This is a genomic window from Pseudomonas sp. BP6, from assembly GCF_017875935.1.
GTDB lineage: Bacteria > Pseudomonadota > Gammaproteobacteria > Pseudomonadales > Pseudomonadaceae > Aquipseudomonas > Aquipseudomonas putida_Y.
On record NZ_JAGINI010000001.1, the window covers coordinates 5,678,375 to 5,736,045 of the forward strand.

42 protein-coding genes and 1 pseudogene (2 of these 43 running past the window's edge) are annotated in these 57,671 nt (G+C 62.1%); 23 read left to right on the forward strand and 20 right to left on the reverse strand.

Annotated features, from left to right (window positions below):
• The 3 genes in view from J3A98_RS25800 to J3A98_RS25810 are tightly spaced (at most 38 nt apart) and all read right to left on the reverse strand, a layout consistent with a single transcriptional unit that may run on beyond the window.
• A protein-coding gene (locus J3A98_RS25800) for a YggT family protein (protein ID WP_012053960.1) crosses the window boundary here: on the reverse strand, positions 1-204 show its 5' portion. Its footprint begins 387 nt before the window's first position; only the first 204 of its 591 coding nucleotides appear in the window; the start codon lies at positions 202-204; the stop codon falls past the left edge of the window.
• A 10-nt stretch (positions 205-214) separates the two neighbouring features.
• Complete coding sequence (proC, locus tag J3A98_RS25805; RefSeq protein WP_004575483.1) at positions 215-1,033, reverse strand: pyrroline-5-carboxylate reductase; 819 nt, start codon at positions 1,031-1,033, stop codon at positions 215-217.
• Positions 1,034-1,071: 38 nt separating this feature from the next.
• Complete coding sequence (locus J3A98_RS25810; protein WP_209969404.1) at positions 1,072-1,758, reverse strand: YggS family pyridoxal phosphate-dependent enzyme; 687 nt, start codon at positions 1,756-1,758, stop codon at positions 1,072-1,074.
• A gap of 65 nt (positions 1,759-1,823) precedes the next feature.
• Here J3A98_RS25810 and J3A98_RS25815 point away from each other — a divergent pair, with 65 nt between their 5' ends.
• Positions 1,824-2,819, forward strand: coding sequence for a PilT/PilU family type 4a pilus ATPase (locus tag J3A98_RS25815; RefSeq protein ID WP_209969407.1), 996 nt, complete (start codon positions 1,824-1,826; stop codon positions 2,817-2,819).
• 129 nt (positions 2,820-2,948) lie between these two features.
• Here the strand turns inward: J3A98_RS25815 and J3A98_RS25820 are convergent, their stop codons facing one another.
• Positions 2,949-3,572, reverse strand: coding sequence for a C40 family peptidase (locus J3A98_RS25820; protein WP_209969410.1), 624 nt, complete (start codon positions 3,570-3,572; stop codon positions 2,949-2,951).
• Between the two features lie 165 nt (positions 3,573-3,737).
• On the opposite strand from J3A98_RS25820, the gene J3A98_RS25825 reads away from it, so the two are divergent.
• Positions 3,738-4,157 (forward strand): TM2 domain-containing protein, encoded by a 420-nt coding sequence (locus J3A98_RS25825; RefSeq protein WP_209969413.1) that lies wholly within the window; start codon positions 3,738-3,740, stop codon positions 4,155-4,157.
• A gap of 92 nt (positions 4,158-4,249) precedes the next feature.
• Here the strand turns inward: J3A98_RS25825 and J3A98_RS25830 are convergent, their stop codons facing one another.
• The 3 genes from J3A98_RS25830 to J3A98_RS25840 all read right to left on the reverse strand — a co-directional run bounded on the left by J3A98_RS25830 (position 4,250) and on the right by J3A98_RS25840 (position 9,093).
• Positions 4,250-4,948 carry an SPOR domain-containing protein gene (locus tag J3A98_RS25830; RefSeq protein WP_053870424.1) on the reverse strand — a complete coding sequence of 233 codons (699 nt, stop codon included), beginning with the start codon at positions 4,946-4,948 and terminating at the stop codon, positions 4,250-4,252.
• Position 4,949: 1 nt separating this feature from the next.
• Complete coding sequence (gene argS / locus J3A98_RS25835) at positions 4,950-6,686, reverse strand: arginine--tRNA ligase (protein WP_209969416.1); 1,737 nt, start codon at positions 6,684-6,686, stop codon at positions 4,950-4,952.
• A gap of 187 nt (positions 6,687-6,873) precedes the next feature.
• On the reverse strand, positions 6,874-9,093 hold the full coding sequence (locus tag J3A98_RS25840) for a primosomal protein N' (protein ID WP_209969419.1): 2,220 nt from the start codon (positions 9,091-9,093) through the stop codon (positions 6,874-6,876).
• 167 nt (positions 9,094-9,260) lie between these two features.
• Here J3A98_RS25840 and rpmE point away from each other — a divergent pair, with 167 nt between their 5' ends.
• From rpmE to J3A98_RS25855, 3 genes are all read left to right on the forward strand, one after another.
• On the forward strand, positions 9,261-9,476 hold the full coding sequence (gene rpmE, locus J3A98_RS25845; protein WP_003249127.1) for a 50S ribosomal protein L31: 216 nt from the start codon (positions 9,261-9,263) through the stop codon (positions 9,474-9,476).
• Positions 9,477-9,478: 2 nt separating this feature from the next.
• The gene (locus J3A98_RS25850; RefSeq protein WP_209969423.1) at positions 9,479-10,300 is read left to right on the forward strand and encodes a thermonuclease family protein; all 822 of its coding nucleotides are present in this window, start codon (positions 9,479-9,481) and stop codon (positions 10,298-10,300) included.
• A gap of 178 nt (positions 10,301-10,478) precedes the next feature.
• A complete protein-coding gene (locus tag J3A98_RS25855; protein WP_003249133.1) occupies positions 10,479-11,747 on the forward strand; it encodes a malic enzyme-like NAD(P)-binding protein in 1,269 nt (422 codons plus the stop codon).
• A gap of 180 nt (positions 11,748-11,927) precedes the next feature.
• Here the strand turns inward: J3A98_RS25855 and J3A98_RS25860 are convergent, their stop codons facing one another.
• Entirely contained in the window at positions 11,928-14,381 is a 2,454-nt protein-coding gene (locus J3A98_RS25860) for a penicillin-binding protein 1A (protein ID WP_209969426.1), read from the reverse strand.
• Between the two features lie 203 nt (positions 14,382-14,584).
• Between J3A98_RS25860 and pilM the strand changes: the two genes are divergently transcribed.
• The 11 genes from pilM to J3A98_RS25915 all read left to right on the forward strand — a co-directional run bounded on the left by pilM (position 14,585) and on the right by J3A98_RS25915 (position 29,590).
• Positions 14,585-15,466 (forward strand): pilus assembly protein PilM, encoded by an 882-nt coding sequence (gene pilM, locus J3A98_RS25865; protein ID WP_209969431.1) that lies wholly within the window; start codon positions 14,585-14,587, stop codon positions 15,464-15,466.
• A complete protein-coding gene (locus J3A98_RS25870) occupies positions 15,463-15,999 on the forward strand; it encodes a PilN domain-containing protein (protein ID WP_176684785.1) in 537 nt (178 codons plus the stop codon). Before pilM ends, J3A98_RS25870 begins: the two co-directional genes overlap by 4 nt.
• Before the next feature lie 11 nt (positions 16,000-16,010).
• A complete protein-coding gene (locus J3A98_RS25875; protein WP_176684828.1) occupies positions 16,011-17,012 on the forward strand; it encodes a pilus assembly protein PilP in 1,002 nt (333 codons plus the stop codon).
• On the forward strand, positions 16,936-18,198 hold the full coding sequence (locus J3A98_RS25880) for a type IV pilus secretin PilQ family protein (RefSeq protein ID WP_209969434.1): 1,263 nt from the start codon (positions 16,936-16,938) through the stop codon (positions 18,196-18,198). Before J3A98_RS25875 ends, J3A98_RS25880 begins: the two co-directional genes overlap by 77 nt.
• A gap of 4 nt (positions 18,199-18,202) precedes the next feature.
• Positions 18,203-18,721, forward strand: coding sequence for a shikimate kinase AroK (gene aroK / locus J3A98_RS25885; RefSeq protein WP_176684787.1), 519 nt, complete (start codon positions 18,203-18,205; stop codon positions 18,719-18,721).
• Between the two features lie 96 nt (positions 18,722-18,817).
• On the forward strand, positions 18,818-19,915 hold the full coding sequence (aroB, locus tag J3A98_RS25890; RefSeq protein ID WP_003249149.1) for a 3-dehydroquinate synthase: 1,098 nt from the start codon (positions 18,818-18,820) through the stop codon (positions 19,913-19,915).
• A 15-nt stretch (positions 19,916-19,930) separates the two neighbouring features.
• A complete protein-coding gene (locus tag J3A98_RS25895) occupies positions 19,931-21,505 on the forward strand; it encodes an AAA family ATPase (RefSeq protein WP_209969437.1) in 1,575 nt (524 codons plus the stop codon).
• 373 nt (positions 21,506-21,878) lie between these two features.
• On the forward strand, positions 21,879-26,324 hold the full coding sequence (gltB, locus tag J3A98_RS25900; protein WP_209969441.1) for a glutamate synthase large subunit: 4,446 nt from the start codon (positions 21,879-21,881) through the stop codon (positions 26,322-26,324).
• Between the two features lie 124 nt (positions 26,325-26,448).
• Entirely contained in the window at positions 26,449-27,867 is a 1,419-nt protein-coding gene (locus tag J3A98_RS25905) for an FAD-dependent oxidoreductase (protein ID WP_209969445.1), read from the forward strand.
• Between the two features lie 194 nt (positions 27,868-28,061).
• Positions 28,062-29,126, forward strand: coding sequence for a uroporphyrinogen decarboxylase (gene hemE / locus J3A98_RS25910; protein ID WP_209969449.1), 1,065 nt, complete (start codon positions 28,062-28,064; stop codon positions 29,124-29,126).
• Positions 29,127-29,242: 116 nt separating this feature from the next.
• Positions 29,243-29,590: a NirD/YgiW/YdeI family stress tolerance protein gene (locus tag J3A98_RS25915; RefSeq protein WP_176684791.1), complete on the forward strand. Its 348-nt coding sequence runs from the start codon at positions 29,243-29,245 to the stop codon at positions 29,588-29,590.
• A gap of 67 nt (positions 29,591-29,657) precedes the next feature.
• Here the strand turns inward: J3A98_RS25915 and J3A98_RS25920 are convergent, their stop codons facing one another.
• Positions 29,658-30,845, reverse strand: coding sequence for an MFS transporter (locus tag J3A98_RS25920; protein WP_245355316.1), 1,188 nt, complete (start codon positions 30,843-30,845; stop codon positions 29,658-29,660).
• 165 nt (positions 30,846-31,010) lie between these two features.
• On the opposite strand from J3A98_RS25920, the gene J3A98_RS25925 reads away from it, so the two are divergent.
• Positions 31,011-31,910: a LysR family transcriptional regulator gene (locus tag J3A98_RS25925; RefSeq protein WP_176684793.1), complete on the forward strand. Its 900-nt coding sequence runs from the start codon at positions 31,011-31,013 to the stop codon at positions 31,908-31,910.
• 76 nt (positions 31,911-31,986) lie between these two features.
• Positions 31,987-32,760 carry a ParA family protein gene (locus tag J3A98_RS25930; RefSeq protein WP_176684794.1) on the forward strand — a complete coding sequence of 258 codons (774 nt, stop codon included), beginning with the start codon at positions 31,987-31,989 and terminating at the stop codon, positions 32,758-32,760.
• Here J3A98_RS25930 and trxC read toward each other — a convergent pair.
• The 7 genes from trxC to betI form a co-directional block, all read right to left on the reverse strand.
• Positions 32,757-33,191, reverse strand: a complete 435-nt coding sequence (gene trxC, locus J3A98_RS25935) for a thioredoxin TrxC (RefSeq protein WP_209969452.1) — start codon at positions 33,189-33,191, stop codon at positions 32,757-32,759. The two genes, J3A98_RS25930 and trxC, sit on opposite strands and share 4 nt — an antisense overlap.
• Positions 33,192-33,239: 48 nt before the next feature.
• A complete protein-coding gene (selO, locus tag J3A98_RS25940) occupies positions 33,240-34,700 on the reverse strand; it encodes a protein adenylyltransferase SelO (RefSeq protein WP_209969456.1) in 1,461 nt (486 codons plus the stop codon).
• 180 nt (positions 34,701-34,880) lie between these two features.
• Positions 34,881-38,189 carry a mechanosensitive channel MscK gene (gene mscK / locus J3A98_RS25945; RefSeq protein ID WP_209969459.1) on the reverse strand — a complete coding sequence of 1,103 codons (3,309 nt, stop codon included), beginning with the start codon at positions 38,187-38,189 and terminating at the stop codon, positions 34,881-34,883.
• Positions 38,190-38,224: 35 nt separating this feature from the next.
• On the reverse strand, positions 38,225-39,967 hold the full coding sequence (locus J3A98_RS25950) for a potassium/proton antiporter (RefSeq protein WP_209969463.1): 1,743 nt from the start codon (positions 39,965-39,967) through the stop codon (positions 38,225-38,227).
• A gap of 415 nt (positions 39,968-40,382) precedes the next feature.
• A complete protein-coding gene (gene betA, locus J3A98_RS25955; protein WP_209969467.1) occupies positions 40,383-42,080 on the reverse strand; it encodes a choline dehydrogenase in 1,698 nt (565 codons plus the stop codon).
• Positions 42,081-42,157: 77 nt separating this feature from the next.
• Positions 42,158-43,630 (reverse strand): betaine-aldehyde dehydrogenase, encoded by a 1,473-nt coding sequence (betB, locus tag J3A98_RS25960; RefSeq protein WP_176684799.1) that lies wholly within the window; start codon positions 43,628-43,630, stop codon positions 42,158-42,160.
• A 39-nt stretch (positions 43,631-43,669) separates the two neighbouring features.
• Positions 43,670-44,326: a transcriptional regulator BetI gene (gene betI, locus J3A98_RS25965; protein ID WP_209969470.1), complete on the reverse strand. Its 657-nt coding sequence runs from the start codon at positions 44,324-44,326 to the stop codon at positions 43,670-43,672.
• A gap of 532 nt (positions 44,327-44,858) precedes the next feature.
• On the opposite strand from betI, the pseudogene J3A98_RS25970 reads away from it, so the two are divergent.
• The 3 genes and pseudogenes from J3A98_RS25970 to J3A98_RS25980 form a co-directional block, all read left to right on the forward strand.
• A pseudogene (locus J3A98_RS25970) lies at positions 44,859-46,384 on the forward strand (BCCT family transporter); the annotation flags it as partial.
• A 178-nt stretch (positions 46,385-46,562) separates the two neighbouring features.
• Positions 46,563-46,805, forward strand: coding sequence for a hypothetical protein (locus J3A98_RS25975; RefSeq protein WP_176684801.1), 243 nt, complete (start codon positions 46,563-46,565; stop codon positions 46,803-46,805).
• 117 nt (positions 46,806-46,922) lie between these two features.
• Positions 46,923-51,608, forward strand: a complete 4,686-nt coding sequence (locus tag J3A98_RS25980) for a DUF6543 domain-containing protein (RefSeq protein WP_209969473.1) — start codon at positions 46,923-46,925, stop codon at positions 51,606-51,608.
• A gap of 44 nt (positions 51,609-51,652) precedes the next feature.
• On the opposite strand, the gene J3A98_RS25985 is transcribed toward J3A98_RS25980, so the two are convergent.
• The 4 genes from J3A98_RS25985 to gpmI form a co-directional block, all read right to left on the reverse strand.
• Positions 51,653-52,420, reverse strand: a complete 768-nt coding sequence (locus J3A98_RS25985) for a divergent polysaccharide deacetylase family protein (protein WP_176684803.1) — start codon at positions 52,418-52,420, stop codon at positions 51,653-51,655.
• A gap of 8 nt (positions 52,421-52,428) precedes the next feature.
• Positions 52,429-53,745, reverse strand: a complete 1,317-nt coding sequence (locus J3A98_RS25990) for a S41 family peptidase (protein WP_176684804.1) — start codon at positions 53,743-53,745, stop codon at positions 52,429-52,431.
• Between the two features lie 234 nt (positions 53,746-53,979).
• Entirely contained in the window at positions 53,980-55,287 is a 1,308-nt protein-coding gene (locus J3A98_RS25995; RefSeq protein WP_209969479.1) for a murein hydrolase activator EnvC, read from the reverse strand.
• Between the two features lie 141 nt (positions 55,288-55,428).
• Positions 55,429-56,964 (reverse strand): 2,3-bisphosphoglycerate-independent phosphoglycerate mutase, encoded by a 1,536-nt coding sequence (gpmI, locus tag J3A98_RS26000; protein WP_176684806.1) that lies wholly within the window; start codon positions 56,962-56,964, stop codon positions 55,429-55,431.
• 207 nt (positions 56,965-57,171) lie between these two features.
• On the opposite strand from gpmI, the gene J3A98_RS26005 reads away from it, so the two are divergent.
• Both J3A98_RS26005 and grxC read left to right on the forward strand, forming a co-directional pair.
• Entirely contained in the window at positions 57,172-57,585 is a 414-nt protein-coding gene (locus tag J3A98_RS26005) for a rhodanese-like domain-containing protein (protein ID WP_176684807.1), read from the forward strand.
• Position 57,586: 1 nt separating this feature from the next.
• A protein-coding gene (gene grxC, locus J3A98_RS26010; RefSeq protein ID WP_003249204.1) for a glutaredoxin 3 crosses the window boundary here: on the forward strand, positions 57,587-57,671 show its beginning. Its footprint extends 170 nt past the window's final position; 85 of the gene's 255 nt are visible here — the first part of the coding sequence; it begins with the start codon at positions 57,587-57,589; its stop codon lies off the right edge, out of view.

Sequence of the window (57,671 nt, forward strand, 5' to 3'; positions counted from 1 at the left end):
CGAGGTGTCCAGCCCGCCAACGCTGGGGATGATCCGGCGGATCGGCTTGAGCAGTGGTTGGGTGGCACGAACTGCGAACTGGCACAGCGGGTTGTAGAAGTTGGCCTTGACCAACTGCAGTACGAAGCGCAGCAGGACGATTACCAGGTAAAGGCTTACCAGGGTTTGCACCACGAAAATCGCGGCGCCTGACAGTGCATTCATCTAAAGCTCCTTATTTGCCCAGTTGTTCGGCCAGCTCGGCGGAGCGCGTGGCTGCAGCCTGCAGCGCCTGCTCGACGATGGCTTCGAAGCCGCTGGCCTGGAACGACTTGATTGCCGCTTCCGTGGTGCCGGCGGGCGAGGTGACGCGGCGGCGCAGTTCGGCGGCATCGACATCGCTTGCAACCGCCATGCGCGCCGCGCCCAGGGCCGTCTGCAAGGTCAGTTGGGAGGCGGTTTCGCGTGGCAGGCCGAGTTTTTCGCCGGCCGCAGTCATGGCCTCGATCAGCAGGAAGAAGTACGCCGGGCCACTGCCGGACACAGCAGTCACGGCGTCCAGTTGCTGTTCCTGCTCCAGCCACAGGGCGGTGCCCACGGCCGACAGCAGTTGTTCGGCCTGCTGACGCTGTTCGCCGGACACTTCAGCGGTGGCGTACAGGCCGCTCACGCCTTGGCGCAGCAATGCCGGGGTGTTGGGCATGCAGCGCACTACCGGGCGAGCGCCCACCCAGCTTTGCAGGCTGGCGCACGTGATACCGGCGGCGATGGAAACGATCAGCTGGCCATCCTGCAGGTTGGGTTGCAACGCCTGACAGACGGTTTTCATGACTTGTGGCTTGACCGCCAGCACGATGACGTCGGCGCCATCGATGGCCTGGGCGTTGTCCTCGAACGCTTCAATGCCGTGCTCGGCCTGGATGCGACTGCGGGTCTCGGCGCCCGGGTCGCTGGCGCGGATCTGCGAGGCGTCCAGGCCCTGGGCACGCAGACCACCGATCAGGCTGGCGGCCATGTTGCCGGCGCCGATAAAGGCAATACGTGTCTTGCTCATGTCAGGTCCTTGTGGGAAAGAGTGAGTGAAACATGGAATCAAGTGTTGCCGTAGTCGCGGGCACCGAACAGGGCCGTGCCAATCCGTACCCACGTCGCGCCCTGGGCGATGGCCGCTTCCAGGTCGTGGCTCATGCCCATGGACAGGGTATCCAGGCCAAGACCGAGGCCTTCCTGCAACTTGCGCAGGCTGGCGAACGCGGCCTCTTGGGTGGTGCGGTCTTCGGTGGGTTCGGGGATTGCCATCAGTCCGCGCAGGCGCAGGTTGGGCAGTGCGGCTACGGCTACGGCCAACGCGGGCAGGTCAGCCGGGGCGCAGCCGGATTTACTGTCTTCGCCGCTGACGTTCACCTGCAGGCAGATGTTCAGCGGTGCCAGGCCGGCAGGGCGCTGTTCCGACAGGCGTTGGGCAATTTTCAGGCGGTCCACGGAATGTACCCAGTCGAAGTGCTCGGCGATGGCTTTGGTCTTGTTCGACTGAATGGGGCCGATGAAGTGCCAGATCAAGGGCAAGTCGCTGAGCGCCTGCTGCTTTGTCAGTGCTTCCTGTAGGTAATTTTCCCCGAAGTCGCGGACACCGGCGGCATGGATCTCACGGATAGCGCTGGCGGGCTTGGTCTTGCTCACGGCCAGCAACTGGACGCTGGCCGGATCACGCCCGACTGCCTGGGCAGCACTGGCGATACGGGCGGAAATCGCGGAAAGGTTGTCTGCTAGGGTGGACATGGATCAATGCCGGCAGCTGTAGGGTCTGCGGCATTCTACCTGCTTGAAGGCCTTTGGGGAGTCTCATGGATGTGACCGACCTGTTGGCCCGAGCTGTGGATGCGGGGGCTTCGGACCTGCACCTGGCGACGGGCCAGATTCCGATGCTGCGCCTGGATGGCGAGTTGCAGCGTATGGGCTTGCCGCCCTTGAGCGCGGGTGCCGTGATCGAGGGCATGGCGAGCGTGCTGGATGACCACCAGCGCCAGCAGTGGGCCCAAGGCGATGAATTGGACCTTGCGCTGGAGTTGCCGACGCTTGGGCGCTTTCGGCTGAACCTGTTTCGCCAGTTGAATGGCCCGGCGGCGACCTTTCGGCTGATTCCGGGGCGAATTGCCACGGTGAGCGAGCTGGACCTTGCGGATGTGTTTCAAGCTGTTGCGCAATGCAGTGATGGCTTGATCCTCGTGGGCGGGCCGACCGGCAGTGGCAAGTCCAGCACCCTGGCAACGCTGCTCGACCAACTGAACCGCGAGCGGGCACTGCACATCATTACTTTGGAAGACCCTGTCGAGGTCATCCATGGCAGCCAGCGCAGCCTGGTCAACCAGCGTGAGATGGGGCGCCATAGCCGCGGCTTTGCTCAGGGGCTACGCAGTGCGCTGCGCCAGGATCCGGACGTGATCATGATCGGCGAGTTGCGCGACCTGGAAACCATTCGCCTGGCCCTGCGCGCGGCCGAAACCGGGCACCTGGTGCTGGCAACCGTGCATGCGCGTTCGGCGACCAGCAGCCTCGACAGGTTGGTGGAGGTTTTTGCTGCCGAGGAAAAACCGTTGGTGCGGGCGATGCTGGCCGAGTCGCTGCGCCTGGTAGTCGCGCAGGTGCTGGTCAGGCGCGTGGGCGGTGGGCGGGTGGCTGTGCGGGAAGTGCTGGTGGCGACGCCGGCGGTGCGTAACCTGGTTCGGGAGGGGCGGTTGGCGCAGTTGTCTTCGGTGATGCAGGGTGGGGCAGCGGAGGGGATGCGGACGATGGAGGGGGCGATGCGGAGGCTGAGGGAGCGAGGGTTGATCAAAAGCTAGTAGTACCTGCAAAGGCCCTTTCGCGGGCGCGCCCGCTCCCACAGTATGGCGCTGCCCGCGAGAGCGACGCGGTACCTGTGGGAGCGGGCGTGCCCGCGAAGGGGCCGGTACCGGATAGCGCCGATCAGATTAACGCTTGGCCAGACTCAGCTGCTGCTCTTTCGGCAGCACCCGTTTGGCCACCACGTAGTGCTTCTGCCAGTAAGGCTTGCTCAAGGTATCGATACTCACGCGCTTGCCACGGCGTGGAGCGTGGATGAAACGGTCGTTACCCAGGTAGATGGCGACGTGATTGACCCGACGGCTCTTGATGTTGAAGAAAATCAGGTCGCCAGGCTTCAGATCTTTCTTGGCCACTTTCACCCCGTGGCCCTTGGCCATCGCATTGGAGGTGCGCGGCAGATCGACGTCGGCGATGTCGTTGAAGGCGTATTTGACCAGCCCGCTGCAGTCAAAGCCTTTTTTCGGGCTGCTGCCGCCCCAAACATAAGGGGTGCCGAGCACATTTACCGCACGGCTGAGCACATCGCTGCTTTGCTTCGGCGACATGGCGGTGACCTGCGCACCGTGGCTGCTGGCGGCATTGCTTGGGCGGGCGTGTAGCGCGGTCTGTTTGACGGGGGCGCGTTTCACCGAGGCGTTGGTCGTGTAGCCGGTGAAACCATTGGGAAGACGTTGCTCACGATTGGTGGCGTGGGCGGCCAAGGGCAATAATAGGCAGAGGGTCAGCCATGTCTTGATCAAAGGCGGCATAGATGAAGCTCTTATGAATAGTTGTGTGTTGGCGCGCAACTTTATAACAGCTTTTTGATCAGTTATTGATCCGTTGGTCGATTGTCCAGGTGCCGTATGTCGGCTTGCGACGAAAAAGTCACATTTTTTCTTAGAAAATTTTTGGATAACCCACAGGGGCTATGAATGAACAGTTATCAACAGGGGGTGCCCTTTCACGACACCCACAGCAAAACCATCGGCTACCTGCTGTGGATTTTCGGCTTCACCGGTTCCCATCGTTTCTATTACGGCAAGCCGATTACCGGGACCATCTGGTTCTTCACCTTGGGCTTGCTGGGCATTGGTTGGTTGATCGACCTGTTCCTGATTCCGTCCATGGACCGTGAAGCCGACCTGAGGTTTCAATCGGGGCGTATCGACTACAACATCGTCTGGATTCTGCTGACCTTCCTGGGTGTGTTTGGCCTGCACCGGCTGTATCAGGGTAAGTGGATCACCGCGATCATCTACTTCTTTACCGGCGGGTTGTTTCTGGTGGGGGTGCTGTATGACTTCTGGACGTTGAACAGCCAGGTGTCCGAAAGGAATGCGGGACGGGGCTGACGGTGCCGGGGGCTGTTTTACAGCCCATTCAAGGGCTAGCCCGCCCCTATGAAAAAAGGCCTTGTCGCATCGCTGCGGCAAGGCCTTCTTCGTTACTGGCGGGTCTGCCGCTGTTGCAGCAACAGGTTGCTGAAACCGGCCCCAGCCAGCTGCTTCTGAGCCCCGGTCAGCTGCTCGCGGTTGCTGAACGGCCCGACCAGCACGCGGTACCAGGTTTCTTCCTTGACCGTGCCTGACTCCACCTTCACAGACTGGCCCAGCAGGATGATCTGTGCCCGTACCTTGTCGGCATCGGCCTGCTTGCGGAACGAGCCGGCCTGAAGGAAGTACTGCGTGGTTGCCGCCGGCTTGATCACGGGGGGTGGCGGTGGCGGGGTCTGGCCGAGCAGCGCTGCCTGTGCCCTCGCCGTGTCGATTTTCGCCGCTTCTGCAGGCGTCACCGGGGCTACCGGCTGGGCCGGCACTGGTGGCGTTTTCTCCGGTACGGCTTCCGGCGGCACGATCACCTCAGACTCCGGCAGCAGGGTGTAGAAGTCGTACTTCGGCTTCACCGGCTGTTGCGGGGTAGCTTGCGCTGGCTTGCCGGCTTCGGCCGTTTTCGCCGGCTTCTGCTGCTCGGGTTTGGTGCGTTTGATGTCGTCGCCACCGGGTTCGAGCTTCATCAGGAATACGATGAACGCGCCTACGGTCAGGCCGACCGCCAGCCATACCCAGCCGGGGATCGGCTGTTTGGCCGGTGCCGTCTGGCGGCTGGCGCCGCGTTTCGGAGCAGGTTTTTTCTTGGCAGCCAACTTACATGCGCTCCAGGGTTTCCAGGCCGAGCAGTTCCAGACCTTGTTTGAGGGTGCGGCCGGTCAGGGCGGCCAGGCGCAGCCGGCTCTGCTGCTGCGAAGGGGTTTCGGCAGCGAGGATCGGGCAGTTCTCGTAGAAGCTGGAGAACAGGCCGGCCAGGTCGTACAGGTAGCTGCACAGCACATGCGGCGTGCCTTTTTCGGCGACGTTGTTGAGAATTTCGCCAAACTGCGCCAGGCGCGCGGCCAAATCTTGTTCGTGGGCAGCCTGCAGCACGATTTTGCCGTCGACTTCGTCAAAGCCTTTGCCCAGCTTGCGGAACACGCCGGCTACGCGGGTGTAAGCGTACAGCAGGTAAGGCGCGGTGTTGCCTTCGAAGTTGAGCATCAGCTCGAAGTTGAAGCTGTAGTCGCTGGTGCGGTGCTTGGACAGGTCGGCGTATTTCACCGCGCCAATGCCCACCACCTCGCCGATGTGGCGCAGTTCGTCGTCGGCCAGGCTCGGGTTCTTTTCCTTGACCAGCGCGTAGGCGCGCTCCTTGGCCTCGGTGAGCAGGTCGATCAGCTTCACGGTGCCGCCGTCACGGGTCTTGAACGGGCGGCCGTCGGCGCCGTTCATGGTGCCGAAGCCCATGTGCTCCATTTGCATCGGGTGGCTGACGAAGCCTGCGCGGCGGGCTACTTCGAACACCTGGTTGAAGTGCAGGGCCTGGCGCTGGTCGACGAAGTACAGTGCGCGGTCAGCTTTCAACACGTTGCTGCGGTAACGCACGGCAGCCAGGTCGGTGGTCGCGTACAGGTAGCCGCCGTCGGCCTTCTGCACGATCACCGGCAGGGGGTCGCCTTCGCTGTTCTTGAACTCGTCGAGGAACACGCATTGGGCGCCCTGGTCTTCCACCAGCAGGCCCTTGGCCTTGAGGTCGGCCACCACGTTGGCCAAGTCGTCGTTGTAGGCGCTTTCGCCCATCACGTCGGCCATGGTCAGCTTGACGTTGAGCAACTCGTAGGTCTTCTGGCAGTGCGACAGCGAGATATCCTTGAAGCGAGTCCACAGGGCCAGGCACTCGGGGTCACCGGCTTGCAACTTGACCACCAGGCCGCGGGCGCGAGTGGCGAACTCTTCCGATTCATCGAAGCGTTTCTTCGCCGCGCGGTAGAAGTTTTCCAGGTCCGACAGCTCGTCGCTGGTGATCGGGTTTTCCTGCAGGTAGGCCATCAGCATGCCGAACTGGGTACCCCAGTCGCCGACGTGGTTCTGGCGGATGACGTTGTCGCCCAGGAACTCCAGCACGCGTGCAACGCTGTCACCGATGATGGTCGAGCGCAGGTGGCCGACGTGCATTTCCTTGGCCAGGTTGGGTGCCGACATGTCGATCACCACCTTTTGCGCCGGACCGGCTTTGCGCGCACCCAGGTGGGCGTCGGCCAGGGCGGCATCCAGGCGGTTGGCCAGGGCGTCGGTGTTCTGGAAGAAGTTGAGGAAGCCGGGGCCTGCGATCTCAACCTTGCTGATGTCGGCGCTGGCCGGCAGGGCGTTGATCAGTTTTTCGGCGAGGTCGCGCGGCTTCATGCCGGCCGGCTTGGCCAGCATCATGGCGATGTTGCTGGCGAAGTCGCCGTGGGTCTTGTCCCGGGCGTTTTCCACCTGGATCGCCGGCGACAGCCCTTCAGGCAGCACACCGTCGGTGACGAGTTGGGTGAGGGCTTGCTGGATCAGCTGGCGAATGGTGTCTTTCATGGGGATCTCTTTTCGACCGCAAGCGCGGTGAGCGCCTGGATGCGCAGGTGGAAAAACTGGGCATTATCCGTTGCCGGGAGCAGGTTGCCAACCTTTGGGCGGCAAGCTGGAGACCACAAGCTGCAAGAAAAAGCGGCATCGCACCCACCCGGCGCATGCTTGCGGCTGGTAACTCGCAGCTTGCAGCTCAATACAGGTCTACCGGGTCGACATCCAGCGACCAGCGCACCTGGCGCCCGCTTGGCATCTGTTCCAACACTAGCAACCAGGCGCTGATCAGTCGATGCAACGGCGCCCGGGTATTGGCCTGTATCAACAGCTGCGCGCGGAATCGTCCGGCGCGACGCTCCATGGGTGCCGGTACCGGGCCCAGCAGTTCGATGCCCGGCAGGCGTTGTTCGGCCACCAGGCGCTCGGCGGCGGCACAGGCTTCGTCGAGGAAACCTTCGGCCTGCCCCGGCTTGTGTGCTTCGGCACGCAGCAAGACCAGGTGTGAGTAGGGCGGCAGCCCGGCGGCCCGGCGTTCGTCCAGGGCCTGTTCGGCGAAAGCGAAGTAGCCTTGCTCGGTTAGCTGTACCAGCAGTGGGTGGTCTGCCAGGTGGGTCTGGATGATGACCTTGCCGGGTTCTTCGGCCCGCCCGGCCCGCCCGGCCACCTGCACGATAAGTTGTGCCATGCGCTCGCTGGCGCGGAAGTCGCCGGAAAACAGCCCGCCATCGGCATCAAGGATGGCCACCAGCGTCACCCGCGGGAAGTGGTGGCCCTTGGCGAGCATCTGGGTGCCGACGAGGATGCTCGGCTGGCCGCGCTGGATGGTGCTGAACAGGTTGTGCATGGCGTCCTTGCGTGCCGTGCTGTCGCGGTCCACACGCAGGATCGGGTAATCCGGGAACAGCACCTTCAGGCGCTCTTCGGCGCGCTCGGTGCCGGCGCCGACCGGGCGCAGGTCGACGTGGTTGCATTGCGGGCACTGGTGCGGCAGGCGTTCGTCATAGCCACAGTGGTGGCAGCGCAGCACGCCGGAGCGCTGGTGCACGGTCATGCGCGCATCGCAGCGTGGGCATTCGGACAGCCAGCCGCAATCGTGGCACAGCAGGGTTGGAGCAAAGCCGCGGCGGTTGAGGAACACCAGCACTTGTTGGCCGGCCTCCAGCGTCTGTCGGATAGCCTGCTGCAGCGGGCCGCTGATGCCGCTGTCCAGCGGCAGGCTTTTCACATCCAGGCGCAGCATGCGCGGCGGGCGTGCCCCTCCGGCGCGCTGGTTCATACGCAGCAGGCGGTAACGGCCGGTCAGGGCGTTATGCAGGGTTTCCAGCGACGGGGTGGCGGAGCCGAGCAGGATCGGAATGTTCTCCTGGTGAGCGCGTACCAGCGCCAGGTCGCGGGCGTGGTAACGCAGGCCTTCCTGCTGTTTATAGGAGCCGTCGTGCTCTTCGTCGATGATGATCAGTCCAGGGTTTTTCATCGGCGTGAACAAGGCCGAGCGGGTGCCGATGATGATATCGGCCTCGCCGTCCCGAGCCGCTAGCCAGGCATCCAGGCGTTCGCGGTCGTTCACCGCCGAGTGCAGCAGGGCAATACGCGCGTTGAAGCGTTGCTCGAAGCGCGCAAGGGTTTGCGGGCCGAGGTTGATCTCCGGGATCAGCACCAGCGCCTGCTTGCCGGCTTCCAGGGTTTCGCGGATCAGTTGCAGGTAGACCTCGGTCTTCCCACTACCGGTGACGCCGGCCAGCAAGAACGCGCCGAAACCGCCAAAGCCTTCGCATACGGCGTCGAAGGCATCGCGTTGTTCTTCGTTGAGCGGCAGTTCCGGTTGTGCCAGCCAGTGCTCATGGCGTAGTGCCGGCAGGTGGCGGCGCGTCTCGACCTGCACCAGATCCTTGGCCAGCAGCAGGTCGAGGCTGTCCTTGTTCAGGTTGAGTTTGGCCAGCAGGCTGTGGGCCACGCCGTGCGGATGCTGGGCCAGGGTCTTGAGGGCGTCGCGCTGGCGCGGCGCGCGGGCAATGCGCGGGTCTTCCAGGCGGGCGCCAGGGGCTATGTGCCAGAAACGCTCTTGGCGCATTTCGGCGGCTTCGCCCTGGCGCAGCAGCGTGGGCAACGCCCAGCTCAGGGTATCGCCCAGGCTGTGCTGGTAGTACTGGGCGGTCCACAGGCACAACTTGAACAGCGACGCTGGGATGGGGGACACCGGGTCGAGCAGGGCGCTGGCTGGCTTCAGTTTGTCGGCGGGCACTTCGCTCTGCGTGCACACTTCTATCAGTACACCGATCATTTCGCGGCGGCCAAAGGGCACGCGGATACGCATGCCAGGGGTCAAGGTCAGGCGCGCCATGCTCGCCGGTGCCTTGTAGTCGAACAGGCGCCGCAGCGGAGAGGGCAGGGCAAGGCGCAGGATGACGTCGGACACGCGAAAAGTCTCGGAGGGCGTTACAAGGACTGGCGAGCCTAGCAGACGACGGTCGGTGCAAGCGACATCTTGCGCTGACGGTGTGCTCTGGTATTATTCGCCGCCTAATTACGTGCGGTATTCAACAATTGGTGTTGGGTGGCGGCACGCAGCTCGAGGAAGTGACCATGAAAGAAGGTATCCACCCGAACTACGAAGTAGTTGCAGTCACCTGCAGCTGCGGTAACAAGTTCGAAACTCGTTCGACCCTGGGCAATGTCCTGTCGATCGACGTTTGCAACCTGTGCCACCCGTTCTACACCGGTAAGCAGAAAGTTCTGGACACCGGTGGTCGCGTACAGAAGTTCGCCGATCGCTTCGGCATGTTCGGTGCCAAGAAGTAATCATGCGCATGGCGAATCCTTCGGGTTTCGCATTGTTGCTGAAGAAGGCGCCCCTTGTGGGCGCCTTTTTTGTGGGCGTTATCTGGCATTTCCCGGTCCTGGCGTTCTGCCCGCAGCCGGATAAGCCCCAATGGGTAGCGGTACGACAGGTGGTCGATGGCGACACCTTGCGTCTGGTCGATGGCCGCAGTGTGCGGCTGATCGGCATCAATGCACCGGAAATCGGTCGCAAGGGACGTAGCAGTGAGCCCTATGCCGAAGCTGCCAGGCGGCGATTGCAGGCCTTGGTAAAGGCCAGTGACCATCGCGTCGGGCTGGTGCCTGGTGTTGAAGGTAAAGACAAGTACGGTCGCACACTGGCGCACATCTACAGCCGCAATGGCGACAATCTGCAAGCACAATTGCTTAGCGAGGGCTTGGGCTATCGCGTGGCAATTGCCCCTAATGTGCGTTTCAGCGGCTGCCAGCAGCTTGCCGAACAAGTGGCGCGCCAGGCTGGCGCTGGCCTGTGGCGGCGTTCACCCGTGGTGCCTGCAGGCGACGTCAGGCAGTCAGGGTTCGCTGTTGTACGTGGTCGTATCGAAGGCATCGAGCGAAACCGTGGCGGGGTCTGGCTTACTCTGGGCAGTACCATGGTGCTGCAGGTTCCCGCTCGTCTGCAGCGCAACTTCCCTGCCAGTTTCTTCGATAACCTCAAGGGACGCCAGGTCGAAGCGCGCGGCTGGGTGCTGGATCGTTCCCGCAGGGGTGGCCTCAAGCACGAGCAGCGACGCTGGGTGTTGCCATTGACCGATCCGAGCATGTTGGAGCGTACTTCAGGCTAAAAGATGTAGACATTTCGCTACTGGATTGTACACACTGTAGGTCGTATGCCCCCGTGGGTTGTAGCGTAAAGTCGTAGGCTAAAGGCCTTGACACAAGTGACCGGCCAGTCTTGTGGCTCCCCGGCTCTTTGCGTATCCTCGGCGGTCCGTCAGAACAGTAAATAGCGGAATGCCCACCATGTCAGACCTGAAAACCGCCGCTCTCGAATATCACGCTCAACCTCGTCCGGGGAAACTGAGCGTTGAACTCTCCAAGCCCACTGCCACCGCCCGTGATCTCGCCCTGGCCTACAGCCCAGGTGTTGCAGAGCCGGTGCGCGAAATTGGCCGTGATCCAGAGCTGGCTTACAAATACACCGGCAAAGGCAACCTGGTTGCGGTGATTTCCGATGGCACTGCCATCCTCGGTCTGGGTGATCTTGGCCCACTGGCTTCCAAGCCGGTCATGGAAGGCAAGGGTGTTCTGTTCAAGCGTTTCGCCGGTATCGATGTGTTCGACATCGAAGTCGAGTCGGAAAGCCCGCAAGCGTTCATCGACACCGTTCGCCGCATTTCGATCACCTTCGGTGGCATCAACCTTGAAGACATCAAGGCACCTGAGTGCTTTGAAATCGAACGTACCCTGATCGAACAGTGCGACATTCCGGTGTTCCACGATGACCAGCACGGTACTGCCATCGTGACTGCCGCTGGCATGATCAACGCCCTGGAAATCGCCGGCAAGAAACTGGAAGACGCCAAGATCGTCTGCCTGGGCGCCGGCGCTGCTGCCATCTCCTGCATGAAGCTGCTGGTAAGCATGGGTGCGAAGGTCGAGAACATCTTCATGATCGACCGTAGTGGCGTGATCCACGCTGGCCGTGACGACCTGAACCAATACAAGGCGCAGTTCGCCCACGCCACCGACAAGCGCACCCTGGCCGACGCCCTTGACGGTGCCGACGTGTTCGTAGGCCTGTCTGGCCCGAACCTGCTGAGCCCAGAAGGCCTGAAGTCGATGGCCGCCAACCCGATCGTGTTCGCCTGCTCGAACCCGGACCCGGAAATCTCCCCAGAGCTGGCGCATGCCACTCGCAACGACGTGATCATGGCGACCGGTCGTTCCGACTACCCGAACCAGGTCAACAACGTGCTGGGCTTCCCGTTCATCTTCCGTGGTGCTCTGGACGTTCGCGCCAAGCGTATCAACGAAGAAATGAAGATCGCTGCCGCTATCGCCCTGAAAGACCTGGCCAAGCTGCCAGTGCCGAAGGAAGTTTGCGAAGCCTATGGTGTTGAAGGCCTGGAGTTCGGCCGTGAGTACATCATTCCGAAGCCGCTGGATGCACGCTTGATCACCGTCGTTTCCGATGCTGTGGCCAAGGCCGCCATCGAATCTGGCGTGGCTACCCTGCCTTATCCGAAGCATTACCCGCTGACCAGCGTGGATGAAGTGTTCAACGGCTGATTGCCGCAGCGACACTAAAAAGCCCCGGCTCGCATGAGCCGGGGCTTTTTATTGGGGCTTGGGAATGTGTCAGGGCTGCAGGGTGTTCGTCAGGGCACTTGCGGCGCCTATCAGATCGAGCGCCGCCTGCGCGGCGCTCGATTCACGCGCCCACGCAAAACCTGAGTCAGGCGCCCTGTTTCAGAACAGATCCATCGGCGTCGCTTCATCGGCTGGCAGCGGGCTGCCCGGTGCCACGCCATTGCCCAGTTCGTCCACCGACGGCGGTGAATCTTCGGCTTTGAACAGCTCGAAGTAGGCATTCGGTGTGCTCGGCGATGCTGCTCGACCGCTGACCGGGTCGACGCGCAAGCTGAGAATGCCTTCCGGCTCTGCCGGGGCATGCGCAGGCTTGTCCTTGAGCGCCGCGCCCATGAAACTCATCCAGATCGGCAGTGCCGCAGTCCCGCCATATTCGCGGCGGCCGAGGGTTTCCGGCTGGTCGAAGCCGACCCAAACGGTAGTCACGTAATCGGCGTTGTAACCGGAGAACCAGGCGTCCTTGGATTCGTTGGTAGTCCCCGTCTTGCCCGCCAGGTCGGTACGGCCCAAGGCCAGGGCCCGGCGGCCGGTGCCGCGCTTGATCACATCCTGCAGCATGCTGGTGAGGATGTAGGTGGTACGCCCGTCGATGATCTGTTCGGCCACTGCTGGCGTTTGCGGTGCGGCGGCCACCTGGCTGAGGGCAGCAGGTGCCTCGCCTGGCATGGCCGCAGTGCTGATTGGCTGCTCGGGGGCGGCCAGGCCCGCCTGGTCCTCGGCACCCTGCGGTACGCGGGCCGGGTTGGCGGTGAACAGTGTCTCGCCGCTGCGGCTTTCGATGCGGTCGATCAGGTACGGGGTGATCTTGTAGCCACCGTTGGCAAAGGTACTCCAGCCGGTGGCAATTTCCATCGGGGTCAGGGTAGCGGTGCCCAGGGCCAGCGACAGGTTGCGCGGCAGGTCCTGTTTGTTGAAGCCGAACTTGGCGATGTAGTCGATGGTGCGGTCCACGCCCATGGCTTGCAGCAGGCGGATCGACACCAGGTTACGCGACTTGTACAGCGCCTCGCGCATGCGGATAGGGCCGAGGAAGGTGTTGTTGTCATTCTTCGGTCGCCACACTTTATCCACCGACTCGTCAACGAACACGATCGGCGCATCGTTGACCAGGCTGGAAGCGGTGTAGCCGCTGTCCAGCGCGGCGCTGTAGACGAATGGCTTGAAGCTTGAGCCCGGTTGGCGCTTGGCCTGCACGGCGCGGTTGTAGTTGCTCTGCTCGAACGAGAAACCGCCAACCAGGGCGCGGATGGCGCCGCTGTTCGGGTCGAGGGTGACCAGGGCGCTTTGCGCAGCGGGTACCTGGCTGAACTTCAACGTGCCATCTTCGAGGCGTTGCAGGCGCACCAGGTCACCGACCTGGGCCACGTCGGCCGGCGATTGCGGTGCGCGGCCCTGGGCGTTGTTGTTGATGAACGGACGCGCCCATTTCATGGTGTCCCAGGCAACCTGCGCCTCTTGGCCGTCACGGGTCAGCACCTTGAGGCCGGTTTGTTCCACCTGGGTGACAATGGCTGGCTCCAGGTCGCCAAGGGTGCGTTGCTTGCCCAGCTCCTTCAGCCAGGCTGCCGGGGTGCGGCCCGGGAAACGTGCTTCAGGGCCACGATAGCCGTGGCGCTCGTCGTAATCGGAGAGCCCTTTGAGGACGGCCTTGTTGGCCATTTCCTGCATGTCGCTAGGCACGGTGGTCGTGACGCGGAAGCCTTCGGTGTAGGCGTCGCTGCCGTAGCGGCCGACCATTTCCGCGCGTGCCATTTCAGCGATGTACGGGGCATTCACCTCAGGCGTCGGCACGTGGTAGCTGGCGTTGAGCGGCTCGGCCAGGGCGGCCTGGTAGCTGGCCTCGTCGATCTTGCCCAGCTTGTACATGCGCCCGAGGATCCAGTCGCGGCGCTCTTTGGCACGCACCGGGTTGGCCAGCGGGTTGAAGCGTGACGGTGCCTTGGGCAGGCCCGCGATCATCGCCATCTGCGCCAGGCTCACGTCACGGATGGACTTGCCGTAGTACACCTGTGCAGCTGCATCGATACCGTAGGCGCGGTTGCCCAGGTAGATCTTGTTCACGTACAGCTCAAGGATTTCGTCCTTGGTCAGCTCACGCTCGATCTGCAGGGCCAGCAGGATTTCGTTGGTCTTGCGTGAGAAGCTGCGCTCGCTGGTGAGGAAGAAGTTCTTCGCCACCTGCATGGTGATGGTGCTACCGCCGGTCTGGATATGACCGGTTTTCACCAGTTGGGTCGCGGCTCGCATCAGGCTGCCGGGGTCGACACCGTAATGGTTGAGGAAATTGTCGTCCTCGGCTGACAGCAGCGCCTGAATGAATTGTGGGGGAATATCCGCGAAGCGGATCGGCGAGCGGCGCATTTCGCCGAATTCGGCAATCAGCTTGCCATCGCTGCTGTACACCCTGAGGGGGATCTGCAACTGGATGCTTCTGAGGGACTCGACCGAGGGCAGGCTGGGGCTAAGATACAGAAACGCACCGCTCACACCGAGTGCGAGCGCGCAGATGACTGCGACGGAAGACCACCAGAAGAACTTCAGCAGACGTATCAAGGCTTTTCGGTGTCCAGGTTGGGAGTGGATTGCACGCAGGTCCGGTGGACCAAAAAACGCTGGGCATTATAAGCATTTTTCGCCTCTCCGGGTGACCGGCCAGGCTACCCGTCGACTCGATGAGTAGCTCCGGCCCAGTGTTGCCGCGGGGTTGCGACAGGTGGCTGCGCTTGGCAGCTGCAACAGACAGCAAAGGAGTCGCCATGCTTGGACGCTTCGGCAAGGATGCCGGTTCACTCGTGGGGGTGGAAATCACGCCCGACGCCGTTCGGATAATGCAACTGCAGCAGCGCAATCGGCGCTGCCGTGTAATGGGGTCGGCACAAGAGCTGTTTCAGACGCCGCTGGCCGATGACTGGGTCGCAAAGCCTGAAGTGGTGGTGGCTGCGCTGCAGCGAGCTTATCGGCGCAGCGGCATCAGGCAACGCCGGGTGGCGCTGGCGCTGCCGGCGAGTCAGGTTATCTGCAAGTTGTGCCATCTGCCCGTGGAGGAGGATGGGGCACAGTTGGAGGCGCAGTTGCTAGCTGATGCAGAGCGGCTGTTTCCGTTCCCGCTGGAAGACCTGGCCCTGGACTTTCAGGTCATGGGGGCTTCCCATGACCAGCCAGATTGTTCCGAGGTGATGGTTGCTGCCTGTCGGCAGAGTGCGCTGGCGTCACTCGAAGCCGTCGTCGAGGAGGCGGGTTTGCAGTTGGAAGCCGTCGAGGTCGACAACATTGCCTTGTGCCGCATGTTGCCACGGGGCGGCCTTGAGGGAGCAGCACTGCTGCGTGTCGAAGCCCGCAGCGTGACCCTTCATGACTGGCAGCCGGGCAGGGCGTACCAGCGCTTTGAACTGCAAACGGCTGGCCCGGACATGAGCGGGCAATGGCCAGAGCGCCTGCAGGCTTTGCTTGCCGGGCAGAGCCTGCCCGCGGGGTTGTGGGTTGCCAGCAGCTCATCGATCAATCCGGGCTGGCTGCAAGGCCTTGGCAGCCGGCTGAATGTGCCGTGCACGTACCTGCCTGGGCTGGCAGGGCTTGAACATGTCGATGGGTCGATGCTTCTGGCCTGCGCCTTGGCCATGGGAGGGTTGCGCCCATGATGCGGCTGAACCTTCTGCCCTGGCGCGAACGGCAGCGTCAGGCGGCGCTGCGGCGCTTTCGAGGCCAGCTGGTTGCTGGCGCGCTGTTGGCTTTGTGCGCGGTGATGCTGGTCGATCAGCTGGCCCGCCAACGCGGGCAGCAGCAGGTGTTGGCCAATACCCAGCGCCAAGCGACCCTTGGCGTACTGGGTGAGCAGTTGCAGCCGCTGGTCGAGGTACGTGCACAGCATGAAGCGTTACTTGCCCGTGCGGTGGCTTTGGAAGGCCTGCGTGCCCATCAGGATGTATTGGCCGGTGTGTTCGCCGACCTTGAAGGGGCGCTGCCTGAAGGTGTGCAGCTACTAGACCTGAGCCTTGATAGTGGCCGCTTGCAAATGACAGGGGTGGCTGCGTCCGGTGCTGTGGTTGCGCAGTTCATGCGCGATTTGAACCGCTCGAACGTTTTGCTCGATCTGGAACTCAAGCGCATCAAGAGCCTGCCGGACGGCGATGAGTTTTTGCTGACCGCTCGCGTTGCGGCGTTTTGGTCGTGAGTGCAGCACAGATGCTCGCTTGGCTGGCGGTGGTCGAGCGCTCAGGCCGCTTCCGACGGTTGGCGCCAGTGCTGGTAGCTGTTGTGCTGTTCGGCCTCGGCTGCGCGATACGCCTGCCCCCACTGTTACAGCAGCAGGCGCGTGAGGATGCCAGGCATGTCGAGCTGAGCCAGCTGCAGGCAGCCAGTGCATCGCAGTTGGCAGAACTGGAGCGGCTGAAGGCTTTAGTGGTGCTTGTCGAGCAGCGGTTGCAAGAGGCGTACTGGTATCTGGCTGCCGGGGAGAGCATGAGCGACCTGCTTGAGCGGCTGGCAGTGTCGGGGCATGCGCATGGCTTGCTTGTCGAGCGCCTCGATGTAGGTGAGGGCGAACAACAGGCCGGGTTCAGCAAGGTACCGCTGGTGGTGCAAGTGGTAGGGCGTTATCCGGCCTTGCGGTTGTGGCTGGACGACTGGTTAGGCCAGGCACGGGTTCTGCGCAGCAGTGACATGAGTCTGGCAGCCGTTGATCGCCAGCCTGGGTTGTTGCGTCTGCAGTTGCGGGTTGATGCCTATCACGCGGCTACGCCCATGAAGGCACCTGCAATGCTGGCGCACCTGCCGGCAAGGGCCGCAATGGCTGCACCTGAAGTGGATCCGTTTGCTCCCGCTGCGGCGCGAGTGGCCAGCGCCGGTCTGGTCGGCGTGCCGTTGGCGCAGCTGGAAATGGTCGGCAGCCTGGCGCGCGGGACGGCGCGCGAGGCACTGCTGATGGCGGCTGGCAAGCTTTATCGCGTGCGTCCGGGTGACCGGGTAGGGCGCGATCAGGGGGTAGTGATGCATATAGACCAACGCCAGGTCGAAGTGCGTGAGCGGCTGTTCATGGCGGGGGTATGGCACGAGCGCACAGCGTTCATCACCCTCGCCAAGCGCCTGGGCAAGGAGGCCTCGGACCCGAATGAGAACATGGATGAAATACCTGCTGGCAACCCTGTTGTCGATCCCGTTGGCTTCGGCGACGCCTTATCAGGGTGAGCCCCTGTCGCTGAACTTCCAGGATGTTGAGGTGCGAGCAGTGCTGCAGGTGCTGGCTGACTACGCCGGCGTCAACCTGGTCGCCAGTGATGCAGTACAAGGCAGTGTCACTTTGCGTTTGCAGGATGTGCCGTGGGATCAGGCGCTTGATCTGGTGCTGCGCAGCAAGGGCCTGTCCCGGCGTCAGGAGGGCAATGTGCTGTTGGTGGCGCCTGCAGCCGAGTTTGCCACGCAATCAGCAGACGCCCGTGTGAGTCAGGTGCTGGATGGGCACCTGCAGCCACTGCGTCGGGAGCTGCTGCCCATTCACCACGCCAAGGCCGCCGATTTGGCGCAGTTGCTGCAGACAAGTCTGGAGGGTGACGGCATCCCCACGGGTAGCCTGAGTGTCGATGAGCGCACCAATACGCTGGTGGTGTATCTGCCCGCTGAGCGCCTGGCCGAGTTGCGCCAGTTGGTGGCGCAGTTGGATGTGCCGGTGCGCCAGGTAGCGATCGAGGCGCGTATCGTCGAGGCTAACGTCGATTACGAGAAAAGCCTGGGGGTACGCTGGGGTGGGCCGCTGTACGGCGAGAAGCTGCGGCCTGGCAAGGAACTGTTCGTCGACCTCGGCCTGGAGCGTGCCGGCAGCAGTATCGGTCTTGGTTTGTTGCGCGGTGACGTGTTGCTGGACCTGGAACTCAGTGCCATGGAAAAAAGCGGCAACGGCGAAATCATTTCGCAGCCCAAGGTGGTCACGGCTGACAAGGAAACGGCGAGGATCCTCAAGGGTACCGAGGTGCCTTACCAGGAAACGAGCCAAAGCGGCGCTACCTCGGTATCGTTTCGCGAAGCCTCGCTGTCGCTGGAAGTAACGCCACAGATCACTCCGGACAACAAGGTGATCATGACCGTCAGGGTGACCAAGGACGAGCCGGATTACGTCAATGCCTTGAACAACGTACCGCCGATCCGCAAGAACGAGGTCAATGCCAAGGTTCGTGTGGCTGACGGCGAAACGATCGTGATCGGTGGCGTCTACTCGACTTCGCAAAACAATGTAGTCGACAAGGTGCCATTTTTCGGCGATCTGCCGTATGTTGGGCGGCTGTTTCGACGCGATGCATTACAAGAGAAAAAATCCGAGCTGCTGGTCTTCCTGACTCCGCGTATCATGAGTGACCAGGCGATTGCTGTGAGTCGTTGATTCTGTGCGAAATTTGATACTTGTGGGGCCCATGGGCGCTGGTAAAAGCACCATCGGACGCCTGTTGGCCAAAGAGCTGCGCCTGCTGTTCAAGGATTCCGACAAGGAAATCGAACTGCGATGCGGCGCAAACATCCCGTGGATTTTCGACAAGGAAGGCGAGCCGGGTTTCCGTGATCGCGAGCAAGCGATGATCGCCGAGCTGTGCGCGCTCGACGGTGTGGTTCTGGCCACCGGCGGTGGCGCGGTGATGCGCGAGGCTAACCGCCGGGCGCTGCATCAGGGTGGCCGGGTGATCTACCTGCATGCTTCGGTCGAGCAGCAAGTCGGTCGCACTGCGCGCGACCGCAATCGCCCGCTGCTGCGCACGGCCAATCCCGAGGCGACCTTGCGCACCTTGCTGGAAACCCGTGACCCGCTCTACCGCGAGATCGCCGACCTGGTGGTTGAAACCGACGAGCGGCCACCACGCATGGTGGTGATCGATATTCTCGAGCGCTTGCAGCAGTTGCCGCCCCGTTAACCCGGGACTATTCTCGGCTTCCAGCGCCGAGGCGAGGCTCAACGTTACCGCGCAGGTCGCCGGATGGCGCCGCGCCCAAGTACATTGTGGGGATACATGCAGACACTAAAGGTCGACCTGGGCGAGCGTAGCTACCCGATCTACATTGGCGAAGGCCTGCTGGACCAGCCCGAGCTGCTGGCACCGCACATCGCGGGTCGGCAGGTTGCCATCGTTTCCAACGAGACCGTCGCGCCGCTGTATCTCGAACGCCTGAGCAAGGCCCTCGGTGCCTACTCGGTACTGCCAGTGGTGTTGCCCGATGGTGAAGCCCACAAGAACTGGGAAACATTGCAACTGATCTTCGATGGCCTGCTGACAGCCCGCCATGATCGTCGTACGACTGTGGTCGCTCTGGGTGGGGGCGTGATTGGTGACATGGCTGGTTTCGCTGCCGCCTGCTACCAGCGCGGCGTCGACTTCATCCAGGTGCCGACTACCCTGTTGTCTCAGGTCGACTCTTCCGTGGGTGGCAAGACCGGCATCAATCATCCGCTGGGCAAGAACATGGTCGGTGCTTTCTATCAGCCCAATGCGGTGCTGATCGATACCACCAGCCTCAAGACCCTGCCAGCGCGCGAGCTGTCTGCAGGCCTGGCTGAAGTGATCAAGTACGGGCTGATTTGCGACAAGCCGTTCCTCGCCTGGCTCGAAGACAATATGCAGGCACTGCGTGCCCTCGATTCGGCAGCCCTGACCGAGGCCATCCGCCGTTCTTGCGCGGCCAAGGCTGCAGTGGTGGGGGCCGACGAGCGCGAGTCTGGCGTACGGGCCACGCTGAACCTGGGGCATACCTTTGGGCATGCTATCGAAACCCATATGGGCTATGGCGTGTGGCTGCACGGCGAAGCCGTGGCGGCGGGTACAGTGATGGCTCTGGAAATGTCCATGCGCCTTGGCTGGATCGATCAGGCTGAGCGCGATCGTGGGATCCGCCTGTTGCAGGACGCAGGTTTGCCGGTGGTGCCACCACAGGAAATGACCCCGGCGCATTTCATGGAGCACATGGCGGTCGACAAGAAGGTGCTCGACGGCCGTTTGCGTCTGGTGCTGCTGCGCCAGATGGGCGAGGCCGTGGTGACCGACGACTATTCGAAAGAGATTCTCCAGGCCACGCTGTCGGCGGATTACCGCGCGATCGTGGCCCAGCTTTGAGGTTGTGACAGCGCAATGACAAGTTTGCATGCCGATGAGGCCTTTCTCGACCATTACCAGTTGAGCCATGATCCGTTCGCGCCCCGCGTACCTGGCTTCAAGTTCTTCCCGGCCCAGCGCAAGCCCGTGCTTGGCCAACTGCACCACCTGGCGCGCTATAGCCAGTTGATGCTGGTGGTCAGTGGCCCATTGGGCAGCGGCAAGTCGCTGCTGCGCCAGGCCCTGGTGGCCAGTACCAACAAGCAGGCTGTGCAAAGTGTGGTGGTGTCAGCCCGCAGCGCCAGCGATGCCTCCAGTATGCTCGCGCAGGTCGCGCAGGAGTTGGGTGTCGCCCAGCCCGAGGTGCAGGCGATCCTGTCGAAGGTGGTGCAACTGGCACTGACCGGGCAGGAAGTGTATTTGCTGGTGGACGATGCGGAACAACTCGACGAGTCTGCACTCCAAGCGTTGCTGGAATTGGCGGCGGGGGTACCTGAAGGGCGTCCGCACGTGTTTCTGTTCGGTGAGCCATCGCTGATTGCCGGGCTGGATGAGCTCAATGTCGAGGAAGAGCGGTTCCACATCATTGAGCTTGCGCCCTACAGTGAAGAAGAAACCCGCGAGTATCTGGAGCAGCGCCTGGAAGGTGCAGGCCGGGGCATCGAGGTGTTCAGCCGTGAACAGATCGCCGATATCCATGAAAACTCCGACGGCTGGCCTGGCAACATCAATCAGGTCGCCCGTGACACTTTGATCGAAACCATGATCGCCAGCCGCTCGACGGCCAAGCGACCAACCATGGGGTTCAAGATGCCTACAAAACATGTACTCGCGTTGTCCGCTGTGGTCGTGGTTGCCGTTGCGGCCGCGGTATTGATGCCCAAGAAAGGCGACAAGGCCCCTGCCGAAGCGCCGGCCGCCCAAGCCCAGTTGCCGCTGGGCGATGGCAAGCAGGGCGCTGCCATCGAGTTCTCTGGCTCTTCCCAGCCAATGCCGCTGCCTCTGGTTGGCCAGTCGCAGCCGGTGATGCGCGAACCGCTGGCCCAAGCCGCAGGCATGGGCGAGGGTGAAGAGGGAAGCCCGGCTGGCGACACCGCGCTGCAGCCTGGCAACCCGCCACCTACCGTGACCACCATCGCCCCGCCACAAGGTGTGCCGGCTGGCCCGGCGCCTGCCCAGCCGGTTGCGCCTGCGCCGAAGCCTGTCGCAACCCAGCCCGTCAAGCCGGTTGCACCTGTAAAGCCAGCACCAGCGCCGACCCAGGTCGCCGTGGCCAAGCCGGCCCCCAAAGCTGCCGAAAAACCAGCCGCCGCTAGCGCTGGTAATGGTGGCTGGTATGCCGGGCAGAAGCCTGGCAACTATGTGGTGCAGATCCTCGGAACCAGCTCCGAAGCGTCGGCCCAGGCTTACGTCAAGGCCCAGGGTGGCGACTATCGCTACTTCAAGAAAACCCTGCAGGGCAAGCCCCTGTACGTCGTGACTTACGGCAGTTTCGCCAACCGTGACGCAGCGGTTGCGGCAATCAAGAACTTGCCAGCGAAGGTCCAGGCTGGTAAACCTTGGCCACGTACCGTCGCCAGCGTCCAACAAGAGCTGGCCGCGGCCCGCTGATACCTTCCGGGCGGCATCACCCCGCCGCCCAGTAGCTAAGCGAATTCTAGCTTTCGACTAGCCTGCTGCGCCCGAGCGCGGCAGGCTTTTCTGTCCCGGACTGCCGGCCACAAGCCCCTAGTTGCAGTCATGGCTGAAACGCTTCAGACTCGAGTCAAGCCGCTATCACGGCGCATGGCGCAAAAACATTCAAAATTGCGACATAAATTTTCAATGCCGAGACATGAAAATTTGTGGGCATCGCTGTCGCTGTGCAACAATGGTTTTCCATGACCACCGCAAAAAAGCTGGCGTTTGATCGGCGTGGATGGTAAGTGGTTGTTAAAAAAGAGATTTACCTCCGTTGAGAGGTGAACCTGGTGAGAATGTGTCTATGAAAACAGGTCTGTACCATCCCGAAGAATTCAAGGACAACTGTGGTTTTGGCCTGATCGCCCATATGACGGGCGTGCCGAGCCACCACCTTCTGCAAACTGCCATGCAGGCGTTGACGTGCATGACCCACCGCGGCGGCATCAATGCCGACGGCAAGACCGGTGACGGTTGCGGTCTGCTCATGCAGAAGCCCGATCAGTTCCTGCGAGCCGTGGCCCAGGAGCACTTCGCTGTCGAGCTGCCCAGGCAGTACGCCGTCGGCATGGTGTTCTTCAACCAGGACCCGGTCAAAGCCGAAGCTGCCCGCGCCAACATGGACCGCGAGATCCTCGCCGCCGGCCTGAAACTGGTCGGCTGGCGCAAGGTGCCGATCGACACCAGCGTACTCGGCCGCCTGGCCCTGGAGCGCCTGCCGCAGATCGAGCAGGTGTTCATTGGCGGTGAAGGCCTGAGCGATCAGGAATTCGCCATCAAGCTGTTTAGCGCCCGTCGTCGTTCGTCGGTGGCCAACGCCCATGACGCCGACCACTACATCTGCAGCTTCTCGCACAAGACCATCATCTACAAAGGCCTGATGATGCCGCGCGATCTCGCGGCGTTTTACCCAGACCTGGGTGACGAGCGCCTGCAAACCGCGATCTGCGTGTTCCACCAGCGCTTCTCCACCAACACCCTGCCAAAATGGCCGCTGGCGCAGCCGTTCCGCTTCCTCGCCCACAACGGCGAGATCAACACCATCACCGGCAACCGCAACTGGGCCGTGGCTCGTCGCACCAAGTTCGCCAACGACCAGATCCCCGACCTCGAAGAGCTCGGCCCGCTGGTCAACCGCGTCGGTTCCGACTCGTCGAGCATGGACAACATGCTGGAGCTGATGGTTACCGGTGGCATCGACCTGTTCCGCGGCGTGCGCATGCTGGTACCGCCAGCATGGCAGAACGTCGAGACCATGGACGCCGACCTGCGCGCCTTCTACGAATACAACTCCATGCACATGGAGCCGTGGGATGGTCCGGCCGGTATCGTCATGACCGAAGGCCGCCACGCGGTGTGCCTGCTCGACCGTAACGGTCTGCGCCCGGCGCGCTGGGTGACCACCACCAATGGCTACATCACCATCGCCTCGGAAATCGGCGTATGGGGCTATCAGCCTGAGGAAGTGCTGGCCAAGGGCCGTGTCGGCCCGGGCCAGATCCTTGCCGTGGACACCGAAACCGGCCAGATTCTCGACACCGACGCCATCGACAACCGCCTGAAGTCGCGGCACCCATACAAGCGCTGGTTGCGTCAGCACGCTACGCGTATCCAGGCGACGCTGACCGACGACCAGGGCGTGGCCAGCTACGACGCTGACCAGCTCAAGCAATACATGAAGATGTTCCAGGTTACCTTCGAAGAGCGTGACCAGGTACTGCGCCCATTGGGTGAGCAGGGCCAGGAAGCCGTTGGTTCGATGGGTGACGACACGCCGATGGCCGTGCTGTCGCAGCGCGTGCGTTCGCCGTACGATTTCTTCCGCCAGCAGTTCGCTCAGGTGACCAACCCGCCGATCGACCCGCTGCGCGAAGCGATCGTGATGTCGCTGGAAATTTGCCTGGGTGCCGAGCGCAACATCTTCCAGGAGTCCCCGGAGCACGCTTCGCGGGTAATCCTCAGCTCGCCGGTCATCTCACCTGCCAAGTGGCGTTCGCTGATGAACCTGGAGCGCGAAGGCTTCGACCGCCAGCTGATCGACCTCAACTATGAGCAGAGCGTCGGCCTGGAAGCGGCCATCCGCAACATTGCCGACCAGGCCGAAGAAGCTGTGCGTGAGGGCAAGACCCAGCTGGTGCTGAGCGACCGTTATATCGCCCCGGGCAAGCTGCCGGTGCACGCGTCGCTGGCCGTTGGTGCCGTGCACCACCGCCTGACCGAACAGGGTCTGCGTTGCGACAGCAACATCCTGGTGGAAACCGCTACCGCCCGTGATCCGCATCACTTCGCCGTGCTGCTGGGCTTCGGTGCCTCGGCCGTTTACCCGTACCTGGCGTATGAAGTACTGGCTGACCTGATCCGTACCGGCGAAGTGCTGGGCGACCTGGACGAAGTGTTCAAGTACTACCGCAAGGGTATTTCCAAGGGCCTGCTGAAGATCCTGTCGAAGATGGGGATCTCCACCATCGCCTCGTACCGCGGTGCACAGCTGTTCGAAGCCATCGGCCTGGCCGAGGAAGTGGTGGGCCTGAGCTTCAAGGGCGTGTCCAGCCGCATCAAGGGTGCGCGCTTCGAAGACCTGGAAAACGACCAGAAGCTGCTGGCGGCCGAAGCCTGGAGCGCGCGCAAGCCGATCCAGCAAGGTGGCCTGCTGAAGTTCGTCCACGGTGGCGAATACCACGCCTACAACCCGGACGTGGTCAACACCCTGCAAGCGGCCGTGCAGCAGGGCGACTACGCCAAGTTCAAGGAATACACCACGCTGGTGGACCAGCGCCCGGTGTCGATGATCCGTGACTTGCTCAAAGTGAAGGTGGCCGACCAGCCGCTGGCGCTGGAGCAGATCGAGCCGCTGGAGGCGATTCTCAAGCGCTTTGACTCGGCGGGGATCTCGCTGGGTGCACTGTCGCCGGAAGCTCACGAAGCGCTGGCCGAGGCCATGAACCGCCTGGGCGCCCGCTCCAACTCTGGTGAAGGCGGCGAAGACCCGTCGCGCTATGGCACCATCAAGAGCTCGAAGATCAAGCAGGTGGCCACCGGCCGTTTTGGTGTGACTCCGGAGTACCTGGTCAACGCCGAAGTGCTGCAGATCAAGGTTGCCCAGGGCGCCAAGCCCGGTGAGGGCGGCCAGTTGCCGGGCGGAAAGGTCAACGGCCTGATCGCCAAGCTGCGTTATGCGGTGCCTGGCGTGACCCTGATCTCGCCACCTCCACACCACGACATCTACTCGATCGAAGATCTGGCCCAGCTGATCTACGACCTCAAACAGGTCAACCCGCAGGCGCTGGTATCGGTCAAGCTGGTAGCCGAAGCGGGCGTGGGCACCATCGCTGCTGGTGTGGCCAAGGCCTATGCCGACCTGATCACCATCTCCGGTTACGACGGTGGTACCGGTGCTTCGCCGCTGACCTCGATCAAATACGCCGGCGCCCCTTGGGAGCTGGGCCTGGCGGAAACTCACCAGACCCTGCGCGGCAACGATCTGCGCGGCAAGGTGCGGGTGCAGACCGACGGTGGCCTGAAAACCGGCCTGGACGTGATCAAGGCGGCCATCCTCGGTGCCGAAAGCTTCGGCTTTGGTACCGCGCCAATGATTGCCCTGGGCTGCAAGTACCTGCGCATCTGCCACCTGAACAACTGCGCCACCGGCGTGGCCACCCAGAACGACAAGCTGCGCAAGGACCACTACATTGGCACCGTCGACATGGTGATCAACTTCTTCACCTTCGTCGCCGAAGAAACCCGCGAGTGGTTGGCCAAGCTGGGCGTGCGCAGCCTTGGCGAGCTGATCGGCCGTACCGACCTGCTCGATGTGCTGCCAGGTGACACCGAACGCCAGCAGTACCTCGACCTGTCGCCGCTGCTGGGCAGTTCGCACATTCCGGCGGACAAACCGCAGTTCTGCGAAGTCGACAAGAACCCGCCGTTCGACCTGGGCGAGTTGGCCGAGAAGATGGTTGATATGGCCATGCCGGCCATCCGCGACCAGGCGGGTGGCGAGTTCAGCCTCGACATCTGCAACTGCGACCGCTCCATCGGTGCGCGTGTGTCGGGCGAAATCGCCCGCCTGCACGGCAACCAGGGCATGGCTGCGGCGCCGATCACCTTCCGCTTCAAGGGGACTGCGGGCCAGAGCTTTGGCGTGTGGAACGCCGGTGGCCTGAACCTGCACCTGGAAGGCGATGCCAACGATTACGTCGGCAAAGGCATGACCGGTGGCAAGGTCACCATCGTGCCGCCAGCCGGCAGCCCGTTCGAAACCCAGCACAGCGCCATCGTCGGCAACACCTGCCTGTACGGTGCCACTGGCGGCAAGCTGTTTGCCGCAGGTACTGCGGGCGAGCGCTTCGCTGTTCGTAACTCCGGCGCCCATGCTGTTGTCGAGGGCACTGGCGATCACTGCTGTGAATACATGACCGGTGGCTTTGTCTGCATTCTGGGCAAGACCGGTTACAACTTCGGTTCTGGCATGACTGGCGGCTTTGCCTACGTGCTCGACATGGACAATAGCTTCGTCGACAAGCTCAACCACGAGCTGGTGGAAATCCAGCGTATCAGTGGCGAAGCGATGGAGGCCTACCGTAGCCACCTGGCGCGTGTCCTTGCCGAGTATGTGGATGAGACCGGCAGCGAGTGGGGGCGTGAGCTCTCGGAGAACCTGGACGACTACGTGCGGCGCTTCTGGCTGGTCAAGCCGAAGGCAGCCAACCTGAAGCAACTGCTGTCCAGCACCCGTGCCAACCCGCAGTAAAAACAGCTGCAAGTGGCAAGCCCCGAGCTGCAAGTAAATGGCAGTTCGAGGTTTGCCCGGCTTAAGTGATCGTCTTGCGGCTTGCAGCTTGTAGCTTGCAGCTGCTGTGAAGAGGTTTTGAAAAATGGCTGAACGTCTGAACAACGACTTCCAGTTCATCGAAGTGGGCCGAAAGGACCCGAAAAAAAAGCTGCTGCGCCAGCGCAAGAAGGAGTTCGTGGAAATCTACGAACCGTTCAAGCCGCAGCAGTCCGTAGAGCAGGCGCACCGCTGCCTGGGCTGCGGTAACCCGTATTGCGAGTGGAAGTGCCCGGTACACAACTTCATCCCCAACTGGTTGAAGCTGGTCTCCGAAGGCAACATCCTGGCCGCGGCGGAACTGTCGCATCAGACCAACACCCTGCCCGAAGTATGCGGCCGTGTTTGCCCGCAAGACCGCCTGTGCGAGGGTGCCTGCACCTTGAACGACGGCTTTGGCGCGGTGACCATCGGCTCGGTGGAGAAGTACATCACCGACACCGCCTTCGCCATGGGCTGGCGTCCGGACATGTCCAAGGTCAAGCCAACCGGCAAGCGCGTCGCCATCATCGGCGCCGGCCCGGCGGGCCTGGGCTGCGCCGACGTGCTGGTGCGCGCTGGGGTAACCCCGGTGGTGTTCGACAAGAACCCGGAAATCGGCGGCCTGCTGACCTTTGGTATCCCCGAGTTCAAGCTGGAAAAGACCGTGCTCAGCAACCGCCGCGAAGTCTTCACCGGCATGGGTATCGAGTTCCGCCTGAACACCGAGGTGGGCAAGGACGTGACCATGGAACAGCTGCTCGCCGAGTACGATGCAGTGTTCATGGGCATGGGTACCTACACCTACATGAAGGGCGGCTTCCCGGGCGAGGACCTGCCGGGCGTGCATGACGCACTGGACTTCCTGATCGCCAACGTCAACCGCAACCTGGGCTTCGAGAAGTCGCCGGAAGACTTCGTCGACATGCAGGGCAAGAAAGTGGTGGTGCTGGGCGGTGGTGACACCGCGATGGACTGCAACCGTACCTCGATCCGTCAGGGCGCCAAGGCGGTGACCTGTGCTTATCGTCGTGACGAAGCCAACATGCCGGGTTCGCGCAAAGAGGTGAAGAACGCCAAGGAAGAGGGCGTGAAGTTCCTCTACAACCGCCAACCCATTGCCATTGTGGGTGAGGACAGGGTCGAAGGCGTCAAAGTGGTCGAGACCCGCCTGGGCGAGCCTGATGCCCGTGGCCGCCGCAGCCCTGAGCCCATCCCAGGCTCCGAAGAGATCCTGCCGGCAGATGCCGTGGTGATCGCCTTCGGCTTCCGCCCGAGCCCGGCGCCGTGGTTTGAGCAGCATGGCATTCAGCTGGACAGCCAGGGCCGTGTGGTTGCCCCGGAAAAGGGTAAGTTCAAGCATCAGACCAGCAACCCGAAAGTGTTCGCCGGTGGCGACATGGTGCGTGGTTCGGACCTGGTGGTGACTGCGATCTTCGAAGGGCGTACGGCCGCCGAGGGTATCCTCGACTACCTAGAAGTCTGATTGGCGACCTATTCGCGGGCATGCCCGCTCCCGCAGGTTTGAGCGCAGAACCTGTGGGAGCGGGCATGCCCGCGAAGCTTTTGTATACAAAAACGCTTGATCTGTGGCATCCAATAGACAAAACACATGGCCATGGCCGTGCCTTTTGCGCTGGTGTCTGAGAAAATGCCCGCACTATTTTTCCGGATGCCGACATGACTGCCCTGAAGAACGATCGTTTCCTGCGTGCACTGCTCAAGCAACCTGTAGACGTCACCCCGGTGTGGATGATGCGCCAGGCCGGCCGCTACCTGCCGGAGTACCGCGCCAGCCGCGCCAAGGCCGGTGACTTCATGAGCCTGTGCATGAACCCGCAGTTCGCCTGCGAGGTCACCCTGCAGCCGCTGGACCGCTACCCGCTGGACGCGGCGATCCTGTTCTCGGACATCCTCACCATCCCCGACGCCATGGGCCTGGGTCTGTACTTCGAAACCGGCGAAGGCCCGCGTTTCAAGAAGGTCATCAGTACCCCCGCCGACATCGAAGCGCTGCCAGTCCCGGACCCACAGAAAGACCTCGGCTACGTGATGGACGCGGTCAGCACCATTCGCCGTGAGCTCAATGGCCGTGTGCCGCTGATCGGCTTCTCCGGCAGCCCGTGGACGCTGGCCACCTACATGGTCGAAGGCGGCTCGTCGAAAGACTTCCGCAAGACCAAGGCCATGGCCTACGACAACCCGCAAGCCCTGCACATGCTGCTGGACAAGCTGGCCCAGTCGGTCACCAGCTACCTGAACGGCCAGATCCTGGCCGGCGCCCAGGCCGTACAGATCTTCGACACCTGGGGCGGCAACCTGTCGGCGGCGGCCTACCAGGAGTTCTCACTGGCCTACATGCGCAAGATCGTCAGCGGCCTGATCCGCGAGCATGAGGGGCGCAAGGTGCCGGTGATCCTGTTCACCAAGAATGGCGGCTTGTGGCTGGAAAGCATCGCCGACGCAGGTGCCGACGCGCTGGGCCTGGACTGGACCTGCGAGATCGGCGATGCCCGTCGCCGCGTGGGTGACAAAGTAGCCTTGCAAGGCAACATGGACCCGACCGTGTTGTACGCCAAGCCCGAGGCCATCCGCAAGGAGGTGGCGCGCATCCTGGCCAGTTATGGCCACGGCACCGGCCATGTATTCAACCTCGGCCACGGCATCACGCCGGAAGTTGACCCGGAACATGCGGGTGCATTCATCAACGCCGTGCACGAACTGTCGGCGCAGTACCACCAGTGACTTGATGCACTGCACAGTAAACCCGGCTTCGATGCCGGGTTTTTTGTACGTTAAGTTTGAATTCAGCGATCGTCGCTAATCTGGTCCCATCGAAACCGAAACAGGACCCGATTATCATGAAAATCCGTTATCTCGCCCTCATCTTCGCCCCCTTGTTCAGCACTGGCGCATTTGCCGCTGGCTACACCGGCCCTGGCGCCCAGTCGGTAACCACTGTTGCCGCCGCCAATGACGCTGCCGATGACACCCCGGTTGTACTGCAGGGGTTCGTGACCAAGAAGATCAACAACGACGACAAGTACGAGTTCAAGGACAACACCGGCACCATCACTGTCGAGATCGACGATGAGGACCTGCCGCCGACGCCGTTCAACGACAAGACCAAGGTGAAGCTGACCGGTGAGGTGGAAAAGCACCTGATGAGTCGGGAAGTGGATGTGGATATTGTCGAGATCATCAACTGATCTAATAGCCTCTTCGTGGGCACGCCCGCTCCCGCAGGTTGTGGATGCGGGCGTGCCCACGAACGCATCACACCGTTTTGGGTGGTAACTTGCTCAAGTGCAACGCCACCAGCAATGCCGCCGCCAGCAAGCTGCCAATGAACAGCCCGATCCCGTTCCAGCCCCACTGGTGCCAGAATACTCCGCCCGCCGTACCGGCCACGCTGGAGCCGGCGTAGTAGCAGAACAGGTATAGCGACGACGCCTGTCCCTTGGCCTTCAGCGCCCGGCGGCCGATCCAGCTGCTGGCCACCGAGTGCGCACCAAAGAACCCGAAGGTGAACACCAGCATGCCCACGATCACCATCACCAGTGGACTGGCCAGTGTCATCAGCAAGCCACTCGCCATTACCACGATGCTGGCCCAGAACACCTTGCGCCGGCCCAGTTTGTCCGCCAGGGCGCCGACCTGTGCCGAACTGTAGATGCCTGACAGGTAGACCACCGACAGCAAGCCGACCAGTGCCTGGTTCATGTGGTAGGGCTCGGCCAGCAGGCGGTAGCCGATGTAGTTGAACAAGGTGACGAAGGCGCCCATCAGCAGAAAGGCTTCAAGGAACAGCCAGGGCAGGCCGGCGTCCTTGAAGTGCATGACAAAACCGTCCAGCAGGCTGCGCGGGTTCATCGTCTGTGCGCGAAAATTGCGTGACTCCGGCAGCACCTTCCAGAACACCAGCGCAGCCACCAGGGCCAGGCCGCCAATGGTCAGCATCGCCGTGTGCCAGCTGACGAAGTCGATCAATACGCCCGTGATGAGCCGCCCGCTCATGCCGCCAATCGCGTTGCCGCCGATGTACAGGCCCATGGCCAGGCCAATGTGCTGCGGGTGGATCTCTTCGCTCAGGTAGGTCATCGCCACTGCCGCCAGGCCGCTCAGCGACAGGCCGACCAAGGCGCGGGTGGCCAGTACCAGCTCCCAGCTGGGCATCACGGCGCTGGCCAAGGTGGACAGGGCGGCGCAGACCAGCGCGAACACCATCACGGGCTTGCGTCCGATGCGGTCAGAAATGGGGCCGGTGATCAGCAGGCCGAACGCCAGCATGGCGGTGGACACCGACAGCACCAGGCTGCTCTGTGCCGCGTTGATGGCAAACTCACTGGATAGCAGAGGCATCATCGGCTGTACGCAGTACAGCAAGGCGAAGGTGGCGAACCCGCCGCTGAACAAGGCCAGCACGGTTTTCATGAAGGCGGGTGTGCCTTTTTCGATCCACATTTCGCTCAGGATGGCAGGCTTTGGCTCAAGGAGGAGGGGGGCTACTGCAGTTTTCACGGGAGGGTACCTCTGGCGCAATGAAAAAAGCATATAGCTGCCTAACGATTAGATCCAATATATTGTTCGACCTATTTGAGACGTCTGGCGACTTATTTGGAGCGGATCATGGAACTGCGTCATCTGCGTTACTTCATTGCTGTGGCCGAAGAGCTGCACTTTGGCCGCGCCGCCCAGCAGTTGGGTATTTCCCAGCCGCCCTTGAGCCAGCAGATCCAGGCTCTGGAGCAGGAGTTAGGGGCCCGGCTGTTCGAGCGTACCAACCGTCGTGTCGAACTGAGCGAGGCCGGTCGATTGTTCCTCGAGGAAGCGCGCCAGGTATTGGCGCAGGTTGAGAAGGCTGCGGATGTAGCCCGGCGTGCGCAGTTGGGCGAGCTGGGGGAGATGAAAATCGGTTTCACCTCCTCGGCCCCGTTCACCTCGAAAATCCCCAAGGCCATTCATGCCTTCCGTCAGCGCTTTCCGGCGGTGCACTTGAACCTCAAGGAAATGAGCAGCCGTGACGTTGCCGAAGGGGTATTCGACGAGTCCATCGAGGTGGGGTTGATGCGGCCGATGCCGCTGCCGGAGGGGTTGGTGGCCACCGAGTTGTTCCGAGAACCGTTGGTGGCGGTGATCAATGCCTCGCATCCGCTGGCCGAGGGCACTGAGCAAGGCGTCTACATGGCGGCGTTGGCCCCTGAGCCCTTCGTGTTCTTCCCGCGCAGTTATGGCAGCGGTTTGCATGCACAATTGCTGAGCCTGGCGCGGCATGCGGGTTTCAGCCCCCATTTTGCGCAAGAGGCAGGTGAAGCGATGACCATCATCGGTCTGGTCTCGGCGGGGCTGGGGGTGTCGGTGTTGCCGGCTTCGTTCCAGCGCATGCGCATAGAAGGGGTGGTGTACCGTACCTTGCTCGATGAAGAGGCGATGACGGCGGTGTGGCTGGTGCAGCGCGAGCGCGGTCATTCGGTGATGGCCAAGGCATTTACCGAGTTGTTGACAGGACAGGTGGTCGGTCAGGCGTGATGCCGGTCAAATGGCACTGGTCATTGCCCCCATGCCGCCACATACTCGGGCATTCGTTGATACACGGAGGTCAAGCATGCGGCGCGTGGTGTTCAATCAAAAAGGTGGCGTAGGCAAGTCGAGCATTGCCTGCAACCTGGCGGCGGTCAGTGCCAATGAAGGTTACCGGACCTTGTTGATCGACCTGGATGCCCAGGCGAACTCGACCCAATACCTCACCGGCCTGACCGGCGAGGACATCCCCATGGGCATTGCCGATTTCTTCAAGCAGAGCCTGTCCAGCGGGCCGTTCAGCAAGAAGAACAAGGTCGATATCTATGAAACGCCGTTCGACAACCTGCACGTGGTCACTGCCACTGCCGAGCTGGCCGACCTGCAGCCGAAGCTGGAGGCCAAGCACAAGATCAACAAGCTGCGTAAGCTGCTCGACGCACTGGACGAGGATTACGAGCGGATCTATATCGATACCCCGCCGGCACTGAACTTCTACGCAGTTTCTGCGCTGATCGCTGCTGATCGCGTGCTGATCCCTTTTGACTGCGACAGCTTCTCTCGCCAGGCCTTGTATGGCCTGTTGGCCGAGATCGAAGACCTCAAGGAAGACCACAACGAAGACCTGATGGTCGAAGGCATCGTGGTCAACCAGTTCCAGTCACGTGCCAGCCTGCCACAGCAGATGCTCGACGAACTGCTGGCCGAAGGGTTGCCGGTGCTGCCGGTGTACTTGGGCAGTTCGGTGAAAATGCGCGAATCGCACCACGCCAGCCTGCCGCTGATTCACCTGGAACCGCGGCACAAGCTGACTCAGCAGTTTGTCGAGTTGCATTCGCTGCTTGAAGAGAACGCTTAAACCCCGTGGCTACGCAGCCACTCCAGCAATGACTGGAGTGGAAACGCCCCGGCTTGGCGGCTAATTTCGCGGCCGTTCTTGAACAGCAGCAGGCTGGGGATCGAGCGTATGCCCAGTTGCCCTGCGAGGTTACGGTTGGCTTCGCTGTCGAGCTTGGCCAGGCGGCAGCGGCCAGCAAGTTGCCGAGCGGCCTCTTCGAAGGTGGGGGCGAATGACTTGCACGGGCCGCACCAGTCGGCCCAGATGTCGACCAGCAGCGGCAGGTCGCCTTTGATCTGGCTGGCGTAGCTGGCTTCAGTCAGTTCGAAGGGGATGCTCAACAGCACATCCTTTTTGCAGCGACCGCATTTCGGCGCATCGCCCAGGCGCTCGGCGGGCAGGCGGTTGAGGCCGTTGCAGTGGGGGCAGGGGATTACCAGTGGGTCGGTCATTTCATCTCCGGTGTTGGGTTCACGGTTTCCTTGTGGGAGCGGTGCTAATCAGGAAGAGCAGCTGATTTCCAGGTGTTTGCCCCACTCTGGCGGTCGCTCGGCGTAGGCCTGCATCCCGGGCTGCTCCTCAAAAGGTCTGGCCAGGACTTGGTGCAGCCGTCGAACTTCACTGTAGTCCCCCGCCTCGGCCGCTTCGATGGCGTTCTGCGCCAGGTAGTTGCGCAGCACGTACAGCGGATTCACCGCATGCATACGCTCACGGCGGCCTTCGGCATTACCGGGTTCACGCCCACAACGGGCCAGGTAGTCTGCGCCCCAGGCATCGAAACCGGCCAGGTCGATAAAGTCATCACGCACTACCTGCAGTGCCTCAGCCACCGGCTGCTCACCCAGTTTGCGGAAGAACAGGTTGTAGTCCACGCCACCGCGTTGCATGCACTGCAGCAGGCGCTCGACCAGCCCCATGTCGTCATCTTCGGCCGTGGTCAGCCCCAAGCGCCGGCGCATCAGGTCCAGGTAATGGGCCTGGTACAGCGGCAGGAACAGGCCCAACGCTTCCTTCAGCGGCTCAACTTCGATCACGGTGGTCAGTGCCTGGGCCAGCGCGCTGAGGTTCCAGTGGGCGATGGGCACCTGGTTGGCGTAGCTGTAGCGGCCACGGTCGTCGGAGTGGTTGCAGATGAAGTTGGCATCGAAGTCGTCCAGAAACGCGTACGGGCCGAAGTCGAAGGTGATGCCGAGGATCGACATGTTGTCGGTGTTCATCACGCCGTGGCAGAAGCCATACGCCTGCCAGCGGGCGATCAGTTCGGCATTGCGCTCGACGATGGTGCGGAACATGGCCAGGTAGGGCTGCTCGGCGTCACGGCATTCGGGATAGTGTTGTTCGAGCACGTGGTCGATCAACACGCGCTGCTGCTCGGGCTGCTTGGTGTAGTAGAAGTACTCGAAATGGCCGAAACGCACATGGCTCTGCGCCAGACGCGTCAGCATGGCCGCGCTTTCACGGGTTTCGCGCCACACCGGGGTGCTGGAACCGATCACGCACAGCGCCCGGCTGGTGGCGATGCCCAGGGCGTGCAAGGCTTCGGAAGCGAGGAACTCGCGGATCGACGAGCGCAGCACAGCGCGCCCATCACCCATACGGGAGTAGGGGGTCTGGCCGGCGCCCTTGAGGTGCAGGTCCCAGTGTTCGCCAGCGTCGTTGAGCACTTCGGCCAGCAGTAGGCCACGGCCGTCGCCCAGACGTGGGTTGTACGAGCCGAACTGGTGGCCGGAATAAACCATCGCCCGAGGGTCGGCCTCTTCCCACAGCTTGTGGCCGCTGAACAGCTCGGCGAACACCGGCAGTTCGGCCTGGGCGGGGTCGAGGTCGAGCAAGGCCATGGCCGACTCGCTCGCTACCACCAGGCGCGGGTCTGCAATGGGTTCGGGCAGCACCTGGGTGGAGAACGCATCGCCCAGACGGGCGAAGCGGTTGTCGAAGGTGAGTTGGTCGAGGGCTTTCACGGGACTGCTCCTTGGAATCGGTGCCAATGGGGCCACTTGGCGGCCCTTCGCGGCTGCCCCCCCTACAAAGAACATGCAGCGCCTGAAAGCAGTGCGGTCCCTGTGTAGGAGCGGGTTCACCCGCGAACGAGGGCGAAGCCCTCGCAGCCATTTTGCACACAATAAAGTATTCGAGCCCATTCAGGCCGAAGCAGTGCCATCCGATTTCGGCTGTTCCATCGGAATCAATTGCTGCTTGCCGCCCTTCGCGTCCATCAAGAATACCTCTACCTGGCGCACCGAGATCTTGATGTTGTGGACCTTGAACTCGCGGTTGATGTAGCGGTTGATCTCGTCCAGTGTCGGGTTGCGGTCGCCCAGGTCACGGACGTGCATGCGCAGTTCGTGGTCCAGCGAGCTTTCGCCGAAGTTGAGGAAGTACACGATCGGTTCCGGGTCCTTGAGCACGCGTGGGTTCTCATGCGCGCCTTTGAGCAGCAGGTCGCGCACCAGCTCGAGGTCTGAGCCATAGTCGATGCCCAGCTTCAGCGTCACCCGGGTGACCGTATCGGTCAGCGACCAGTTGATCAGCTGGCCAGTGATGAAGGTCTTGTTGGGGACGATGATGTCCTTGCGGTCGAAGTCGGTGATGGTGGTGGCACGGATGCGGATCTTGCTTACCGTGCCCGACAGGTTGCCGATGGTGATGGTGTCGCCAATCCGTACCGGGCGCTCGAACAGGATCATGATGCCGGAGATGAAGTTGGCGAAGATTTCCTGCATGCCGAAGCCCAGGCCTACTGACAGCGCGGCCACCAGCCATTGCAGCTTGTCCCAGCTCACCCCCAGGGTCGACAGGGTACTGACGATGCCGATGCCGACGATGGTGTACGACAGCAACGTAGTAGTGGCGTAGGCACTGCCTTGGGCGAGGTTCAGGCGTGACAGCACCAGTACTTCCAGCAGGCCTGGCAAGTTGCCGGCCAGGGCGAAGGTGATGCCGACGATCACCAGTGCGCCGAGCAGGTCGCCGAGGCTGATCGGTACCATGCTGGCGGCGGCGCCGGTGCCGCTGGTGTATTCGTAGAGGACGAAATTGTTGAGGTAGGCGAACACCGAGATCAGGTCGGCCCATACCCAGTACAGGCCGGCGATGAAGCCGCCGAGCAGGGCCAGGCGGATCAGGCGCAGCGACTGCTGGTTGACCTGTTCGATATCCAGCGTTGGCTCTTCGGTGATGACTTCGCCATCCAGCCCTTCCTTGGCCGCCGCACGCTTGCTCAACGCACGCTGGTAGGCCAGGCGTCGTGCCGCTACCGACAGGCCGCGCACGAAGGCGGCCTCGATCACCAGCCAGAACAGCAGCAGGTACAGGGTATAGATCAGACGGTCGGTGAGCTTCAGTGCGGTGTAGTAGTAGCCGAAGCACACGGCGACGAACAGGGCGACGGGCAGGGCGGTGAATGCTACGCCCACGGCCCTGCGGAACAGCGAGGTGTCACGGTGTGCCGGGCTGCTGAGCAGCAGGCGGCTGAGTAGCCAGGCCATCAGCGCATAGCAGGTCAGTACCACGCCGATGCCCAACACGTCGTCTGCCAGTGCCGAAGGCTGGTGCTCGGCCACTGCCACCACGCCGACCAGTGCCAGCACCACGGTGCCCAGGCGGCGAACCCAGCCGCGCAGGAACTCGACCTGCGGTTTGTGCCAGCGGAAGTGGACTTCCGCCACGCCACCGGGTGCCAGGATACGGTAGGCGGTGTAGAACACCAGCCAGGCCTGGGCCAGCTGCCAGAGTGCGGCACCCAGGTTGGCATTCTGCCCGCGGGCGTCGATCTGCAGGGCGTAGCTGCACAGCGCAAGGCCAAGGCTGACCGGCATCGCCAGCAGAATGTTGATAAGGATTGCCTGGGGCGTGTGCCATTGGCTGTCACGGCGGAAGTGGCCGATATCCTGGTGCACTTTGCCTAACCGTTGGTAAAGGTATTTGCGCCGCCACAACAGCGCGCCGATCACCAGTAGCAGCGGCAGGAACAGCAACGGGCGCTGGCTCAGGCCATCGGCCAGCTCTTTCAGGCTGGAGCCCCACGGCAGGTTGGCGACCTGGTCGGCCAGGCGCGCTGGCACGTATTGCAGCCAGTCCCAGTCCAGCGGCTTGTTGCTGGGGATCCAGAACATTTGCTCGTCGAGGGTGGTACGCAGGCTCTGCGCGGTGCCCAGCAGTTGCTTCTGGTTGAGTTGCAGGGTGATCGATTCGTTGAGCAGCGCCGACAGCTCGCGGTTCAGCCGCTCCAACAGGTCGCTACGGGTGATGGCTACATCCAGCAGGGCCTTGCGCAGCTGCGGGGTCACATCTTCCTGCGGTTGCGCCGCCAGCAGCTTGTCGACGTAGGTGACCGGGCTGCTCATCTGCTCGCGTTGCTGGTTGACTTCGAACTGGTACAGGCGGGTGTCGGCGATCTGGTCGGCCAGGTCGCGGTCGACCTTCAGGTGCGGCAAGGTCTGTTTCTGCTTATAAAGGATCTTCGACAGTAGCAGGCTTCCCTTGAGCACGTTGATCTGCTCGTCAAGCGCCTGGTCGGCCTGGGTCAGGCTGTCGAGCTGCTGCTTGGTGCGCAGGTTCTGCTGGGTCAATTCGTTGAGGCGATCGGTGCTTTTGAGCAGGTAGTCGGAAAGCTTGAGGTTGATCGCGCTCTCAGTGGCCAGCAGGCTGCTGCCGCCGGCCTTCTGAGCCTCGATCGACTGCTGGGTGACGGCTTCCTGGGACTGGGCCAGGCGTTTGTCGTTGATCAGCGTCTGCAGGTCCTGGATTTCCTGCTCCAGGCGCGCAGCACGCTCGACCAGCAGGTCATGACACGCATTGCCGAGGTCTTGCAGCACGCTGTTGCCGGCCAGCTCCTGGCGGCGCAGCAGGGTCAACGCGTTGAGCGAGGCCAGCTCGGCGTTGAGCTGGTTGCGTTGGTCGGCATTGATGGATTTGCCGCCGTCCTTGCCGGTTTTGAGGATGCTGTTGATCTGCTGGGTGCGGGTCTGGCTGCTGCTGATCTCGGCCTGGGCGCGCTCGGGGCGGGTTTGCGAGTTGATGATCAGGCTGTTGGCTTCAGACAGCGCCTTTTGCAGTTCGCCCTGCTGCGTGTTGCGTTCGCTGAGCATCTGTTCAAGCTGTGGCACGGTGAGGTTGGCGTAGCGCTGGGCCACCGGTTGTGCCTTGGTTTCCTTGAGCCTGGCCAACTCCTTCTGGCTGTCACTGGTCTCTTTGGGGGCACTGCTCAGTTGCTGCTTCAGTGCAGCAAGCTTCTTCTCGCTATCTTCCTTGGCAGCAAGCAGGCTCAACGTTTGTTCGAGCACCTGCTGCAGCGCCTTCTGGTCTGCCTCGGGCAGCTTGCGCTCGGCGATCTTGTCGAGGCTGTTCTGGATGCTGGCGGTGGTCGGGGCTTCTGCCGCGGTAGCCGCAAAAGAAAGGGACAGGCACAACCCGAGCAGGGCTGTGCGAAGGTACACGCGCAGGGACATAGGCAGGCTACTTGTGGATCCGGCTGAAACGAAGTTTAGAGGAACAATCCTGGTCCGGGTCGCGTTCCTTCGGGGAATCTGACGCCTACTTTCTGGATCTTGTTCCCGTCCATGGTTGCCACGGTCCAGATCGTGCCATGCCATTCGACCTGGTCCCCTACTACTGGAGCGCCTCCGACCTTCTGTCGGATGAACTGCGCCAGCGGCATTTTCGCGTCGAGGCCATCGAGTTTCAGGCCGTACAACGCCGCCACTGCACCCAGTTCGGCATCGCCTTCGAGCACGAAGTCGCCGAAGAAACGCAGGTCCAGGCCACGTTGCGGCGCCTGGCTGAACAGTTTGCCCAAGGCAGGCAGGTTGTGCTCGTGGCCGATCACGCAGAGCATGTCGCCAACTTCCAGCACGGTGCTGCCCGACGGGTGCAGCAGTTGCTCGCCACGGAACAGCGCGGCAATCCGCGTGCCTTCGGGCATTTTCAGTTCGCGCAGGGCGGCACCGATGCACCATTTTTCTGCGCCCAGACGGTAGACGAACATTTCCCACTCGCTGGTGATGTGCACCTCAAGGGCGGAACGGGAGATCGGCGCCGGGTCTGGCGGTACCGTCACCTTCAACAGCTTGGCCATCCACGGCAGGCTGGTGCCTTGCACCAGCAGCGATACCAGTACGATGAAGAAGGCCAGGTTGAAGAACAGTTGGGCGTCTGGCAGGCCCGCCATCAGCGGGAACACCGCCAGAATGATCGGTACCGCACCGCGCAGGCCGACCCACGAAATGAAGCCCTTTTCACGGCCGTGGAAAGCCTTGAACGGCAGCAGGGCAGCAACCACCGACAGTGGCCGCGCCACCAGGATCATCCACAGCGCCAGGCCCAGTGCTGGCAGGGCGATGGGCAGCAGGTCGTGCGGCGTGACCAGCAACCCCAGCACCAGGAACATGCCGATCTGGGACAGCCAGGCCATGCCGTCGAGCATATGCAGGATGCCATGGCGGCTACGGATCGGCCTGTTGCCCAGCACCAGGCCGCACAGGTATACGGCGAGGAAGCCGCTACCATGCAGGGCGTTGGTCAGCGAAAACACCACGAGGCCGCCGGCCACTACCAGAATGGGGTACAGGCCGCCGGCCAGATTAATGCGATTGACCAGTTGCAGCATCAGCCAGCCGCCGCCCAGGCCCACCAGCGCGCCGATACCGAACTCACGCAGCACGTGGCCCAGCAGGCTCCAATGCAGGCCGGTCTCGCCGCTGGCGATCATGTCGATCAAGGTGACCGTGAGAAACACCGCCATTGGGTCGTTGCTGCCCGACTCGATCTCGAGGGTAGCAGAAACCCGCTCGTTCAGGCCTTTACCGCCGAGCAGCGAGAACACTGCAGCGGCGTCGGTGGAGCCGACGATGGCGCCGATCAGCAGGCCCTGGATCAGGCTGAGTTGGAACAGCCAGGCGGCAACCAGGCCGGTGAGGGCGGTGGTGATCATTACCCCGACCGTGGCCAGCGACAGCGCCGGCCAAAGCGCTACGCGAAAGCTTGCTACCCGCGTGCGCAGGCCGCCGTCAAGCAGGATGACGGCCAGTGCCAGGTTGCCCACCAGGTAAGCAGTTGGGTAATTGTTGAAGATGATGCCGCCACCATCGACACCGGCGAGCATGCCGACGGCGAGGATGATGACCAGAATAGGGATGCCCAGGCGCGACGACAGCGAGCTGACCAGGATACTTGCACCCACCAGTAATGCGCCGATCAGGAACAGGCTATTGATGGTGCTTGCATCCAAAGGCAGGTACTCCGAGACAGCGAGGGGGAGGGACTTGGTAGCGCATTTATCAGCAAAAGCTAGCAGGTCGCGTGCCAATCGATTCTAACCTGAGGCCGACGCAGGCTGTAAAGCGATACCGCATCGTCGTTGCAGCTTGTGGCTGCAATGGTTCGCCCACTGTCAGGCAGCCGAGTAACATGAATGGCAGGAAAACCATTTCCCTCGCCTAGATGGCTCAGTGCCCGCTCGGGCAATTTCCTGATTTGCACTATTTGTTGGCGCACCAGGCGGCGGGCCATGTGCTTCGCTACCAGGCCACCGCGACAGCGGGGCGAGAGCGGCTGGTCAGGCAGATCAGTGGCAGGAATGCTTTCTCACGCTGCCCGCCTGAGCAAACGTGAAAGGGGCCGCTGTGCGGCCCCTGATCGAGGTCTCAGCCCTGCTTCACTTCACGCATCGGCTTGCCTTTCACTGGTGCATCCCCTGCCACGTAGTACTTGGCGGTGCTGCGCGGCAGTGGCTTGCGACCACGGATCTTGTCCGAAATCTTCTCGGCAATCATGATCGTGGTGGCATTGAGGTTACCGGTGATGATCAGCGGCATGATCGACGCATCGACCACGCGCAGGCCCTGCATGCCATGCACGCGGCCTTCACCATCGACCACGGCCATGTCGTCGGTGCCCATCTTGCACGAGCAGGATGGGTGGAAGGCGGTTTCGGCGTGCTCGCGGATGAACTTGTCCAGCTGCTCGTCGGTTTGCACGTCGGCGCCCGGGCTGATTTCGCGGCCACGGTACGGGTCCAGGGCCGGCTGGGCCATGATTTCACGGGTCAGGCGGATGCCGTCACGGAATTCCTGCCAGTCCTGCTCGGTGGACATGTAGTTGAACAGGATGCTCGGGTGTTGGCGTGGGTCTTTCGACTTGGCCTGGATGCGGCCACGGGCAGGCGAGCGCATGGAACCCATGTGCGCCTGGAAGCCATGTTCCTTCACGCCATTGGAGCCGTTGTAGTTAATCGCAACCGGCAGGAAGTGGTACTGGATGTTCGGCCACTTGAATTCAGGGCGGGTACGAATGAAACCACCGGCCTCGAACTGGTTGCTGGCGCCGATGCCGGTGCCATTGAACAGCCACTCGGCACCGATGGCCGGCTGGTTCCACCACAGCAGCGATGGGTACAGCGATACTGGCTGGGTGCAGGCGTACTGCAGGTACAGCTCCAGGTGGTCCTGCAGGTTTTCACCAACGCCCGGCAGGTCGTGCACAACCGGGATGTCGAGGCTTTCCAGCAGGGCGCGCGGGCCGACGCCGGAGCGCTGCAGCAGCTGCGGCGAAGCGATGGCGCCAGAGCTGACGATCACTTCCTTGCGGGCGCGGGCTTCAACGCGTTCTTCGCTGTCGCCGACCAGGTAGGTCACGCCTACGGCGCGCTTGCCGTCGAACAGCACGCGGTCGCTCAGGGCGTGGGTGACGATGGTCAGGTTCGGGCGTTTCTTGGCCTGGTCCAGGTAACCACGGGCGGTGCTGGAGCGGCGGCCATTCTTGGTCACCGAACGGTCCATCGGGCCGAAGCCTTCCTGCTGGTAGCCGTTGAGGTCTTCGGTGCGCGGGTAACCGGCTTGCACGCCAGCTTCAACCATGGCGTGGAACAGCGGGTTGTTGCCGGCCTTTGGCGTAGCAACGCTGACCGGGCCGTCACCACCGTGGTAGTCGTTAGGGCCGATGTCACGGGTTTCAGCTTTGCGGAAGTACGGCAGGCAGTCGAGGTAGGTCCAGTCTTCCAGGCCTGGCAGTTCTGCCCAGCCGTCGAAGTCCATGGCGTTACCGCGGATGTAGCACATGCCGTTGATCAGCGACGAGCCACCCAGGCCCTTGCCACGGCCACATTCCATGCGGCGGCCGTCCATGTGCGGCTCTGGGTCGGTCTCGTAAGCCCAGTTGTAGCGGCGGCCTTGCAGCGGGAATGCCAGGGCCGCTGGCATCTGGGTGCGGAAGTCGAAGCGGTAGTCGGGGCCACCGGCTTCCAGCAGCAAGACGGTGACGCCGGCGTCTTCGGTCAGGCGGGTCGCCAGGGTGTTACCGGCCGAGCCGGCACCGACGATGATGTAATCGAATTCTTGGGACATGAAAGTACCCTCGTGTTGGCGGTGATCGGGGAGCGGGTACGCCCGTGCGCGGTGGCACGGGCGTGGCTAGACAGGGTTCAGAAAACCGAGGTGTAGCCGCCCAACTCGACCTGGACCGACTTGATGCGAGTGTATTGAGCCAGCGAGCTGACGCCGTTTTCACGGCCGACGCCCGACTGCTTGTAGCCACCTACCGGCATTTCGGCCGGCGATTCACCCCAGGCGTTGATCCAGCAGATACCGGCTTCGAGCTTGTGGATGATGCGGTGGGCGCGGGTGATGTCGTTGGTGCAGACGCCGGCGGCCAGGCCGTAGTCGGTGTCGTTGGCACGGCGGATCACTTCTTCTTCGGTTTCGTAGGTGAGAATGCTCATCACCGGGCCGAAGATCTCTTCCTTGACGATGGTCATGTCGTCGGTGCAGTCGGTGAACACGGTCGGGGCAACGAAGGCACCTTTGGCGAAGTCACCGGCAGTCAGACGCTCGCCGCCGCACAGGACGCGGGCACCTTCTTCCTTGCCTTTGGCGATGTAGCCCAGCACGCTTTCCATGTGCTGGAAGCTGACCAGCGGGCCGAAGTTGGTGTTTTCGTCTTCCGGGTTGCCAACGCGGATGCGGGCAACGCGCTCGGCGATCTTGGCTTCGAAGGCCGCCTTCATTTCAGCTGGGATGAATACGCGGGTACCGTTGGTGCACACCTGGCCCGAGCTGTAGAAGTTGGCCATCATGGCGATGTCAGCGGCCTTGTCCAGATCGGCGTCGGCACAGATGATCAGTGGCGATTTGCCGCCCAGTTCCATGGTCACTTCCTTCAGCGAAGAGCTGGAGGCGCTGGCCATGACTTTCTTGCCGGTGGTGGTGCCGCCGGTGAACGACACTTTTTCGATGCGCGGGTGCTCGGTCAGCCAGGTGCCGACTTCGCGGCCGCTACCGGTCAGAACGTTGAACACGCCGTTTGGCAGGCCGGCTTCGGTGTAGATCTCGGCCAGTTTCAGAGTGGTCAGCGAGGTGACTTCCGACGGTTTGAAGATCATCGCGTTACCAGCGGCCAGGGCCGGGGCAGATTTCCACAGGGCGATCTGGATCGGGTAGTTCCAGGCACCGATGCCCACGGTCACGCCCAGCGGCTCGCGGCGGGTGTAGACGAAGGACGATTCGCGCAGCGGGATCTGCTCGCCCTCGATGGCCGGTACCAGGCCTGCGTAGTATTCCAGCACGTCGGCGCCGGTGACGATGTCGACGTAGCGGGTTTCGGAGTAAGACTTGCCGGTGTCCAGGGTTTCCAGCATGGCCAGCTCGTCGTTGCGCTCGCGCAGGATGTCGACGGCGCGGCGCAGGATGCGCGAACGCTGCATGGCGGTCATCGCGGCCCAGATCTTCTGGCCACGCTCGGCGCTTTCCACGGCCTTCTCGACGTCTGCCTCGGTAGCACGCTGTACGTGGGCGAGGACTTCGCCAGTGGCCGGGTTGATAGCTTCGAAAGTGGCATCGCTGCCAGCGTCGACGTAAGCGCCATCAATGTAGAGTTTTTGCGTTCCGAAACGGGCCATAGTGTCCTCGCAAGTGCAGTGTGTGGTTTGGCTTGCGCGTCATGCTCCTGCCGGGTTGGCAAGGGCCCTGCGCGCATGGTCAGCAGCCTGGTCGTTTGTGCCCAGGGTGTGCTGCTTGGCCAGTTGTAGTTCCATGTATTCGTAAGCAATCCGTACCGCCTGGTCGGTGTCGAATGCATCACCCGACAGGGCGCCACGCAGCCACAAACCGTCGATCAGGGCTGCCAGACCGCGGGCTGCCTTGCGCGCATGGTAGAGCGGCAGGACGCGGCGGAACTGGCAGCACAGGTTGGAATACAAGCGGTGGTCGTTGATCCGCTGCAACCTGTGCAAATCGGGCTGGTGCATGCTGGAAGCCCAGAAGGCCAACCAGGTTTTCATTGCCGGGCCGTTTACCTGGCTGGCATCGAAGTTGCCCTCGATGATCACTTTCAGGTGAGCGCGCGGGCTGTCGTCTTTCAGGGCCTGGCGACGTGCTCTGACGCCTTCGTTGAGCATGCTCATGATGTAACCCATCGTCGCTGCGATCAGGCCGTTCTTGTCCCGAAAGTAGTGACTGATGATGCCGTTCGACACACCGGCCAAACGGGCAATCAGCGCAATGCTGGCGTCCCCCAGTCCGACCTGATCGACCGCCTGCAAGGTGGCTTCGATCAACTGCTGGCGCCGGATGGGTTGCATACCGACCTTGGGCATCTTGCTATCTCCTCAGGCCTGCGAGCAGACGACAGGCGGCTGACTCGGCGAAGGCCAGTCTATTTTGTTTTGATTGAACGTTCAATCAATAAAGAATAAGCTCTGCGACAATTTGTGCCATTGACAGTTTTTCAGGCGGTCGAGAAGGCACGGATTGACACCCCAGGAAATCGTGTAACCCCCGGAATACAAGGCGTTGACGGGCGTGAGCGATGCGAAATGCAGATTCTGCCGTACGGTCATTGGTCCTGCGACAGGCCCTTGGAGCGGGCGGGGTGACCTGTGACGAATGCGCGCACCTGCGTTGAGGCGTGGCATTTTCAGCAGGCCACCTATCTGTTTTTGGCAACGTATCGATTCGGGATCACGGTTTCCAGGGTTCATTTATAACACCTGATGCAGTGGGGATATTCCACCAATTGCTCGGGAAAGACTGATTAGCCTCCACAGCCGCACTGCCCGGAGCATTCGTGCAATGAGTTCTGCCTCACTTATCAAGCCCCCCGCCGAGAGGGTACGGGTCAACCGCGTGGTGTTCTTCACTTCTGCGCTGATGATCCTTGTTCTGACTGCCTTGCTGATCGCTGCACCCGAAACCGCCGGCCAGGTGCTGGGCGTGGCCCAGAAGTGGCTGACGCGCACCTTCGGCTGGTACTACATGCTGGTCATTTGCGGATACCTGCTGTTCGTCGTCTACCTGGCTTTCTCCGACTACGGCAGCCTCAAGCTGGGTGGCAAGGACGACCAGCCGGACTTCAGCTATGGCGCCTGGGCCGGCATGCTGTTCTCGTCCGGTATCGGTATTTCGCTGCTGTACTTCGGCGCCTCCGAGCCGCTGGACCACTATTTCAACCCACCGGAAGGCACACCGGCCAGCCTTGAGGCCGCGCGCCAGGGCTTGCAGCTGACCTTCCTGCACTGGGGCCTGCACGGCTGGGCGATCTATGCCCTGGTCGGCCTGGCCGTGGGTTACTTCGCTTACCGCCACAACCAGCCGCTGGCACTGCGCTCGGCGCTGTACCCGCTGGTGGGCGAGCGTTGGGTCAAGGGTGCTGCCGGCAATGCCGTCGACATCTTCGGCATGTTCGTCACCCTGCTTGGCCTGGTGACCAACCTGGGTATCGGCTCGATGCAGGTCTCTTCGGGCCTGGAATACCTGTTCGGCATGGACCACAGCAAGACCAACCTGCTGGTGGTGATTCTGGTCATGGCCGGTGTGGCCACCGTGGCTGCGGTCTCGGGTGTGGAAAACGGCATTCGTCGCCTGTCCAACCTGAACATCGTGCTGTTCAGCGGCCTGCTGATTTTCGTATTGCTGGGCGGCGAAACCCTGCACCTGCTCAATGGCCTCGTGCAGAACGTCGGTGACTACCTCAACGGCATCGTGCTGAAAACCTTCGACCTTTATGTGTATGAAGGCGAAGCCGGCAAGTCCGAGCGCTGGTTGGGCCTGTGGACCGTGTTCTACTGGGCCTGGTGGATCTCCTGGGGCCCGTTCGTCGGCATGTTCATTGCGCGTATCTCCAAGGGCCGTACCGTGCGCCAGTTGGTCATGGGCGTGCTGCTGATTCCGCTGGGCTTCACCCTGGCCTGGCTGTCGATCTTCGGCAATACCGCACTGGACCTGGTGATCAACCAGGGCGCTGTGGAACTGGGCAAGACTGCGCTGGAACAGCCGTCGATGTCGATCTACCAACTGCTGGAATACTTCCCAGCGGCCAAGATCGTGATTGGTGTGGCGGTGTTCGTCGGTTTCGTGCTGTTCCTCACCCCGGCCGACTCCGGCGCGGTGATGATGGCCAACCTGTCGTGCAAAGGCGGCAAGGTCGACGAAGACGCCCCGCACTGGATGGTGGTGTTCTGGTCCGTGGTGATCACCCTGGTGACCATCGGCCTGCTGTTTGCCGGTAACTTCGAGGCCATGCAGACCATGGTCGTGCTGGCGGGCCTGCCGTTCTCGGTGGTGCTGGTGCTGTTCATGTTCGGCCTGTACAAGGCCATGAAGCAGGACGTGGTGATCGAGCAGGAGCGCGCCGAACTGGCCGCCCGCGGCCGTCGCGGCTTCAGCGAGCGCCTGACCCAGCTGGAACTGCAGCCGACCCAGGCCGTGGTGCAGCGTTTCATGGACAAGCAGGTCAGCCCGGCGTTGAAAGAAGCCGCTGCACAGCTGCAGACGTTGGGCTTCGAGGTGGAAACCCGCGTTGGCCAGTCGCGCAACCTGATGGGCTTGCGGGTGATGATGGAAGAAGGCAACCCGTTCGTCTATGAGGTGAGCCTTGACGGCTATATGGCCGCGCCGAGCGAGGCGCCGGTCGAGGGTGAGCCTGAACTGCGCCAGCGCTTCTACCGCGCCGAGGTCTACCTGCATGACGGCAGTCAGGAATACGACCTGATGGGCTTTGCCCCAGACCAGATCGTGCGTGATGTGCTCGACCAGTTCGAGAGCCATCGCCAGGTGCTTGGCCGCGTCTATAGCTGACTGCCCGGCAGGTCGCCGCACCGCCAGGTGCCGCGGCCTGCCAGCAGTAATATGTAGCACCTCTTTCGATAACATCTCCAGGACGCTTTGTGGTTCATTCCATAACGAGTCCTGGTCATGCCCGCCACTCACGCGCACAACCTCAAACACGCAGTCGCCGCCCAGTTCGCCAGCCGTCCCACGCTCCGCCAGGTCGCAGGGGAACAGGTCATGAAGGTGATCCTGGAGCACTATCCTCTGGTTGGCGTGCATCGCCCTGAGATGACCTCGGCTGCACCGCTGTACCTGATGTCCCTGCAGCCGGATGGCGTCTGGCACCCTCAGCCGCTGGTGGATGTGGTGCTGCAGGCCCTGCTTGCGGCTAAACCACTGGACCTCGCCCCAGCGGGTGACTACCGCCTTAGCCTGAACCCGCCCCGGCGCTTTTTCGCCATCGAGTCGAGCCTCGAAACTGCCGAGGGCGATTTGATCGAGCCCGCGCGCCTGACCGATGGCCTCAACGCATTGCTGCCGATGCTGCTATGGCACTTCCAGCAAGCGCAGATCGACTATTGGAACGGCGACGCCACGATCGACCGCGACCTGTGGTTGCAGCAGTTGTTGCGCGCCAACCTGCTCGATGGCCTGAAAGACGAAGCGCTGGACGACGAACAACGCAAGCTGCTGCGTGACCTGATGATGGGCAACCGCACCGGGCTCGATGTGCAGCTGGTGCGGGTTGCGTTACGTGAGGGCGAAGACACTTTCCATGAGCTGTTGCCCGGTTTGCTGATTACCGCCTCCAGTGAAGTTCGCGAACTGACACTCTGGTGTTCTCCCGAAGGCCTGGTCCGCAGTTTTGACGCCCAGGCTTCATTCGGCGCGGCGTTGCAAATACAGATGGCTGGACGTTACCGGTTTGATGAGTTGAGCTGGCAGGGCCTGACTGTGGAGGGCGACGCTTTCGCCCTGTACAGCGCCTTGCTGCTGGAAATCTTGCTCGAACGCTTGGCCCGCCTGCGCTGGAGTGCGATCGACAGCGTCGACCAACTGGAGCATTACTGCCATTTGGCCTGCGAGCCCGCGTCCTTTTTTGCCGAGTTCAGTGACCAGGGCACCGGTGGGCTGGGCCTGGCGCTTCCCAAGGGCCTGTCGCGAGCCGATACGGATAGCCAGACCGCCTACCTGCAAGCCATGCTCGACTTGTCGCTACTGCAACAGCACAGCCCAGCCCAGGGCATTCAGGACGGTCTGCCGGACTTGCACACCTATGCGGCGACGCGCCTGCGCGAAGCGATGCTGCATGACCACCCGGTAGACGCCAATTACTTTCCTGATGACCTTATCCTCAGCGTCGAGACCTTTGTCAGTGACGGTCACGGGCTGGGCTTCGGCCAGAAGACCGGTGAAAAGAAGTTGACCCTGACGCAACTGGCGATCGGCCGCCTGGATGCCACAGCAGGAGGGGTGGTGACACACATCGCGCACCGGGAAAACCAGCTGATCATGAAGTGGATGACCATTGATTACGTCCGTGAGCTGGTGCAGCGAGTCGACATCGGCGGTACGTATCCACGTCATGTACAGTCGATGCTCGATCGCTCGGCGAGCCGCGCCGAACACATCTCGGCATTTGCCATACGCTGGCGTATTACCCTGATGTTCGATGCCGCGCGGGCGCGTGCAGTCAAGCGGCTCGACAAGTTCGCCTACGGTGCCCTGGCAGAATTCTGCCGCAGCGGCCAGGAAGGTGCAGCGGCTGTGCGCATTGCGGCGCTTGCGTTCAAACGCTCGCCGACATCAGAGAGGGTCGATGTGGCGCATGGTTTCTACGTGATCGAACTCATCGAGTTGGGGGCTCATCTGTTGTATTGCCCGCTGTACACCGACAAGGCACTGATTCAGTTCGACAGCGCTCAGGCACTGTTGGATGCGATCAGCCGCCCGGGGGCGTTGCAGGACAACGTGCTGCTTTGGATCGAGCAAGCTCAGCGCGCGGTCTACGACAATGGTGGCTTCCGGGAGCCGCACCTGCCCCAATGGCTGCCCGACCCTTACACACTCCCGGAGAAACCGCAGCCTGTTCAGTTGGCGCTGCAATTCTGGGCGCAGGACGTGGATCGGCAGATGTTCGAAGCCAAGGGCCGGATGTTGCTGGAGCTGGCGGATCGCAGCGCCATGAGTAACAGCGAGGTGCGCTGGCGGCTGGTCACGGCATTTTCCTGGGAGCTGCTGAACGTTGTGTTTCCGGTGTTACCAGGGCCGCTCACCTCGGTTGCCTGGCTTTACATCGGCATGCGCAGCTTGATCAACGATGTGCAGGGGCTGGCCAGCTCGCATCTCGACGAGCGAATCCAGGCGATGGTCGATGTGCTGAACAACACCTTGCTGGCCCTGATACACCTGCAAACGCCGCAACTGGCAACGCCGGCCATTTCTGGCGACCTGCCGCCATTGCTGCTCGAGGGGCCACCTGCGGGCAATGGGGTCGAGCTGGCGAAGCTTTCCACGGTAACGCGGGAGCCTAGTGCCTCGGTCGACAGCCTGCAGGCCATGGCCAATACCCAGCTCGACTTTTCCTGGCGTGGGGCTGGGGGGCTCAACGGCCTGTCAAGTGCCCAGCGCGGCCAAATGCGGGCGTTGGCGGCCAGCGTTTCACTGGAGGGGCGCAAACCGCAGACGCAGGGCGTGGCTGCGGGGCTGGTACGGATTGGGGGTGATTTTCATGTGTCTCTGGACGGTGATGTCTACCGAGTCAGCCTTGATAACGCAGCATTTCGCATCATCGGTCCGGACGGCACGCTTGGGCCGTATCTGATGCGCGACGGTGATGTCTGGCACCTCAATAATTCGCGCTTGCACGGTGGCAATGATCGCTCCGGCGAGTTGGCCCGCGAGCGATTGCGCAAGAAGCTTAGCGGTCCGATCGCCAAGGCTCAGGCCGAGATAGAGCGGCTTCTCTTGGCCGCGGAGGCTGCCACGAAGGATTTCAACGCGTTGAGCGAGCAGGTTGTCGGTTTGCGTGATCCGGTAAACAAAGTCGAGGACCGGCTGCAAAAGGCGCCACCAACCGACCCGGGCGAACGTGCGCAATTCGAGCAGGCTACCGAGTTGTTCAAGCGCAAACTCCAGCAGTTGCACGAGCAGACGAATGCGCTGCGCACCCGGCGCCTGGCGTTGAACGACAGACTGTTTCAGGGGTATCTCGAGGCTGAACGCAACATTATCTATGTGCTCGACAAGGCGAGCGCCTCGACGCAGGGCGGCAGCGTGAGAGATCAACGGATACTCTTGGGCCAGGTCCGCAAGAACCTGATCAGCTTTGGCATGTTCTTCATTGATGAACTCCTGGCCTTGGGTGGGTTCAGGGAATATGACCAACTCACCAATGCGCTCAATGTCGCACCGCCAGAGAAACAGGCCGAGTTGTATGCCAGGTTCCGGACGATGTTGGAAAAGTTGCTTGAAGAGCAGCCCAGGATCATCAATGTCTCCGGCCAGTTGGATCGCCTGTTGGCCATCACCGATATCGACATGCAAGTGCCTTACATCAATACCACTCTTACCGTCTCGAGCATTATCGCGAGCCGTAAGACGACCACGATCAACATCCGGTTTTTCCAGGCCATGGGCCTGGTCGAGCTGGCCCTGCAGTGGCACACAGGCACGCCTACCCAGCACTACATGATCTTCCGCCATGCGCTCGCCAGTCAGCGTCTGCGGGTGGCCGCACAAACGCATCATCTGCTGATGTTCTGTGACTTGCCTGTCGCCGAACGCATCGAGGTGCTGCAAAGTGCGTGGGACGAATACCTCGCGGCGATTCTCAACGCCGAACGGATCAAGACACTCGGCAGCAAGCTCATCGATGTCCAGCGCCTTGAGGCCTACAAGCAACAGATGGTGGAACTGAAAACCATAGCCGGTGAGGCGTTGGTCGAGGCCATGCGCGAGCAGGCGGACGGGCAGGTTCGTGGCACACGTCGTGCGGTCTATTCACGAAAGAGCCTGCAGGTGGCCCATACGCGGGCTGGTCAGATAGTCATTGGCAGCGAATCGGTGGTCGACGGGCAGGCGGTGCTGCAAGTTGTAGCGGCTTTCAACAAGAGCGCGCTGCATCGCTTCCAGAAGCAGGGAAACACCTGGGTTGAAGAGGTAGCCGCGGGCGAACCGGAACAGCAGTCGAGGAATTCTACGCCGGACTCCGAAAGGAACAACCGGGAACTGGCCGAGGCCATGCTGGCACAGAACGAAAATGTCATCGCTCAAGCCAGAGCCCTGGTTGCCAAGGATGCTGACGACATGGGCCTGATGTCGATGCTGGACGGCCAGATCAACGAAGTGGCCGAGCTGCGGGAACAGCTCAGCGATGCCGACGCAGAGCACGCGCTGCTGGCAGGCATGGACGATGCGTTGATTCAGTTGCGCCAGGCCCGCCGCGACTGTTTGGTAGCGCTTTACAGCAAGACGCGCTACCCAGGTTCCAGAGGGCTGAATTTTCTCCATCAGCAGGGGTTGCTCGCCGTGGAATATGTCGGGCCTCGGCAGGTGGTCTCCGATGGCTATCTGGACGAATACCGGATCAGCCTGTTGCCTGCTCCCGGCGAGGCCAAGGGTAGACCCTTGTGGGCCGCGCATTTCCACTTTGCCGACTCGCAGGCAGCGCCGACGGCGTTTGGCAAAGGCCATCTCAAGCTGTGGAGCCAGCGCAAGATGGGGTATCGCGAGCAAATGAAGGCGGCGAGCGAGGGGCAGGTACTGAGCATTTATCGGGGTAACCTGACCTACGCACAGGCCAGGGATGTCATTCCGTTCAACCTCTGAACATTCGCCCGGGTGGCCCAGCGGTTGCCCGTGATCAGCAAATGCTAGCGATTGCTGTAACGGCCATGCTTACCGTGTGCAGGCATGGCCTGGTTGCCACGTGTGGCGATCATCTGTTGCAGCGTGACCAGTTCGATACCCAACTGCTTGAGCCGGGGAATTTGACTTTCCAGCACCGCGAGCGTCTGCGGGTATGGGTGGCCGATCAACACCGCGGAGCCTTGCTTGCGGGCCAGCGCGATACCCTGTTGCAGCTGAGCGTCGATGGCTTCCAGTGTGCGCACGTCATCCAGAAATACATCCCGCGACACATGCGCCACATCGTGTGCTTGAGCCTCGGCCGCGGCGACCGTGGCGGCACTGGTGCGGCTGTCGACGAAGAACAGTTGGCGCCGCTGCAGCTCGCCCATCAACCACGCCATGGGTTCACGCTGTGCGGTCATGCGGCTGCCCATGTGGTTGTTGATGCCGGCGGCGTAGGGCACCTTGACCAATGCTGCGTCCAGCCGCCGCGCCAGCTCTTCGATGGCGATGCCCGGGTGCCAGGCATAGGGCCCGGTGGCCGGGTCCATGGGCATGTGCAGGATCACCGTCTTGCCGGCCTTGTGTGCCTGGCGGGCAAAGTCGGTGGCATGCGGGGTGTCGGGCATGATCGCCATGGTTACCGGCCCGGGCAGGGCCAGGGTACGGCTGTCACGCTCGGTGCTCTGGCCCAGGTCGTCGATGATGATGCTCATGTAGGCCTTGTTGGCCGGCGCCGCTTGCGCGATTCCGGCCATCAGGCAAAACAACAGACACAGCAGATAACGCATAGGGTGGCTCAGTCGCCCTTGGTGATGTTCAGGCCCTTGAGCAGGCTCAGTGCCTGGCTCAGCTGGAAGTCGTCATCCTGCGGGCGTTCCTTGCGCTTGCTGCTGCCCGTCGGGCGGTCGGCGCCGCCGTTGCCGTTGCCCAGGTGGCCCTGCAGGTCGGCTTCCTTGAAGTTTTCGGTGTCGGCCTCGGCGGTGAGCTTGGCCTGGCGCACTTCGATGTCCGGGACGATGCCCTGGGCCTGGATCGAACGGCCGTTGGGGGTGTAGTAGAGCGCAGTGGTGAGCTTCAGGGCGCGGTCGTTGGCCAGTGGCAGCACGGTCTGCACCGAGCCTTTGCCGAAGCTGTCGGTACCCATCAGTACGGCGCGCTTCTGGTCCTGCAGGGCGCCAGCGACAATTTCCGATGCCGATGCACTGCCACCGTTGATCAGCACCACCAACGGCACGCCTTCGCTGGCATTGGCCGGGTTGGCCGAGAAACGCAGCTCGGAGTTGGCGATGCGGCCCTTGGTGTAGACGATCAGGCCTTTGGTCAGGAAGTGGTCGGCCACTTCCACCGCCGACTGCAGCACGCCGCCTGGGTTGTTGCGCAGGTCCAGCACTACCCCGCGCAGCTTCTTGCCGTTGTCCTTGCGCAGCTTGGCCAGCGCCTTGCCCACTTCGTCACCGGTCTTGACCTGGAACTGGGTGATACGGATGTAGCCGTAATCGTTCTCCAGTAGCTGGCTCTTCACGCTCTTGACCTGAATGACCGCACGGGTCAGGTTCACGTCAAACGGGGTGCCACCGTCGCGCACCAAGGTCAGGGTGATTTTCTCGCCGACCTTGCCGCGCATCTTGTCGACCGCTTCGGTCATGGTCTGGCCGCGGGTCGGGGCGCCGTTGATCTTGACGATCAGGTCACCAGCCTGCACGCCGGCCCGCGAGGCCGGGGTGTCGTCGATTGGCGAGACCACCTTGATGAAGCCGTCTTCCTGGCCTACTTCAATGCCCAGCCCGCCGAACTCGCCGCTGGTGCTTTCCTGCAGTTCCTGGAAGTCCTCGGGGCCAAGATAGGCCGAGTGCGGGTCAAGGTTGCTAAGCATGCCCTTGATGGCGTTTTCCAGCAGGGTCTTGTCGTCTACCGGTTCGACATAGGCGGCCTTGATACGGTCCAGGACCTCGGCGAAGGTGCGCAGTTCTTCCAGCGGCAGTGGCGCCTTGGCGGTCACCTCGGTGGCTGGCACTGCGGCGGCCTTGGCCGGCTCTGCGGCGGTGGCCAGGGGCGCGCCTACCGCCAGGGCGATGGACAGGGCCAGCTGGGTGAGACGAGGCGAGTGCAGCATGTCGAACGAACTCCTGATCCTGTAAGCGCTCCCTGGGGAGCATCGGCGCAGCACTCAGGCTGCGCCGTAGAAATGTGACTAGGCTTTGTACGAAAAGCCTTGATACTTGTTCATGCTGCGTTGAAAACAGCCTCGGAATGCTCATGTACTCCAGTACAGTCGGGCGCGACCCCGGCCGTTCCTCGGCTGTTTTCGCCTTGCCTGACCTGCGTCTCAAGACTTTTCGTACAGAGCCTAGCCCCGGCACCACTGCGAAGGGTCGGTAGGCCGGCCCTGCTGGCGGATCGCGAAATACAAGCCTGTCGTGTCCTGACCACCGCTGTTGCCAACGGTGGAAATGGCTTCACCGGCCTTGACGATGTCACCGGCATTCTTGAGCAGGCTCTGGTTGTGGCCGTACAGGCTCAGGTAACCGTTGCCATGGTCGAGAATGACCAGAAGCCCGGCGCCGCGCAACCAGTCCGCGAAAACCACGCGCCCGCCGTGCACGGCGCGTACCTGAGTGCCCGGGGTGGCGCTGATCATCACTCCGTCCCATTTGGCACGGGCGTCGCTGCCGCGGGCATCGCCGAAACGAGCCAGCAGTCGACCATTGACTGGCCATGGAAGTTTGCCCCGCGCAGCAGAAAATGCGCCGCCGTAGTTCGCACCATCGCTGGAAACCATCGGCCCGAGGGTGGTGCGGGCCTTTTTCGGCGGCTCCGCTGGCTCACGGGCCTGGTCGCGGGCAGCCGCGGCGGCCAGCGCTTCCTGCTTGCGGCGTTTTTCCGCTTCCTGCTGCGCCAGCAGGGCCTTCTTGCGCGCTTCTTCAGCTTCACGGGCCTGGCGGGCGAGGGTTTCCTCGATGGTCTTCAGGACCTTGGCCAGGTCGGCCTGGTCCTGTTCACGCGCTTGCAACTTTTGGCCGCGGTCCTTTACATCGCTGTTGAGCTTGGCCAGTACCTGCTGGCGCTTGGCGCGCTCGGTTTCCAGCGCCTGGCGGCGGCTGTCGAGGTCCGCGCGCTGGGCCAGCAGCTGTTGCTGCTGGCTGGAAATTTCCTGTTCGACGTTGGCCAGTTGGCGCAAGGTCTCGTTGAAGGTGCGCAATTGCTCCAGGCGCGCCTTGCTCAGGTAGTCGTAATAGGTGAGGGTGCGGGCGAATTTCTCGGGGTTCTGCTGGTTGAGCAGCAGCTTGAGGTATTCCTCGCGACCGTTGTTCTGGTAGGCCGAACGGGCCTGGATGGCGATCAGTCGTTGTTGTTCAACGCGGGCGCTCTGGAGTTTTTTTTTCTCGGTATCAAGGCGCTCCAGCTCGCCTTCAGTCTTTTTTAGTTCTTGCTGCAGGGCCTCCACCTGCTTTTCGAGGTTGCCGATGTCGGTTTCGGTGGTTTTGAGGTCCTTTTGCACACCGGCCTTTTCTTCCTGGAGCTTGCTCAGCGTTTTCTTGAGCTCGGCAATGTCCTGGCGGGTGGCATCCAGTTGCTGCTGGGTCTGCGCGCGCTCATCGGCGAAGGCCGGGCTGAGCAGGCAAGACAAGGCTAGGAGGATCAGGGCGCGAAGCATGGGGTTTGGCGTACCAAGGATGGAGACTGGCCTAGTATGCCCGCGTGGGCAGGCAAAAAAAACGCCTCGCTGCGGATGCAGGGGGGCGTTTGTCTGGAATTCATGTGCAATTGGGGCTGCAAAGCAGCCCCTCGTTGCCATTCAGGCGTCGACCAGAATCGAGGTACCGGTCATTTCCACCGGCTTTTCCAGCCCCAGCAGCTTCAGCATGGTTGGCGCCACGTCGGCCAGCACGCCGCCCTCACGCACTTTCACGTTGCGCTTGCCAACATAGATGAACGGTACCGGCTCGGTAGTGTGTGCAGTGTGCGCCTGGCCGGTGCACTCGTCCTCCATCTGCTCGACGTTGCCGTGGTCGGCGGTGATCAGCGCCTCGCCGCCGACCTTGTCCAGCGCGTCGACAATGCGGCCTACGCAGGTATCCAGCGCTTCGACGGCCTTGACTGCCGCTTCGAACACGCCGGTGTGGCCGACCATGTCACCGTTGGCGTAGTTGACCACGATGACGTCGAAGCGCTGCTGTTCGATGGCTTCGACGATGCGATCGGTCACCTCTGGTGCACTCATTTCCGGTTGCAGGTCATAGGTGGCGACCTTCGGCGACGGGATCAGGATGCGTTCTTCGCCTTCGAACGGCTCTTCGCGGCCACCAGAGAAGAAGAAGGTGACGTGGGCATATTTCTCGGTTTCGGCGATGCGCAGCTGGGTCTTGCCGTTTTTCGCCAGGTATTCGCCCAGCACGTTGTTGAGGCTGGATGGCGCAAAGGCTGCTGGTGCCGGGATCTTCGCCGAATACTGGGTCAGGCCGATGTACGCCGCCATCTTTGGCAGGCGCGCACGGGCGAATTCCGTGAAGTCTGGCTCTACAAATGCACGCGACAGTTCGCGAGCACGGTCGGCGCGGAAGTTCATGAAGATCACGGCATCGCCATCTTCGACCTTGACGGCTTCGCCGATGCGCGTGGCCTTGACGAATTCGTCGCTCTCGTCGCGGGCGTAAGCTGCTTCAAGGCCTGCTTGGGCCGTGTCAGCGGTGTACTCGGCAGCGCTGTCGACGATCAGGTTGTAGGCGGCGCTGACACGGTCCCAGCGGTTGTCGCGGTCCATGGCGTAGTAGCGGCCGATCAGGCTGGCGATGCGGCCCTTGCCCAGCTTGGCGAAGGTGGCATCGAGCAGTTCGATGGACGACTGCGCGCTGCGTGGCGGGGTGTCGCGGCCATCGAGGAAGGCATGCAGGTAGATCTTTTCGGCGCCACGCTGGGCGGCCAATTCGGCCATGGCCACCAAGTGGTCCTGGTGGCTGTGTACGCCACCATCGGACAGCAGGCCGAGAATGTGCACGGCCTTGCCAGCACTGGCTGCCTTGTCCACAGCACCGGTCAGCACCGGGTTTTCGAAGAACTCGCCGTCGCGGATGGCCTTGGTCACCCGGGTGAAGTCCTGATAGACGACACGACCTGCGCCGAGGTTCATATGACCGACTTCGGAGTTGCCCATCTGCCCGTCCGGCAGGCCGACATCCATGCCCGAGCCGGAAATAAGGCCATGCGGCTGGGTGGCGCACAGGCGGTCATAGACCGGTTTATTGGCGGCAAAGATGGCATTGTGTTCGGGGATATCGCTATGGCCGAAGCCATCCAGGATAATCAGGACCAGGGGTTTGGGCGTGCTCGTCATCAATCAAACTCACGGTTGTTCAAAGATGATAAAGACACGCATTTTAGGGCAAATACGCCACCCGCGGCGAATATTCGTCCCATTCCACCGACCGGCGCACCTGTGCTAGCAACATGAAGGTGGTTTTGTGGCCGGCCCGTCGGGCTTTGGTGGCACCAAGGGGCTGTGTATACTGGCCGGCATTTTCAATCGCCTGGAACACCGCTGATGGTTGCTCACCTGATTCAATTCGCGACAGATCACTACATCCTGGTTGCGATCTTCCTCATTTTGCTGGTCCTGCTGCTTATCAATGAAATCCGTCGTGGTGGCCAGAGCCTGACTAACGGCCAACTGACAGCCATGGTCAATGCCGAGAAGGCCCTGGTGATCGACATTCGCCCGGCCAAGGAATACTCCGCTGGTCATATCGTCGGTGCGGTGAACATCCCGCAGGACAAACTGGCCAACCGCATGACCGAGTTGGGCAAACATAAAGAGAAGACCCTGATTGTCGTCGACGCGATGGGCCAGCAGTCCGGCACTATTTGCCGCGAGCTGCTCAAAGCTGGTTACAACGCCGCCAAACTGAGCGGTGGCGTTTCCAGCTGGAAAGCCGATAACCTGCCCCTGGTGAAGTGATATGAAGCCTGTCATCGTCTATTCCAGCGACTACTGCCCCTACTGCATGCGCGCCAAGTACCTGCTCGAGAGCAAGGGCGTGGCCT

Coding starts and splice junctions, on each gene's coding strand:
- proC (WP_004575483.1), bottom strand. CDS start 1,033: ATGAGCAAGACACGTATTGCCTTTATCGGCGCCGGCAACATGGCCGCC.
- J3A98_RS25810 (WP_209969404.1), bottom strand. CDS start 1,758: ATGTCCACCCTAGCAGACAACCTTTCCGCGATTTCCGCCCGTATCGCC.
- J3A98_RS25815 (WP_209969407.1), top strand. CDS start 1,824: ATGGATGTGACCGACCTGTTGGCCCGAGCTGTGGATGCGGGGGCTTCG.
- J3A98_RS25820 (WP_209969410.1), bottom strand. CDS start 3,572: ATGCCGCCTTTGATCAAGACATGGCTGACCCTCTGCCTATTATTGCCC.
- J3A98_RS25825 (WP_209969413.1), top strand. CDS start 3,738: ATGAACAGTTATCAACAGGGGGTGCCCTTTCACGACACCCACAGCAAA.
- argS (WP_209969416.1), bottom strand. CDS start 6,686: ATGAAAGACACCATTCGCCAGCTGATCCAGCAAGCCCTCACCCAACTC.
- rpmE (WP_003249127.1), top strand. CDS start 9,261: ATGAAAGAAGGTATCCACCCGAACTACGAAGTAGTTGCAGTCACCTGC.
- J3A98_RS25850 (WP_209969423.1), top strand. CDS start 9,479: ATGCGCATGGCGAATCCTTCGGGTTTCGCATTGTTGCTGAAGAAGGCG.
- J3A98_RS25855 (WP_003249133.1), top strand. CDS start 10,479: ATGTCAGACCTGAAAACCGCCGCTCTCGAATATCACGCTCAACCTCGT.
- pilM (WP_209969431.1), top strand. CDS start 14,585: ATGCTTGGACGCTTCGGCAAGGATGCCGGTTCACTCGTGGGGGTGGAA.
- J3A98_RS25870 (WP_176684785.1), top strand. CDS start 15,463: ATGATGCGGCTGAACCTTCTGCCCTGGCGCGAACGGCAGCGTCAGGCG.
- J3A98_RS25875 (WP_176684828.1), top strand. CDS start 16,011: ATGCTCGCTTGGCTGGCGGTGGTCGAGCGCTCAGGCCGCTTCCGACGG.
- J3A98_RS25880 (WP_209969434.1), top strand. CDS start 16,936: ATGAGAACATGGATGAAATACCTGCTGGCAACCCTGTTGTCGATCCCG.
- aroB (WP_003249149.1), top strand. CDS start 18,818: ATGCAGACACTAAAGGTCGACCTGGGCGAGCGTAGCTACCCGATCTAC.
- J3A98_RS25895 (WP_209969437.1), top strand. CDS start 19,931: ATGACAAGTTTGCATGCCGATGAGGCCTTTCTCGACCATTACCAGTTG.
- gltB (WP_209969441.1), top strand. CDS start 21,879: ATGAAAACAGGTCTGTACCATCCCGAAGAATTCAAGGACAACTGTGGT.
- J3A98_RS25905 (WP_209969445.1), top strand. CDS start 26,449: ATGGCTGAACGTCTGAACAACGACTTCCAGTTCATCGAAGTGGGCCGA.
- hemE (WP_209969449.1), top strand. CDS start 28,062: ATGACTGCCCTGAAGAACGATCGTTTCCTGCGTGCACTGCTCAAGCAA.
- J3A98_RS25915 (WP_176684791.1), top strand. CDS start 29,243: ATGAAAATCCGTTATCTCGCCCTCATCTTCGCCCCCTTGTTCAGCACT.
- J3A98_RS25920 (WP_245355316.1), bottom strand. CDS start 30,845: ATGTGGATCGAAAAAGGCACACCCGCCTTCATGAAAACCGTGCTGGCC.
- J3A98_RS25925 (WP_176684793.1), top strand. CDS start 31,011: ATGGAACTGCGTCATCTGCGTTACTTCATTGCTGTGGCCGAAGAGCTG.
- J3A98_RS25930 (WP_176684794.1), top strand. CDS start 31,987: ATGCGGCGCGTGGTGTTCAATCAAAAAGGTGGCGTAGGCAAGTCGAGC.
- trxC (WP_209969452.1), bottom strand. CDS start 33,191: ATGACCGACCCACTGGTAATCCCCTGCCCCCACTGCAACGGCCTCAAC.
- mscK (WP_209969459.1), bottom strand. CDS start 38,189: ATGTCCCTGCGCGTGTACCTTCGCACAGCCCTGCTCGGGTTGTGCCTG.
- betA (WP_209969467.1), bottom strand. CDS start 42,080: ATGTCCCAAGAATTCGATTACATCATCGTCGGTGCCGGCTCGGCCGGT.
- betB (WP_176684799.1), bottom strand. CDS start 43,630: ATGGCCCGTTTCGGAACGCAAAAACTCTACATTGATGGCGCTTACGTC.
- betI (WP_209969470.1), bottom strand. CDS start 44,326: ATGCCCAAGGTCGGTATGCAACCCATCCGGCGCCAGCAGTTGATCGAA.
- J3A98_RS25975 (WP_176684801.1), top strand. CDS start 46,563: ATGATGGAAGAAGGCAACCCGTTCGTCTATGAGGTGAGCCTTGACGGC.
- J3A98_RS25980 (WP_209969473.1), top strand. CDS start 46,923: ATGCCCGCCACTCACGCGCACAACCTCAAACACGCAGTCGCCGCCCAG.
- J3A98_RS25985 (WP_176684803.1), bottom strand. CDS start 52,420: ATGCGTTATCTGCTGTGTCTGTTGTTTTGCCTGATGGCCGGAATCGCG.
- J3A98_RS25990 (WP_176684804.1), bottom strand. CDS start 53,745: ATGCTGCACTCGCCTCGTCTCACCCAGCTGGCCCTGTCCATCGCCCTG.
- J3A98_RS25995 (WP_209969479.1), bottom strand. CDS start 55,287: ATGCTTCGCGCCCTGATCCTCCTAGCCTTGTCTTGCCTGCTCAGCCCG.
- gpmI (WP_176684806.1), bottom strand. CDS start 56,964: ATGACGAGCACGCCCAAACCCCTGGTCCTGATTATCCTGGATGGCTTC.
- J3A98_RS26005 (WP_176684807.1), top strand. CDS start 57,172: ATGGTTGCTCACCTGATTCAATTCGCGACAGATCACTACATCCTGGTT.